Origin of the sequence: Streptomyces asoensis, from assembly GCF_016860545.1 — a bacterium.
Classification (GTDB): domain Bacteria; phylum Actinomycetota; class Actinomycetes; order Streptomycetales; family Streptomycetaceae; genus Streptomyces; species Streptomyces asoensis.
Genome location: NZ_BNEB01000003.1, coordinates 910,431 through 967,247, shown reverse-complemented (window position 1 = coordinate 967,247; position 56,817 = coordinate 910,431). Strand labels below are relative to the sequence as shown.

Genomic DNA, 56,817 nt, shown 5'->3' with positions numbered 1-56,817 from the left:
AGCAACGCCGAACTTGCCACACACGCGCTCAAGGTGGCTCTCTTCTTCGACATGCAGGCTCTCCAATTCAACGGTAAATATCGTGGACCTGACAAGTTATAACTCCCATTGTCGACTGTCAATGGAGTAGATCTAATAAAGAAAACTTAGGCTAATTTATGATGCTAATACTTCATTATTGACTGAAATTAGCCCCATCAACGCCTCATACGTGGGGTGGTCGAACTCGCCGGCCACCGGGGATGCCACGGTCGCCGCGGAGAGGGCGGCCGCGCGGGACAGGCGCTCCGGCCAGGGGAGGCGTTCCAGCAGACCGGAGAGCAGGCCCGCGACCACCGAGTCGCCCGCACCCGTCGGGTTGCCGTGGACACGATGGGGCGGCGTGGCGCGCCAGCGGCCCTCCGGGGTGGCGGCGACCAGGCCCTGCGCGCCCAGGGAGGCGACCACGGACTGCGCCCCGCGCCTGCGGGCGTCGAGGGTGGCCCGCGACGGCTCGTGGGAGCCGGTGAGTTCGGCCAGTTCGCCGGCGTTCGGCTTGACGATGTCCGGGCGGGCGGCGACCCCCCGGCGCAGCGGCTCCCCGCTCGTGTCCAGCAGTACCGGGACGCCCGCGGCCCGTGCCGTGCGCACCAGCGCCGCGTAGGCGCCCACCGGCACACCCGGCGGCAGACTGCCGCACAGGGCGACCGCGTCGGCGCCGGCGAGCAGCCCCTCGTAGGCCTCCTGGAACGCCGACCACTCGGCGGACGCGATGACCGGGCCGGGTTCGTCGAGCCGGGTCGTGTCGCCGGAGCGCATGTCGACGACGGCGACCGTGCGGCGGGTGGTCCCGCCGACCGGCACCAGCGCGTCGACGACGCCGGGCGTGCGGGTGAGCAGGTCCTGGACGACCCGCCCGGTGACGCCGCCGGTGAAACCGGTCACCGTCACCTCGTGGCCGAGGGCCGCCAGCACCCGGGCGACGTTCAGCCCCTTGCCGCCGGGCCGCTCCTGTACGTCGCCGACCCGGTGCGAGCGGTGCGCGCGCAGCTCGGGCACGTGGTAGGTGAGGTCGAGCGCGGTGTTGAGGGTGACGGTGAGGATCACCTGGGCCGACCTCCCCCGAGGGTGTGTGCGTGACGGGTTCCGGAGACTTCGTGGTTCCGGTTGCCTGATCATGCCAAAGACACGGCGACCGGCCCAGTGCGCGGGTCGGCCACCGTGACCCCGAGGGGCGGGCAAATCAGGCCAGTTGGGGATCGATCACCCAGTCGCCCTTGCGCATCACGCCCTTGAGCTCGAAGTTCTCGTCCAGCAGGACCAGATCGGCGTCCTTGCCGGGCTCCAGCGAGCCCACCCGGTCGTCGATGCCCAGCAGCCGTGCCGGGTTGGCGGACAGGGCGGCCACCACGTCCTCGACGGCGAGCCGGTCGATCGTCACCGCCCGCTGGAAGGCACGGTCCTGGGTGAGGGTGGAGCCGGCGATCGAGCCGCCCTCCACCAGCCGGGCCACGCCCTCGCTGACCTCGACCTCCAGCGGACCGAGCAGATAGCGGCCGTCGCCGATGCCGGCCGCGTCCATCGCGTCCGTGATGAACGCCACCCGGCCGGGGCCCGCGTGACGGAACGCCAGCTCCAGCGCGGCCGGGTGCAGGTGGGTGCCGTCGTTGATGAGCTCGACCGTGACCCGCTCGTCCTCCAGGAGCGCTGCGATCGGGCCGGGGGCGCGGTGGCCGAGGGGCGGCATGGCGTTGAAGAGGTGCGTGGCCACGGTGGCTCCGGCCTCGATGGCCTGAACCGTCTGCTCGTACGTCGCGTCCGTGTGGCCGACGGCGGCGATCACACCGTGCTCGGCGAGGAGCCGTACGGAGTCCAGTCCGCCGGGGAGTTCCGTCGCCAGGGTCACCATGCGGGCCTGTCCGCGCGCCGCGTCGATCAGCTTGCGCACGTCCGCCGGGTCCGGGTGGCGCAGCAGTCCCTCGGAGTGCGCGCCCTTGCGGCAGGGCGAGATGAAGGGGCCCTCGAAGTGGATGCCGGCGAGGTCGCCCTGTTCGGCGAGCTCGCTCAGCAGTCCGGCCTGGCGGACCAGGACGTCCATCTCGTCGGTCACGGTCGAGGCGACGAGGGTGGTGGTGCCGTGCAGCCGGTGGGTGTGGATGGCCTTGCGCACCTCCTCGGCGGTGCCGGAGAAGGAGGCTCCGCCGCCGCCGTGGTTGTGCAGGTCCACGAAGCCGGGGACCAGCCAGTGGCCCGTCGCGTCGAGCTCCGTCGCGGCGCCCCGGGGGGTCCCGTGCGGGGCGTTCGGCGCGATGCGGGTGCCGTCGATCGTGACGCGGCCGTCGGGGACCGTGCCGGTGGGGAGCACCACCCTCGCGCCGGTGAGTACCCGACTGCGTGCGCCGGTCGCGGGCTGCGGATGCGTCGTGGCTGTTCGCGCAGTTCCCCGCGCCCCTGGAGGGGTGGCCATCAGGGTGTTACCTCCGTACCGTCGGTTGAGTTGAGGAGATCCCAGGCCAGGAGGCCCGCGCCCAGGCAGCCCGCGCTGTCGCCCAGGGCCGCCGGGACTATCTCCGGCAGCTTCTGGAAGGTCACCCGCCGGCGGACCGCGTCCCTCAGCGGGGTGAAGAGTGTCGCGCCCGCCTCGGCGAGGCCTCCGCCGATGACGAGCGTGCGGGGGTCCAGCAGGGTGAGGGCGGTGACCAGGCCGTCGGCGAGCGCGTCCACGGCCCCCTGCCAGATCCGGACGGCGTTCGGGTCGCCGGACGTGACGGCTTTCGCGCAGTCCGCCGCGTCCGCCTCCGGGTCCCCGCAGGCGGCCGCCCAGGCCTGGCTCACGGCGGACGCCGACGCGAACCGTTCGAGACAGCCCTGCTGCCCGCAGGGGCACGGGCTGCCGCCGGGGCGTACGACGATGTGGCCGATCTCCCCCGCGAACCCGTGGGCGCCCGCCTCGACCCGGCCGTCGACGCCGATGGCGCCGGCGATGCCGGTGCCCAGCGCGACGAAGAGGAACCGGTCCGCGCCCCGGGCCGCCCCGATCCGGCCCTCGGCGAGGCCGCCGGTGCGCACGTCGTGCCCGAGGGCGACGGGAGCGCCGAGGCGGTCGGCGAGCAGGGCGCGCAGGGGTACGTCCCGCCAGCCCAGGTTGGCCGCGTAGGCGGCGACGCCGTTCGCCTCGTCGACGATGCCGGGCACGGCGACACCGGCCGCCGCGGCGGGTTCGCCGTACCTCTGGACGCCGTGTCCGCGCAGGTCGGCGGCGAAGTCGAGGATGCCGGCGACGACCGCGTCGGGTCCCCGCTCGCGGCCGGTCGGCCGGCGGTCCTGGTGCAGCAGTGTGCCGTCCGCGCCGACCAGGGCGGCCTTCATCCCGGTGCCGCCCACGTCGAGGGCGATGACATGTCTCACGGTGACAGTGTGGACCGAGGACCCGCGAGAGGTCTAGTCCACTCGCGGCCAGGGGGAGTACCGTGCCGCCCCGGAGGCCCGAAAGAGGTCTAGTCCACAGGAGTGGTGTAGACCTTGATCCGGATAACGGTCCATTGGTATGAGCAATCAGTTGGGAGCACCACGGTGCAGCGCCGGGCACGGAAGTCAGGAACGATCACGGGAACGGTCGCGGGGGTGTCCGCCCTCGGCATGGCCGCGGTCCTCACCGGCTGCGGGCTGTCCGGCGGCTCCGACGACGTCACGCTGAGACTCGTCGCCGCCGACTACGGCGACAGCGGCGCCAACAGCTCGCAGAAGTACTGGGACGGGCTCGTCGAGGCGTACGAGAAGAAGCACCCCGGTGTCACCGTCGACGTGACCGTCCACTCGTGGAACGACGTGGACGCCAAGGTCAAGGAGATGGTCGACGCGGGCAAGGCGCCCGACATGGCCCAGATCGGCTCCTACGCCGACTACGCGGCCGCCGGCAAGCTCTACAAGGTGAGCGATCTGCTCTCCATCCCCGTCGAGGCCGACTTCGTGCCCCAGCTCGCGAACGCGGGCGAGGTCCGCGGGGTGGGCTACGGCATGCCGTTCGCCTCCTCCACCCGCCTGCTGTTCTACAACAAGACCCTCTTCGCGAAGGCCGGCATCCAGGCGCCGACCACCTGGGCCGAACTGGCCGAGGACGCGAAGGCGCTGAAGCGCGACGGTGTCGCCTACCCGTACGCGCTGCCCCTCGGGCCCGAGGAGGCGCAGGCCGAGACCCTCCAGTGGATGCTCAGCGGAGGGGGCGGCTACACCCAGACCGCGAGCGCCTACAGCCTCGACTCCGCCGAGAACGTCAAGACCTTCGACTGGCTGCGGGACGACCTCGTCGGCAAGGGGCTCACCGGGCCCGTCGCGCCGGGCAAGCTCAACCGGGCCACCGCGTTCGCCGCGTTCGCCGCCGGGGACGTGGGCATGCTCAACGGGCACCCCTCGCTGATGAAGGCCGCCGCCGCCAAGGGCGTGAAGTTCGGCATGGTCCCGATGCCGGGCGCGGAGGGCCCGAGCAAGGTCTCCATGGGCGTCGCCGACTGGATGACCGCCTTCCGGCAGAACGGGCACGCAGAGGAGGTCGGCGACTTCCTCGACTTCGTCTACGACGAGAAGAACGTGCTGGCCTTCTCCCGCGAGTACGACCTGCTCCCGGTGACCGGCTCGGCCTCCCTGACCATGGGCGCGGCCCCGCAGGACGCCGACCTCAAGCCCTTCCTCGACGAACTCCCGCTCTCCGAGACCTATCCGGTCGGACGGACCTCCTGGGCGAAGGTCAGCGCGGACATCAAGCAGCAGATCGGCCGGGCCGTGGCCCCCGGCGGCGACCCGGCTGCGGTGCTGGGCGAGCTCCAGACCGCGGCCACCACGCTGGACGTCGGCGTGGGCGGCTGAGCCGAGGACGCCGCCGGGCACCGCACCCCGCGGGGCCGATGTCGGTGCCCGGCGTTACCGTGCGGGCATGGAGCACGCGGACGAGGAGCGACGGGCACGCGCCGAGGGGCTCGGCGCGGCCGAGCGGGGGATCCTCGCCCTGGAGGGGCGCGGATTCTCCGGCCCGGGCGCCAAGGAACGGGCGATACGCGAGGAGCTGGACCTGTCCCCGGTCCGCTACTACCAGCTGCTCAACGCCCTCCTGGACGACCCCCGGGCCCTCGCCCACGACCCGGTCACGGTGAACCGGCTGCGCCGGGTCAGGGAGACCCGGCGCGGCGAGCGGCAGTAGCCGACCGGCACGCGGCAGCGGTGGGGCGGGGATCGCGGGCGGGGGGAGCGCGGGCCACGGGCGTGCGTTGGCTATCGTCGGCGTATGGGCACCCACGAGACGCACTCCACGGAACCCGGCTCCTCCACCCCTCCCGTTCCGGTGACCGCGGCGGGCCGTGACGCGCTCGACGCGATCACCGGCCGGCCGTCCGACGCCCTCGTCGCGCTCGACTTCGACGGCACCCTCGCGCCGATCGTCGAGGACCCGAAGGACGCCCGGCCGCATCCCGACGCCGTTCCCGTGCTCGCGGAGCTCGCGCCGAAGGTCGCCGCCGTGGCCGTCGTCACGGGGCGGCCCGCCGAGGTCGCCGTGCAGCACGGCGGGTTCGCCGGGGTCGAAGGGCTGGAGCACCTCTGCGTCCTCGGCCACTACGGCGCCGAACGCTGGGACGCCCGGACCGGCGCCCTCACCGCGCCGGCTCCGCACCCCGGAGTGGCCGCGGTCCGTGCCGAACTCCCGCGGGTGCTGGCCGCCGCAGGCGACCGGCCGGGCGTCTCGGTCGAGGAGAAGGGGGGCCGGGCCGTCGCCGTCCACACCCGCCGCGCCGACGACCCCCGGGCCGCCTTCGAGGCCCTGCGGGCGCCCCTCGCCGAACTCGCCGCCCGGCACGGCCTGATCGTCGAACCCGGCCGGATGGTCCTGGAGCTGCGCCCGCCGGGCATGGACAAGGGCGTCGCCCTGCTGGAGCACGTCCGCGAGACCGGCGCGCGCTCGGTCCTCTACGCCGGCGACGACCTCGGCGACCTGCCCGCCTTCGCCGCCGTGGAGAAGCTCCGCGCGGACGGCGTCCCCGGACTGCTGGTGTGCAGCGGCAGCGCCGAGGTCGGCGAACTCGCGGCCCGCGCGGACCTCGTCGTCGACGGTCCCGCCGGGGTCGTCGGGCTGCTGAGGTGGCTGGCCGGTCAGGCCGGCTGAATCTCCCGCAGGGCGGTCAGCTGGTCCAGGAACCACTTGGCCGGGGGCAGCGCGGTCGCCGCGGCCGCCAGCCGCTTCGTGCGCTCGGCCCGCTCCTGCGGCTCCATGCTCAGCCCCTCGTGCAGGGCGCGGGCGGTCTCCAGGATGTCGTACGGGTTCACCGTGATCGCGTCGTCGCGCAGCTCCCAGTAGGCCCCGGCCTCCCGGGACAGGACCAGCGCGCAGCCCTCCTCGGAGACCACCGGGACCTCCTTGGCGACCAGGTTCATGCCGTCGCGGATCGGGTTCACCAGGGCCACGTCCGCCAGCCGGTAGGCGGCCAGGGAGCGGGCGAAGTCGTCCTTGAGGTTCAGCAGGACCGGGGTCCAGCCCGGGGTGCCGTACTGCTCGTTGATCTCCTCGGAGAGGCGCTGCACCTCGGCCATGTAGTCGCGGTAGACGGCGAGGTCCTGGCGCGAGGGGTAGGCGAACGCCACGTGGACGACCCGCTCGCGCCACTGCGGCCGGTCCTCGAGGAGCTGCCGGTAGGCCAGCAGCCCGCGCACGATGTTCTTCGACAGCTCGGTGCGGTCGACCCGCACGATCGCCTTGCGTCCCTCGCCGATCTCCGTGCGGAGCTCCGCCAGCCGTTCGTCGACGTCCGGCCGGTGCGCGCGCTCGCGCAGGAAGTCGGCGTCGGCGCCCAGACCGTGCACCCCGATCCGCGTCTTGCCCGGTCCGCCCGCGAACTCCGTGCAGCACGCGGCGAACGCGTCCGCCCAGCGGCGGGTGAGGAAGCCAAGGCGGTCGGCGCCGAGCATGCCGTGCAGCAGCTGCTCGCGGATGTCCGCGGGCAGCAGCGCGAAGTAGTCCACGGGCGCCCACGGCGTGTGCGAGAAGTGGCCGATCCGCAGGTCGGGGCGGAGCTCGCGGAGCATCCCGGGGACCAGGCACAGGTGGTAGTCCTGGACCAGGACGGCCGCGCCGTCCGCGGCCTCCTCCGCCAGTGCCTGCGCGAACGCCCGGTTGTAGGTCTCGTACGACGCCCATCGACGGCGGAACTCCGCGTCGAAGGCGGGCTCCAGCGGTGTCTGGTAGAGCAGGTGGTGCACGAACCACAGCACGGAGTTCGCGATGCCGTTGTAGGCGTCGGCGTGCACGTCGGCCGGGACGGCCAGCATGCGCACGCCGTCCTCGCCCACCCCGCGCCGGACCGCCTCCCGGTCGCCGTCGGAGAGCGCCGAGCACACCCAGAGGGCGCCCGCGTCGGGCCCGATGGCCGACAGGCCGGAGACCAGCCCGCCGCCACCGCGTTTCGCGTGCAGCGAGCCGTCCTCGCCGACCTCGTAGGAGACGGGGCCGCGGTTGGACGCGACCAGCACCTCGGCGGTACGGGCGGCAGTGTCGTGCGTGGAAGCCATACGCCTCAACCTAGCCCGGTCCGTAAACACTCAAACGTACGGTCGCACTGCGTGGACGGGTCGTTTCCGGCCGTATATCGAGGCGTTCGACCGCTATGACGACTTCCGGACATTTTATGCCGTTTCCGGCCGGACGCGCCGCCCCGACGGGCGCGGCACGTCCCGCGCTCACGCGACCTTGCGGGTCGCGTACTCCGCGATCTCCGCCATCGGCGGGCGTTCCTCGGTGTCCACCGAGTAGGTGCGCGGCTCGAAGCCGTCCCCGCTGCGCTCGAACTGGGTGAGGGACGGGCGGATCAGATGCCCGCGGGCCAGCCGCAGCTGCGCGGTGCGGTAGATGGCGGCCGCCATCCGGCCCAGCGCCTGGCCGTCCTGGTGGCGGTGCTTGCGCACCCCGACGTCCACCTGGGCCAGGGCGTCCAGACCCACCAGGTGCAGGGCGTCGACCAGCATGCCCAGCTCCACGCCGTAGCCGACGGGGAAGGGCAGCTGCTCCAGCAGAGTGCGGCGGGCCGCGTACTCGCCGCCGAGCGGCTGCACGAACCCGGCCAGCTGCGGCCAGTGCATGTTGAGCAGCGGGCGCGCCATCAGTTCGGTGACCCGTCCGCCCTGGCCGGCCCGCCTGCCGCCGCCGGGGAGGGCCGACTCGGTGCCCAGCGGCCGGTCGTACATGGCCTTGACCAGGTCCACCCCGGGATCGGTGAGCAGCGGGCCGACGATCCCCGACACGAAGTCGGAGGAGAACTCCCGCAGGTCGGCGTCGACGAAACAGACGATGTCCCCGGTGGTGACCAGCAGCGAGCGCCACAGGACCTCGCCCTTGCCGGGCACGGCCGGTATGCGCGGCAGGATGTCGTCGCGGTGGACGACCCGCGCGCCGGCCGCCGCGGCCACCTGGGACGTGCGGTCGGTGGAGCCGGAGTCGACGACGACGATCTCGTCGACTAGGGGGACCTGGTGCATGAGGTCGTGCCGGATGACCGCGACGATGTCACCGACCGTCTCCTCCTCGTTCAGCGCGGGCAGGACGACGGACACCGTCTGGTTCGTGGCGCGCTTGGCGGCCAGGATCCGGTGCAGGGGACGGTCGGTCAGGGACCAGGAGCGGGTGGTGAGCCAGCGCTCGGTTTCCGGCAGCACGGTCTGCGGCTCCTCACTGTCGTGATCACACAGGGCGCACGCAGGGTGACCGTGTGATCCATCTCGCGGTTCGGACGACTATCTCAACTGTCCTGGCCTTCGGTTACAGTCTTGAACAACGCGGGTGACCATCGCATGTCCGAGGTCGCCCTCGTCCACAACTTCATACCGCTCATCCAGAGGGGCAGAGGGATACGGCCCGATGAAGCCCCGGCAACCCTCCAGCCGGTCTCGTGACGACCACCGACGACGTCGGTGCTCGCTCCGCGGGGCTCCCGGCTCGGGAAGGTGCCAAATCCGTCTCACGACGAGATGCGTCGTGAGGAAGATGAGGAGAAAGGGCCTCGCCTCACATGGCTGCGCAGACTGTTGCAAGCACCACCGACTCTACGACGATCCCTGCTGCCGACCTCGGTCCGGCCACCGCGCTGAGCTGCCGCGAGTGCGGTCACCGGGTGCCCCTCGGTCCGGTCTTCGCCTGCGAGGAGTGTTTCGGCCCGCTCGAGATCGCGTACGACTTCTCCTCCTACGACCCGGAGGAGCTCCGCAAGCGCATCGAGGCGGGACCCGCGAACATCTGGCGCTACGCGCCGCTGCTGCCCGTCCCGGCGGACGTGGCCGACAAGCCCAACATCAACCCCGGCTGGACCAAGCTGGTGCGGGCCGACAACCTCGCCCGCGAACTGGGCGTCGACGCCGGCAAGCTGTTCGTGAAGGACGACTCCGGCAACCCGACGCACTCCTTCAAGGACCGCGTCGTGGCCCAGGCCATCGAGGCCGCCCGCGCCTTCGGCTTCACCACCTTGTCCTGCTCCTCCACGGGCAACCTGGCCGGCGCCGTGGGCGCGGCCGCCGCCCGGGCCGGTTTCCGGTCCTGCGTGTTCATCCCGCACGACCTGGAGCAGGGCAAGGTCGTCATGGCCGCGATCTACGGCGGCGAGCTCGTCGGCATCGAGGGCAACTACGACGACGTCAACCGCTTCTGCTCGGAACTCATCGGCGACCCGGCGGGCGAGGGCTGGGGCTTCGTCAACGTCAACCTGCGGCCGTACTACGCCGAGGGCTCCAAGACCCTGGCCTACGAGATCTGCGAGCAGCTCGGCTGGCGGCTGCCCGACCAGCTGGTGGTGCCGATCGCCTCCGGCTCGCAGCTCACGAAGATCGACAAGGGGCTCCAGGAGCTGATCAAGCTGGGCCTGGTCGAGGACAAGCCGTACAAGATCTTCGGTGCGCAGGCCGAGGGCTGCTCCCCGGTGTCCGCCGCCTACAAGGCCGGCCACGACGTGGTGCGCCCGCAGAAGCCGAACACGATCGCCAAGTCGCTCGCCATCGGCAATCCCGCGGACGGTCCGTACGTCCTGGACATCGCCCGCCGCACGGGCGGCGCCGTGGAGGACGTGAACGACGAGCAGGTGGTCGACGCGATCAGGCTGCTGGCCCGGACCGAGGGCATCTTCGCCGAGACCGCCGGGGGTGTGACGGTGGGGGTGACGCGCAAGCTGATCGAGAACGGACTCCTCGACCCGGCGCTCACCACCGTCGTGCTGAACACCGGCGACGGCCTGAAGACGCTGGACGCGGTGGCCGACAGCGGCCTGACGGCGACCATCCGCCCGACCCTGGAGTCGTTCCGGGACGCGGGTCTCGGCTGAGAGACCCGATCCAGACAGCCCCGCGCCCCTTCGGGGGCGCTCCGCCCGACCGGAGGTCGAAAGCAATGAGCGTCACCGTCCGCATCCCCACCATCCTCCGCACCTACACGGGCGGCGTCGCCGAGGTGAAGGCCGAGGGGGCCACCCTCGGCGAGGTCATCTCGGACCTGGAGAAGAACCACACCGGCATCGGCGCCCGGGTCCTGGACGACCAGGGCAAGCTGCGGCGGTTCGTCAACGTGTACGTGAACGACGACGACGTCCGCTTCGAGCAGGGTCTGGAGACGGCGACGCCCGACGGCGCGGGCGTCTCGATCATCCCGGCGGTCGCCGGAGGCTGATCGGGGCGGGCGGCGACTGACCGTCGTTCAGTACCCATCGGTAGTAACCGTCGGTAACAGTGATTACCGAGTGTTCATCGAATTGCCCTCTCCGCGATAGAAGCGGAGGGGGCAATTCAGTGTGATTGAGCGCGGTACAGTTGGGGAACCCGGTCCCGATCACCGGAGCCGGTGCCTTTTCTTTCTGCCCGCAGCCCGACAAGAAGCAGCCAAAGTGCGCGCCTCTTTCGTGGCTTTTGCGGCCTTTGCGGGGCCCGACTTGCCCTCAATTCAGGCGAATTCTCGCCACATTCCGGATCCCTCGCGTCCGGAATTCTCGTCCGACTGACCTGTTGCAGACGGCAGTTGGACAGATACATTCAGCCGCGGTCGACGCGTTCCGGCGCACGCCCCCAAGCCAACCGGGGGGTGAGGTCTGACCCGGATCCGCGAAGTGCGGGTCTGTGCAAGGGCCAGTAATAGGGGAGTTAGGCATGGCTCAGGGCACCGTCAAGTGGTTCAACGCGGAGAAGGGGTACGGCTTCATCGCGGTCGACGGTGGTGCGGATGTTTTCGTCCACTACAGCGCGATTCAGATGGACGGCTACCGCACCCTGGAAGAGGGTCAGCGGGTCGATTTCGAGATCTCGCAGGGCCAGAAGGGGCCGCAGGCGGACATGGTCCGTCTCGCGACCGGCTGAAGCACGCGCCGACTGACAGCGTCGTTCTTCTGTGCATCTGTCGAAGGGCTCGCACCTCCTGGGGGGTGCGAGCCCTTCGGTCTGTCCGCGGGGGTCCGCGGACGCCCGCGAGGGGGCCCCGGTCCGGCGAAGGCGCTTGCACTCTCCTGGGTCGAGTGCTAATCATTGGCGTTAGCACTCTGAAGGTGAGAGTGACAACGAGGACCGGGTCGGTGAGGCCCGCAGGCCAGGTGGGGCAAGGAACCACGAGGCCGGCGAGCCGTCCGTCGCGGGCGCCAGCGCGGTCCGGAGCAATCCACCCCAGTCCGGGAGGACCACTTCACATGGCCAAGATCATCGCGTTCGACGAGGAGGCACGGCGCGGCCTCGAGCGCGGCATGAACCAGCTCGCGGACGCCGTGAAGGTGACGCTCGGTCCCAAGGGCCGCAACGTCGTCCTCGAGAAGAAGTGGGGCGCCCCCACGATCACCAACGATGGTGTCTCCATCGCCAAGGAGATCGAGCTCGAGGACCCGTACGAGAAGATCGGCGCCGAGCTGGTCAAGGAAGTCGCCAAGAAGACGGACGACGTCGCCGGTGACGGTACGACCACCGCGACCGTCCTCGCCCAGGCCCTGGTCAAGGAAGGCCTGCGCAACGTAGCCGCCGGCGCCAACCCGATGGCCCTCAAGCGCGGTATCGAGAAGGCCGTCGAGGCCGTCTCCGGTGCCCTGCTCGAGCAGGCCAAGGATGTCGAGACCAAGGAGCAGATCGCCTCCACGGCCTCCATCTCCGCCGCCGACACGCAGATCGGCGAGCTCATCGCCGAGGCGATGGACAAGGTCGGCAAGGAAGGCGTCATCACCGTCGAGGAGTCCCAGACCTTCGGTCTGGAGCTGGAACTCACCGAGGGCATGCGCTTCGACAAGGGCTACATCTCGGCGTACTTCGCCACCGACATGGAGCGTATGGAGGCCGTCCTCGACGACCCGTACATCCTGATCGCGAACTCCAAGATCGCCAACGTCAAGGACCTGCTCCCGCTCCTCGAGAAGGTCATGCAGGGCGGCAAGCCGCTGCTGATCATCGCCGAGGACGTCGAGGGCGAGGCCCTGTCCACGCTGGTCGTCAACAAGATCCGCGGCACCTTCAAGTCCGTCGCGGTCAAGGCCCCGGGCTTCGGCGACCGCCGCAAGGCGATGCTGAACGACATCGCCATCCTCACCGGTGGCGAGGTCATCTCCGAGGAGGTCGGTCTCAAGCTCGAGAACACGACCCTCGACCTGCTCGGCAAGGCCCGCAAGGTCGTCATCACCAAGGACGAGACGACCATCGTCGACGGTGCCGGCTCCTCGGACCAGGTCGCCGGCCGGGTCAACCAGATCCGCGCCGAGATCGAGAACAGCGACTCGGACTACGACCGCGAGAAGCTCCAGGAGCGCCTGGCGAAGCTCGCCGGCGGTGTCGCGGTCATCAAGGCCGGTGCCGCCACCGAGGTCGAGCTCAAGGAGCGCAAGCACCGCATCGAGGACGCCGTCCGCAACGCGAAGGCCGCCGTCGAGGAGGGCATCGTCGCCGGTGGTGGCGTCGCACTCATCCAGGCGTCCGCCGTCTTCGAGAAGCTGGAGCTCGAGGGTGACGAGGCGACCGGCGCCAACGCCGTGCGCATCGCGCTCGAGGCCCCGCTGAAGCAGATCGCCGTCAACGGTGGTCTCGAGGGTGGCGTCGTCGTGGAGAAGGTCCGCAACCTCCAGGTCGGCCACGGCCTGAACGCCGCGACCGGCGAGTACGTCGACATGATCGCCGAGGGCATCATCGACCCGGCGAAGGTGACGCGTTCCGCCCTGCAGAACGCCGCGTCCATCGCCGCGCTGTTCCTGACCACCGAGGCCGTCATCGCCGACAAGCCGGAGAAGGCCGCCGCGCCCGCCGGCGGCGGCATGCCGGGCGGTGACATGGACTTCTGATCGATCTCACGATCGATCGCCTGTCCTTCGGACCGAGGGCGGTACCTCCCGGAAACGGGCGGTACCGCCCTCGGGCGTTTCCCGGGCCACGGGCCGGCAACTGCCGCGTGGCCGGGATCACAGGCTCCTGCCGCCGGGGGGCGGAATGGCCAGGTGCGGCGCCGGGTTCCAGTGGGAGAGGCACTCAATGCATGTGCACATACCCACCGGTCCATCGTCCCGAGGAGTCCCCCACGTGAGCATCACCCCGCCCGCCCCGTCGCGCGCCGCCGAGATCCTCTCCCGGCCGGTCTCCCTCAACGGGCTGACCGTCCCGAACCGCATCGCGATGGCGCCGATGACGCGCATGTTCTCCCCGGGCGGCGTCCCCGGCGAGGACGTCGTGTCGTACTACGGCCGCCGGGCCGCCGCAGGTGTCGGTCTCATCGTCACCGAGGGGACGTACGTCGGGCACGAGTCCGCGGGGCAGAGCGACCGGGTGCCGCGATTCCACGGCGAGGAGCAGCTCGCGGGCTGGGCGAAGGTCGCCGAGGCGGTGCACGCGGGCGGCGGGACGATCGTGCCGCAGCTGTGGCACATCGGCATGGTGCGCAACCAGGGTGAGCCGCCGTTCGCGGACGCGCCCGCCGTCGGGCCCTCCGGCATACGGGTCGACGGAACCGAGGGCGCCGGCAAGGCGATGACCCAGCGCGACCTGGACGACGTCATCGGCGCGTTCGCCGAGGCCGCGGCCGCCGCCGAGCGGATCGGCTTCGACGGCGTCGAGCTGCACGGCGCCCACGGCTACCTCCTCGACCAGTTCCTGTGGGCGGGCACCAACCGCCGCACCGATGCCTACGGCGGCGACCCGGTGGCCCGTGCGAAGTTCGCCGCCGAGGTCGTGGCCGCCGTGCGGGAGACCGTCTCGGCCGAGTTCCCGATCATCTTCCGCTACTCGCAGTGGAAGCAGGAGGCCTACGACGCGCGGCTCGCCGAGACGCCCGAGGAGCTGGAGGCCGTCCTCGCCCCGCTCGCCGCCGCCGGCGTCGACGCCTTCCACGCCTCGACCCGCCGCTACTGGCTCCCCGAGTTCGACGGTTCCGACCTGAACCTCGCGGGCTGGACGAAGAAGCTCACCGGCAAGCCCACCATCACGGTCGGTTCCGTCGGCCTCGACGGCGACTTCATCAAGGCCTTCGCGGGCGAGGGCTCCCCGGTCAAGGGCATCGACGACCTCCTCGACCGGCTGGAGCGCGACGAGTTCGACATGGTGGCCGTCGGCCGGGCGCTGCTCCAGGACCCGGAGTGGGCGGCCAAGGTCCTCGGCGGCCGTCTCGACGAGCTGAAGCCCTACGACGCCGCCGCGCTGCGCACCCTCAGCTGAGCGTCAACTCGCGGGTAGTGTCCGGGAGATGAGAATCCTGCATCTCTCGGACACCCACATCGGACGCGTCGACGGCCCCGAGGGCGACCCCGTCGACGCGACCGATTCCCTGCGGCTCCTCCTCGACGCGCTCCGCCACCAGCGGGAGGTGGACGCGGTCGTCGTCACCGGCGATCTCGCCGACGACGGCTCGGTCGAGGCGTACACGACCGTGCGGGAGCTCGTCGGTGCCTTCGCGCGCTCCCTGGACGCGCCCGTCTTCTACACCACGGGCAACCACGACGAGCGGTCCGCCTTCGCGAAGGTGCTGGGCGACGGGCATCCGGACGCGGAGCTGACCCTCGCCGGCGCCGAGCGCGCGGCCGTCAGCACGGTCGGCGGCTGGCGGTTCGTCACCCTCGACTCACTGGTGCCCGGCAAGGTCCACGGCCGGCTCGGCGCCCGCCAACTGGACTGGCTGCGCGAGGTGCTCAGCACCCCCGCCGAGCGGGGCACCGTCGTCGCCTTCCACCACCCCCCGATCGCCCTCGACGTCTCGGCCACCCAGCGGGTCTTCGGACTGCGCGACCCCGGGGAGCTGGCGGAGGCCGTCCGGGGGAGCGACGTGCGCGTCCTGCTCACCGGCCACTTCCACCTCCAGCTCTTCGGGCTGCTGGCCGGCGTGCCGGTGTGGGTGACGCCGGGGGTCGTCAACCGCATCGACCTGACGACCGCGCCCGGCACCGAGCGGGCCGTGCGGGGCGCTTCCGCCTCCCTGGTGGAGCTGGGCGGCGGGACGGGGCCGATGTTCCACACCCTGCACGCCCGCGATCCGCGCGCCCACGAGACGGTCTACGAACTCGACGAGGAGCGGACCCGGGAGATCATCGCGCGCCACGGCTGAGCGCCCCTGGTCGTCCCGATCGCCCCGGCTGCCGCTCACCAGCCCTAGAGGTTGCCGAGGGGCTCGATGTCGACCTTCACCGGGGTGCCCCAGATCCGCAGCACCTCGTAGTCGGTGAACTCGTGGACCAGGCGGTAGGCCATCGCGGGCCGGGAGCCGCGGCGCAGGGCCGAGATGTAGAGCTCGGCCTCGCGGCGGTCCCGGCGCGGGGTCCCGCAGAGCTGCCACTCCTGGCCGTTCCACAACTCCGCGAGCCAGCGCTGCTGGGGCTGCGGTCGGTCGGCGCGGGTGCCGTACCGGGAGGGCGCGGGCGCGGTGTACGGCGCCTGCGGGGCGGGTCCGTTGAACTCGGCGCGCCGGGCCGCCCGGCGGCGGGTCTCGCACAGCAGGCACAGGTCGGGCGCCGCCTCGTCGACCGGACCGTGCGGGTGTTCGGCGCAGCGGGTGGTGGGCGTCGCGCCGACGACACTCTCGTCCAGCAGGTCCAGGGCACGCCGCAGATCGGCCTTGACCTCGTGCAGCCGGGCGTCCGGGGTGTCCGCGGAGAGCGCCTCACCGTGCTCGCCGAGAAGCCGGAGGGCACGGCCGAGCGCGGTGAGCTGGGCGTGGTTCATGCCCCCAAGGGTAGGACGCCCCCGCCCTCCGGGGACCCGGCCGCCCCCGGCCCGTCCTGCGGGCCCCCGCTCTCCCGGCTCCCGTCCTTCCGGCTCCCGCTCTCCGGGTGCCCGCCGTCGCCCGTCCCGTCCGGCGGGCCGGGGCGCGGGGAGCGCAGACCGGCGAAGGCGTACGTCGCCGCGAAGCCGATCGTGTAGGCCGTCAGCAGGCCGCCCGCGTAGATCGCCGCCGTCAGGGCCGGCCCCCGGTTGCCCGCCAGCAGGGGGAACAGGGCCCAGCCGGACGGGCCGATCGCCGTCGCGCCCACCCGGTCGCCGAGCATCGCGAAGAACCCGACGAAGGCGCCGCCGGCCGCCCCGCCCACGCAGGCCGTGAGGAAGGGCCGCCCCAGCGGGAGCGACACCCCGTAGACCAGGGGTTCCCCGATGCCCAGCAGCCCCGCGGGCAGCGCCGACCTGATCGTCTTCCGCAGCGACGTGTCGTGGCGCAGCCGGACGTACACCGCCAGCGCGGCGCCGACCTGGCCCGCCCCCGCCATCGCCAGGACGGGCAGCAGGGCCGTGGAGCCCTGCTGCTCGATGAGGGCGGTGTGGATGGGGATGAGGGCCTGGTGCAGGCCCAGCATCACCAGCGGCAGGAAGAGGCCGCCGAGCACCAGCCCCGCGAAGGCGCCCGTCGTCGCCAGCAGCCAGTTCGCCGCCGTGCCGATCGCCGAGGACACCGCACCGGCCGCGTACATCAGGCCGTACAGCGTGCCGAGGCCGGCCACGAGGACCGTCACGGTCGGGGTCACGAGCACGTCCAGTGCCTCCGGGACCCGGCCGCGGCACCACCGCTCGACGCGGGTGGCCAGCAGGGCCGCGGCCAGCGCGCCGAGGACCCCGCCCTGGCCGGGGGTGAGGGTCACCCCGAACGCCGTCACCTTCGCGACCCCGGGGTGGACGACGATCGCCGCGACCGCCCCGCCCAGGACCGGAGTCCCGCCGAACTCCTTCGCCGTGTTGTGACCGACGAAGACGGCGATCAGCGTCATGAAGGCGGACGCGACGGCGGTGAGGGCGGGGGCCGCCCCGGGCAGCCAACCGGTGTTCAGCAGCAGGCCGTTGACCCCGGCGAGGACCCCGCAGCCGATCAGCGCGGGAAGGAGCGGGACGAACACGGCGGCCAGCCGGCGCAGCCCCGACCTGACCGGGGTCGCGGCTCCCCGGCGCCGTGCCGCCGCCGGACCGGCCCCGCGCGCGTCCGGTCCGCCGTCACGGGCCGGGCGGGCGAGCAGCGACTCGAACGCGGCCGTCACCCCGCTCACCGCCCCCGGGCCGAGCACCACCTGGTACGAGCCGTCGTCCACGACGAGCCCGAGGACCCCGGGCACGGCCCGCAGCGCCTCCTCGTCCGCGAGCGCGGGGTCGGCGAGACCCAGCCGCAGCCGGGTCATGCAGTGGGCGACGGACCTGACGTTCGCGGCGCCGCCCACCAGGGGCAGGATCGCGGCGGCTGTGGAGGAGGAGTCGATGCGCACCCCCCGAGCGTGCGGCTCAGCCGCCTCCCGTGCCGAGCGCGGCGCGCAGATGGCCCCCGGACTCCTCCAGAAGGCGGGCGGCGGCCGGCCCGTCCACCCCGGCGAGCAGGACGAGGACCGCGTTCTTCACCTCGCCGCCGGTGGCCGTGAGGGCCGCCTCGATGTCCTCGTCGTCCGCCCCGGTCGCCAGGGCCACGATCCGGTGCGCGCGGGCACGCAGCTTCTCGTTCGTGGCACGGACGTCGACCATCAGGTTCCCGTAGGTCTTGCCCAGCCGGATCATGGTGATCGTCGAGATCATGTTCAGCACCAGCTTCTGAGCGGTGCCCGCCTTCAGCCGGGTGGAGCCGGTCAGCAGCTCGGGGCCCACGACCACCTCGATGCCGTGCTCGGCGGCGGCGGCCAGCGCACTGCCCGCGTTGCAGGCCAGCCCGACGGTCAGGGCGCCCCGGGCCCGCGCGTACCGCACGGCGCCGACGGCGTAGGGGGTGCGGCCGGACGCGGAGACGCCGACCACGGTGTCGTCGGGGGTGAGCGCGAGGGCGGCAAGGTCCGCCTCGGCGAGGTCCTCGGAGTCCTCGGCGCCCTCGACGGAGGTGACCATGGCCGACGGGCCGCCCGCGATCAGCCCGACGACCTGGCCGGGCGCGGTGGCGAAGGTGGGCGGGCACTCGCAGGCGTCGAGCACGCCGAGCCGTCCGGCGGTGCCGGCACCGGCGTAGACCAGCCGTCCGCCGCGCGCCATGCGGGCCGCGACGGCGTCCACGACGGCGGCGATCTGCGGCAGCCGGGCGCCGACGGCGGCGGGGACGCCGGTGTCCTCCCCGTTCATCAGCCGGGCGATGTCGAGGGTGGGAAGCCGGTCGACATCGGCGAGTTCGGGGCGGAACGCCTCGGTGGTGAGGGACTCGAGCGTGGTGCGCAGTTCTCGGGGGTCGGGCCGGTGGGTCATCGGGGACGGCTCTCTTCCGGTGCGGTTCGGGCAGGTGTCGGCACCGCCGCGGCCTGCCGGTCCCCGCCTCGCTGCGTGGTCCCGCGCGGTCCGCCTTCCTCTCCGGCCCGCCGGTGCCCCTACGGTCTACCGGTGCCGGCGGGCCGGCGTCCCGTACGACGCGGCCCGAGGCCGACGCGTCCGCCGCCGGTCCGGCGCGGGCCGGAAGGCATCTTCTGTTCGGGCTCCGGGCCGGGCATGCGCACAATGGGGGGATGGATCCCATCAGCCCCCTGGAACAGACCCTGCACACGGCCCGCGCCCTCGTCCTGGCCGACCTCGCGTCCGCGGACGTGGCCGCGGCGGACGTGGTGACGCTGGTCGAGGACTCCGTCGTGCAGCGCCGCTGGTGGGCCGAACAGTGGCCGGACGGCCGGGCGTACGTGGCGGGGCTGGTCGCGCAGGACGTGCAGGACGCGCTGCTCGAGCGGTACGGGCGCTGGCCGCTGTGCCCGGTCTGCGGTTCCGGCGACCCGCACGCGCTCGAGGTGGAGCCCGAACTCGGGCCCGACCCGCACTGGGTGTGCCACCAGGCCGGGGTGAAGGTCGCGTCGGTGGGCTCGCTGGGGGCGGCTCTGGGAGGCGGGTCGTCCTCGTGAGGCTCTCGTGACCGTCTACATCGACCCGCCCGACTGGCCGGGGCACGGCCGTATGTGGTCGCACCTCGTCAGCGATGTCTCCTACGACGAACTGCACCGGTTCGCCGAGGGGTTGGGCGTCCCCCGGCGCGCCTTCGAGCGCGATCACTACGACATCCCGTCGCACCGTTACGCCGAGGTGGTGGCCGCCGGCGCGGTCCGGGTCAGCAGCCGCGAGGTGGTCCGCCTCCTGACACAGGCCGGCCTCCGCCGCCGCAAGGGCACCACCGGCTGAGCGGAGCCGGGCAGGCCGGGGCCGGGTGAGGGGGGGCTGGGTGGAGCGGGCCTGGGTGCGGCCGGTGCGGGTACGGCTGGTCGGGTGAGGCGGGACGGGCCACGCAGGCCGGGCACGGATGGCCGGGTGGGGCGGGCTCGGGGGAGTCTGGTCGAGCACCGGGCTCGGGGGAGGCGGGACGGGGGTGGTCAGGGGGTGGGCGGGGGTTTTCGAAGTTCGTATGCGGTTTCCCCGGGGCCTTCGCCGACCTTGACGAACCCGGCGCGTTCCAGCACCGCGCGGGAGGGCGCGTTGGTGTGCTCGACGACCGCGAACAGCCGGCGGACGTCGTCCCGGGCCAGCGCCCAGCCGGCCAGCGCGCGCAGCGCCTCGGTCGCGTAACCGTGGCCCCGGGCGGCCTGCACGAGGTCGTAGCCGATCTCCGTTCGGCCGTCCTCGTCGGGGGCCGCGTGGAAGCACACGCTGCCGACGGCCCGCCCGTCCTCGCGCCGCACGAGGACGTACAGGCCGAACTCCGGCCGGTGCACGCCGGACACGTACGCCCGCACCATCATCCCGGCGGCGTCCCGCGTCCCCTCGAACGGGCCGCCGCCGAGCCAGGCGAAGCCTCCGCCGCCGCCCGCCCGCAGTCCGGCGGCGGCGCTGGGGGTGACGCCTTCGAGCGTGAGGCGTCCGGCGGGGATGCGCGGGGCGGTCACGAGGTGAGCAGGTCCAGTTCGCCCCGCAGGTTGTAGCGGGCCGTGGCCTCCCACCGCTCGCTCCCGTACGGCGTCCTGAACAGGCGCGGCAGCGACAGCAGTTGACGCAGGATGTCCGCGCGGCCGGCCCGGAAGGCGTCGTTCGGGACGAAGTGGTACTCCTCGCGGACGGCGGCCGTGTAGGCGGCGTACGCGGCGGGCGGGGCGGCGAGGACCGCGAGGTCGGCGTCGCACAGGACCTCGCCGTCGGGGTCGTCGTCGGCCGGATCGTGGGTGACGGTCAGCCGCACGAGCCGGGCGACCTCGGCGGTCCGCCGCGCCGGCACCCCGGCCTCGGGCAGGGCGCGCTCGGCGAGACGGGCCGAGCGTTCCTCGTTCTCGGAGCGGTCGGGCAGGTAGACGGCGTCGTGGAACCAGGCGGCCAGCCGGACGACGTCCGGGTCCGCGGCGTGAGCGGCGAGCACGTCGACGCGGTCGAGGACCTCCGTGAGGTGCGTGAGCGTGTGGTAGCGGCGCTGCGGCTCCTGCCAGCGGGCGAGGAGGTCGTCCGCGTACGGCGCCGGGTCGGGGCCGTCGACCGGACCCCGGGTCCTGTCCAGGGCGTGGCTGAAACGGGTGCGCAGGGCGTCGAGATCGGCCATGGGCCCATTGTCGCGCGTACGGAAGGGGTTCTCCCGCGTATTCTTCAATTGGACTAGACCTGTAGTCGCCCGATGCAGCCGACGAACGCAGACGAATGGGGTGCCATGAGCAAGCGTGCAGTTCTGGAGGTGATCGCCCTCGACGCCGAGGACGCGGTCGCCGCCCAGACCGGAGGCGCGGACCGCCTCGAGCTGGTCACCGACATGGCCGCCGACGGCCTCACCCCGCCGGTCACGGTCTTCGCCGGGATCCGGGCCGCCGTGGACCTCTCCCTGCGCGTGATGCTGAGACGCTCCGAGGGCTTCGCGGCGGGAACCGCGCAGGACGTCTACTCCCTGGTGCGGGCCGCCGGCGAACTGCGGGCGGCCGGCGCGGACGAGTTCGTGCTCGGCTTCCTCGACGCCGGGGGCGGGGTGGACCTGGCCGCGGTGGAGCGCGTCGTCGCCGAGCTGGACGGCTGCCGCTGGACCTTCCACCGCGCCCTCGACCACGCCGCCGACCGGGACGCCCTGCGCAAGCAGCTCGACGGCCTGCCCGGTCTGGACACCTACCTCACGGCCGGTTCCGCCGACGGCGTCGACACCGGGCTGCCCGTCCTGCTCGCGGAGGCGGCCCGGCACGGCGAACAGGGCTACGAGCAGCGGCTCCTCGTGGGCGGCGGCCTGGGCCTCGGCCATGTGCCCGTGCTGCGGGCGGGCGGTGTCGACGCCTTCCACATCGGCGGCGCGGCCCGCCCGCGGGGCTGGTCCGGCCCGGTCTCGGCGCAGGCCGTGGCGCAGTGGCGCCGCGCGGTGGACGGCGTCCCGGCCGACTGACCGGCGCGCCGCCCGACCGCGGGGTGAAAGGGGCGCGTCAGGCGAGTTGGGGCGGCAGGGCGGCCACGTGGGTCACGATCAGGCCCGACACCGCCCGGGTCAGCGCCACGTACAGCCGGCGCAGCCCGGTCCGCTCGTCCGGTTCGCCGTCGACCACCGCCCCCGGCTCGTCTAGGACCACGTAGTCGTACTCCAGGCCCTTGGCCAGGGAGGCCGGGACGAGGGTGAGCCGGGTCTCGGCGGTCGTCTCCTCGCCGGGGGAGAGGTGGGCGATACCGGACGCCGCCAGCGCCTCGGCCAGGGCGGGGATCCGGGCGTCGGCCGCGATCAGGCCCGTCGAGCCCTCGTTGCGCAGCAGTTCCTCGCAGGCCGCGACGACCTCGTCGTCACCCGTGACCGGCCTGAGGTCGAAGAAGCCCGGGTTCTCACGGACCGAGGCGACCGGCGTGAGTCCCGGCGCGATGTGCGGGAGCAGCCGTGAGGCGTAGGTGATGACGTCCGTCGGCACACGGAAACCGGCCGTCAGCTCCTCGATCACCGCGTCCGCCTTGCCCAGGTGGGTCAGCGCCTCCTCCCAGCTCCGCGTCGCCCACGGGGTGGTGCCCTGCGCCAGATCGCCCAGCACGGTCGCCGAACCCGTCGTGCAGCGCCGGCCGACCGCCCGGTACTGCATGGGGGACAGGTCCTGCGCCTCGTCCAGGACCACATGCCCGAGCGAGTGCGTGCGCTCGACGATGTCTCTCGCCTCGTCGACGAGGACCGCGTCCGCCGCCGACCACCGGGCCGACCTCACCGACCGCGCCGGCTTCGCCCACAGGATCGTCCTCTGCTCCTCCTCGCTCAGCACGCCCGCCGCGTGCTCGGCGAGGAACTCCGCGTCCGTGAGCAGCCGGAGCACCAGCTTCGCCGGATCGACGGCCGGCCAGAGCGCCTTCACGGCCGCCTTGACCGCGCTGTTACGGGCGACGGCGTCCTGCACCCGGTCGTCGGGCGCCTCGCCCGAGCGCTCCATCTGCACCAGGACCGCGTGCGCGATGCGCTGGGGCAGGGCCTCGCGGGCCGCGCCGTAGCGCATGCCGCGCTCCAGCAGCTCCCGGACCATCTCCTCCAGCTCGTGGGCGGGCACCCGCCACCGCCGCGAGCCGCGCACGACGACGAGCGGTTCGGCCGGCCTGCCGACGTGCGAACGGACGGCCCGCCGCAGCACCTCCGCCATCCTCGCGTCGCCCTTGACGACCGCCGCCGCCGCGTCGTCCGTGCCCCGCACCTCGACATGGGCCACCAGGTCGTCGACCGTGCCCTGGCGGACCGTCAGCTCGCCCAGGGCGGGCAGCACCTGCTCGATGTAGTGGAGGAAGGACTTGTTCGGGCCGATGACCAGGGTGCCGGTGCGGGCGAGCCGCTCACGGTGCGCGTAGAGCAGGTAGGCGACCCGGTGCAGGCCGACGGCCGTCTTCCCGGTGCCCGGCCCGCCCTGCACACAGACGGTGCCGCCCAGCCCGCTGCGGACGATCTCGTCCTGCTCGGGCTGGATGGTGGCGACGATGTCCCGCATCGGGCCGACGCGCGGCCGCTCGATCTCCCGCTGGAGCAGCGCGCTGGTCCGCGCCGTCTCCGCCGGGTCGGAGAGGTGCTCGTCCTCGTACGCGGTGAGCTCGCCGCCGGTGTAACCGAAGCGGCGGCGCAGCCCGACGTCCATCGGGTCCTTCTTCGAGGCCCGGTAGAACGGCTGCGAGACCGGCGCACGCCAGTCGATGACCATCGGGTCCCCGTCGCCGTCGTGCACATGCCGGCGCCCGATGTAGAACTGCTCCCCCTCCGCCCCCTCCGCCTGCTCGGCGCCGGGCGCGTGCAGGTAGTCGAGCCGGCCGAAGAACAGCGGGGTGTGGCTGAGGTCGGCGAGCGCCTTGATGCGCTCGCCGATCTGGCGCTCCAGGATCTGGGCGTTGACCCAGTTCGCGGTGACGTCGCTGATGTCGAGGGCCTCGGCGTCCTCGCGCATGGCCCGCAGGGCGCTCCGGGAGGAGCTGAGATGGGCGCGCTCGCGGGCGAGCGGATCGTCGTCCACAGGTGTGGACGACGGCGTGGACGGCGTGGACGACGTGGACAAGGGGGTGCCTCCGGGCCGGCTGAAGGGGGGCGCGTCGCGGGCGCCGCGGTGAGTCCGTCCGGTTTCCGTCCGGACGGCGGCACTCCGGGAAGGGAGGCGGGCAAGAGCGGAGATTGTAGGTGAACGGGCGAAGCGGGTGCCACCGCATTTGCCGCCGCCACCCCGCCTCGGTCCCGGCGCCGGCCTCGAACCCGTAGGGGACACCCCCTCCCGCAGGGGTACCGCGGGAGTAGGCCGAAAGGGGACCTGGGACCGATGCCCCCTTTACCCCTTGGATCCCATCATGGAGACATGAGTGCAGCGACCATCACCCCGGCCCCCGGTCGCCCGTCCGGCGCGACCTCCCTCTCCGACACGCACCGCCACCGCCTCGGCGACGCCCTGCGCGCCCTGAAGGTCTTCGCGGGCGCCGCCTTCGACGTGATCATCCTCGGCGAGTACGGCGAGGAGGCCGGGGTCCACCGCCATCGGTGACCCCGGCGCGGCTCAGGCGGGACCCGGACCCGGCCCGGGCCCCTCGGCCAGCAGCTCGTCCGCGTCCATGATCCGGTACGCGTAGCCCTGCTCCGCCAGGAACCGCTGGCGGTGCGCCGCGAAGTCCTGGTCGAGCGTGTCCCGCGCGACCACCGAGTAGAAGTGGGCCTGGTGGCCGTCCGCCTTGGGGCGCAGCACCCGGCCGAGGCGCTGTGCCTCCTCCTGACGGGAGCCGAACGTCCCCGAGACCTGGATGGCGACCGTCGCCTCCGGCAGGTCGATCGAGAAGTTCGCCACCTTGGACACCACCAGAACGCTGATCTCGCCCTGCCGGAAGGCGTCGAAGAGCTTCTCGCGCTGCGCGTTGGAGGTCTCGCCCTTGATCACCGGGGCGCCCAGGTGCTCGCCCAGCTCGTCCAGCTGGTCGATGTACTGGCCGATGACGAGGACCTGCTGCCCCGCGAAGCGCCGGACGATCGCCTCCGTCACCTTCCGCTTGGTCGCCGTCGTCGCGCAGAACCGGTACTTCTCCTCCGCCTCGGCGGTGGCGTACGCCAGCCGCTCGGAGTCCGTCAGGTTCACCCGGACCTCGACGCAGTCCGCGGGCGCGATGTAGCCCTGCGCCTCGATCTCCTTCCACGGAGCGTCGAACCGCTTGGGACCGATCAGGGAGAACACGTCCGACTCACGGCCGTCCTCGCGGACCAGGGTCGCGGTCAGGCCCAGGCGGCGGCGGGCCTGGAGATCCGCCGTGAACTTGAAGACCGGCGCCGGCAGCAGGTGCACCTCGTCGTAGAGGATGAGCCCCCAGTCCCGGGAGTCGAACAGCTCCAGGTGCGGGTACACGCCTTTGCGCCGGGTCGTCAGCACCTGGTAGGTGGCGATGGTGACCGGCCGGATCTCCTTGCGCGTCCCGCTGTACTCGCCGATCTCGTCCTCGGTCAGCGAGGTGCGCTTCACCAGCTCGTGCTTCCACTGCCGCGCGGAGACCGTGTTGGTGACGAGGATCAGCGTCGTCGACTTCGCCTGGGCCATCGCGCCGGCGCCGACCAGGGTCTTGCCGGCACCGCACGGCAGCACCACGACCCCGCTGCCGCCGTGCCAGAAGTTCTCCACGGCCTGCTTCTGGTAGGGCCGCAGCGCCCAGCCGTCCTCGGCGAGCTCGATCGGGTGCGCCTCGCCGTCGACGTACCCGGCGAGGTCCTCGGCGGGCCAGCCGAGCTTCAGCAGCGTCTGCTTGATCTGCCCGCGCTCCGAGGGGTGCACGACGACGCTGTCCGGGTCGATCCGGGCGCCGACCAGCGGAGCGACCCGCTTGGAGCGCAGGATCTCCTCCAGCACCGGCCGGTCGGTCGTGGTGAGCACCAGCCCGTGCGCCGGATGCTTGCTCAGGGTCAGCCGGCCGTAGCGGTCCATGGTCTCGGCGATGTCGACGAGCAGCGCGTGCGGCACGGGGTAGCGGCTGTACTCCACGAGCGCGTCCACGACCTGCTCGGCGTCGTGCCCGGCCGCGCGGGCGTTCCACAGCCCCAGCGGCGTCAGCCGGTAGGTGTGGATGTGCTCCGGCGCCCGCTCCAGTTCCGCGAACGGCGCGATGGCACGACGGCAGTCGTCCGCCTGCTCGTGGTCGACCTCCAGGAGCAGAGTCTTGTCCGACTGGACGATCAGCGGTCCGTTCACGTACGCCATCCCTTCCGCACGGGCCAAACCTCCAGTGTGCCGTACCGCGCGCCGTGGCGGCGGGGGGCTTCTTCCCGGCGGCCCCGCGCAACCCTGACCCGCGTTCGAGGGTCTCACCGGGGGAGCAGCGCGATGGGCGCGACGCGGTGGGGAGTCACGGTATGTCGGTCCTGTCGTTGCGCAGGGGCGCGGTGGGCGTGGGAGCCGCGGCGGTGCTGGCCGCCACGGGCACCTGGGTCATGTGGCCCGCGCAGATCGACGGGCGGCTGTGGGGCGAGGTGCGGCCGGTCATCGAGGCCAGGATCGCGGCCGAGTCCCTGGGCGGCGGGCACGGCGAGGGCGTGGCCGCGCCCAGGGCCCGCTGGTTCTGCGAGGCGAAGGCGCTCGAACTGGAGGAACACGGGGGAGAGGTGCGGGCCGGCGTCAACGCGCTGTGCGTCGCGTACGCGGTGCGCGGCGACACCCTGCTGGAGTGCGCCGCCGGGCAGTACCCGCAGGTGGTGCGGCTGGAGCGGGACGGCGCGGCCGCCGGGGGCTACCGGGTCGTGGCCCGCGAGGAGCCGCCGGACGGCGAGGGCTACGGGCGGTGGACGGAGTCCCACTTCGGCGTCCTCACCCGGGCGTCCCTGCGGGACCCGATGTCGTCACGGACGCTGGAGGCCACGGCCCGCGTCCACTTCGGCCTGCCGGCCGACGCCGACGTGGGCGAGTGCTGACCGTCAGTCCTGCGCGAGTTCGGCCACTCCCGTGATCCGGTGCAGCGGATAGGTGCGGACCTCGTCCGCCGTGTGGTCGTACGCCGTCACGAAGCCGCCCTCCACCCGGACCGGGGCGATGACGCGCTGGCTGGCCGTCCCCTCGGCGTTGACGTAGCCGATCCACAGCGCCTCGCCGGTCAGGACGGCGGCCTGCATGGTGGCGAGGGTCTCCGCCGAGCCGGTCCGGGGCAGCTCCCCCGGGGCGAGCGGGGCGGTCGCGTCCGCCGGCTTGCGCGGAGCCGTGGCGGCCAGGTCACCCGCCCGGATCGCGCGGATCGCCGCGGTCAGCAGGGTGCCGTCGGGCACCGGCGGACCGTCCGGCACCGGCTCGGGGGCCGCGCGGGGCGAGGTGCGGTGGGCATGCGCGCGGGTGATCAGGACGTCTCCCTCGGCGGACTCGGCGGCGGGCGCGAAGCCCATCGCCCGCAGACCCTCGAGAAGGCTCGCCGGGTCGACCTGGGCGGCGAGCACCGTGGGCGCCAGCCGCCGCATCCGCAGGGCGGCGGCGCGCTTGTCGGCGAGGATCTCGTTCAGCAGGGCGTCGTCGTCGCAGCGGACGTAGGCCGAGGCCGCGCCCACCCGCAGATGGCCGTGCCGGCGGGCCACGTCGTCGATCAGGTAGGCCAGCGGCTGCGGTACCGGGGTACGGGAGTGCTCCGCCAGGAAGGCATGCAGGTCGGAGGCGCTGCGGCCGGCGTCCAGGGCACGGCGTACCGAACCGGGCGTGAAGCGGTACACGGTCGCGCCGCCCTTGGACTCGACGTCCGCCAGGACATTCAGCACGTCGGCCAGCGGGCGCCGCAGCGGGCCGGGGGCGACCGCCGTCAGGTCGGCCTGGAGCAGGACGTGGTCCAGGGGCTCGGGCAGCAGCGGAGCGAGCAGCCGGGCGGCGGCCGCGGTGGCCGCGGCCTGCTCGGGCTGCGGCAGGGGCGTGGCCACCGGACCGGCGGCCGCCGTGCGGTGGTGCGCGGGCAGCTTGTCGCCGGGGCCGGCCGGGGCCTGCGCCGCGTCGTCGGCCGCGCCGGCCGGTCTGGCCGCGGGCCGCACGCCGAGCAGGGCCCGCCCGTGCGAGGACAGCGCGCCCCGTCCGGTCACGCCCAGCAGTTCGGCCTCCGTCAGCGTCCAGCGGGCCAGCCGTGAGCGCAGGTCCTCCTCGCCCTGAGAGGTGTGCGCGCCGTGGGGACCCTGCGGCCCCTGGCCCTGCGGGGCCTGTCCGGCCTGGGGGCCGCGCAGTGGGCGCTCCCAGCGCAGCCGGGCCAGCACGGCGTCCGCCTGCGGCGCGGCGCCCTCGGGCAGCCCGGCCAGCAGGGCCAGCACCCGGTGGCGCACCTCGGGCGCGGCGGACCGGTCCAGACCCGGCCCCAGCGCCGACAGCGCCCGCTCCTTCAGATCCCGGCCGCCGACCACCCCGGACGTGCGGGTCGCCGCCAGCCACGCCTGCGCGAGCTGCGCCCAGCGGTCGGCGGGCGGCCGCTCCAGCCACTCGTCGTACTCCGGGGTCGCCGCGTACCGCTCGTCGGCCTCCCCGTCGGAGGCGAGCAGCCCGGACGCGTACGCCAGTTCGACCCAGAACGCGGCCATCGGCTCGGACACGTCCAGGGCGACGGCCGTCCGCTTGAGGTCGCGCACGCTCAGCCCGCCGGCCCGCAGCACCGGCGGGCCGCCCTCGTGCCAGTCCTTGAGCAGTTCCTCCACCGTCGTCAGCGCCGTGTACGCCTGCCCGGCCGCCGTGGCGTCCACCACCTGGGGACGGTGGGCCACGAGCGGGTCCACGGCCGGGGGCACCGGCTCGGGCGCGCGGTGCGCCCGGCCCTCGCGCAGATGCAGGGCGACCTCGCGCGGCAGGACGACGGTCCCGGGCGCGGTCGGCAGCAGCAGCCCGCGGTCGAGGAGCCAGCGCAGCCGCGCCGCCGGGTCGGCCGTGATCTGCCCGTACGGCGGCCCCCACATCAGCCGGCCCAGGACGTCGAGGGAGTCGGCGGGCGCCTGGGCCAGCAGGGCGGCCATCTTCTTGCGGTGGGTGAACAGCGCGGTCAGCGCGTCGACGGCGGACACCGAGTCGTGGGTGGACGGCAGCCCGACGGCCGCCACCAGCTCCTGGATCCGGCCGGGCGACATGCCCGCCGTCGCCTCCCGCACGCTCGGCCCGAGGCCGGTGGGCGAGGGGTGCTGCGCGGACGGCGCGAGCAGTTCGCGGGCGGTGCGCACGAGGCGGAGGCTGCCGTCGTCACCCCACACCAGGGCCTGTTCGCGCAGGGCCGCCAGGGCGCCGGGCAGCGCGTCGGCGACCGCCGCGTCCCGTGCGTCGCCGGCCATCAGCCCGAGCAGCTCGTCGTAGGCCGCCGGGTCGCCCGCCACGGCCAGCGCCTCCGCGGTCTGGAGGGCGAAACGGTCGAGCCGCTCCAGCGCGCGGACGACGGAGGCGCGGGTGCCGGCCCGGGTGGCGAGCTGCGTGAGGTCCGTGGGGACCGGGGTGATGAGGTCGGGGCGGGCGCGCAGCAGCGCGGCCAGCGACGCGTCGTCGCGGCCGCGGAGCGCTGCCGCGAGGGATCGGGGGGCCCGCTGGTCCTCGGTGCTCATCTTGCCCACGGTAGCGGTTGGCGCCCCCGGGGGCCGCCGCCCCCGGACCCCCGAGGGCCCCTCTCCCCCGCTCCCCCGCCCACGAGTTGCCCCGACACACCCGATGCCGGGGCCGCTGTCTGGCGGAGGGCGTGGTTTCGGTGGGTCGGGAGGGCGGGGGTGGTTGTCGGGGTGTTGTCCGGGGGGTGCGCGGTAGCGTCTTCCCGTGGGGATCGAGAGCGACCAAGTCGTCTACGAGTATCTGAGCCGGGTCGGGGACGTCGCGCAGCAGCGGCAGTTGTCGTCGGCCGAGCGGATGCGGCTCGTGTCCGAGCTGCGCGACGAGATCGACCGGCGCCGGGCCAAGGCGGCCGTCGATTCTCCCGCCGCCGTCCGACGCATCATCGACCGCCTCGGCAGCCCCGACGACCTCGTGGCCGCCGCGGCCGGTGACGGCGGCGCGCCGCGGACACCGGCGCCGGAGCCCTCGGTTCCCGTACAGCGGGAGCCGGAGCGGCCGAAGGGCATCCGGCGGGTCGTGCCGCGGCCGCGGACCGGCGCACCGCCCCCCGCCCCAGCCCCCGACCCCTCGGACGCCCCGTCCCCACCGCACCGCGCGCCCCTGCACGAGCTGGGCGACAGCCGGGGCACCCCCGACTGGTGGCTGAGCGAACCGACCCCGCTGGGCATCGGCGAGGACGTGCCGGGATTCACCGGTGGCGTCGAGATCCCGGACCTGCTCAAGCCGCCCCCGCCCAGGACGCCAGAGCGGGATGAGCCGGGCGGAAGGAAGGCCGAGGATCCCGTCGGCGAAGAGGCGGCCGAGGAGGAGGCCCGCCCGCGCCGGCGCCGGCTGCGGCTGCGGCGGGCCGCCGCGGAGGGAGCGGGCTGGAACAGTCCCCTGCTGCTGGTCGCCGCCGCCTGTCTCGTCGCCGGCGCGGTGCTCGGGAACTGGTTCGTCCTCCTCCTGGGCTGGCTCATCGCCTACGCCTCACGCCGGCTGACCGAACGGGAGACGAAGTTCGCCGTCATGGGGCTGCCGGGGCTCGCGCTCACCGCCGGGCTCGTGTGGCTGTGGGGGCGCTCCGAGGGACGCTGGGGCGAACCCATCGCCGACGGGCGGATGAACGACGCCGTCGCCCAGACCTGGCCGTGGGTGATCCGGGGCGCGGCCGTGGCGTCGGCCCTGTTCCTGGTCTGGCGGGCGCGCAAGCCCAGGTAGACGGGCGCGCGGGCCGAGGTGGACGGGCCGTACCGGCCGGGCAGAATGGGCCGCATGACGTCACCCCAGCTCACCGTCGGCTTCGACCTCGACATGACCCTCATCGACTCCCGGCCCGGCATCCGGGCCACGTACATCGCGCTCGCCGAGCGGACGGGGACGTACATCGACGCCGACCTGGTGGTCACCCGGCTCGGGCCGCCGCCGGAGACGGAGCTGGCCCACTGGTACCCGGCGGAGCGGGTCGCCGCCGTGGCCGACCTCTACCGCTCGCTGTACCCGGAGCACGGCGTCACCGGCGCGACCGCGCTGCCCGGCGCCCGGGAGTCCATAGCGGCGGTGCGGGCGGCCGGCGGGCGGGCGGTCGTCGTCACCGCCAAGCACCAGCCGAACGCCGAACTCCAGGTGGCGCACCTGCGCCTCGGCCCCGACGCGGTCGTCGGCGACCTGTGGGCCGAGCAGAAGGCGCGGGCGCTGCGCGAGCACGGCGCGAGCGTCTACGTCGGCGACCACGTGGGCGACGTCCGCGGCGCGCACGCCGCGGGGGCGCTGTCGGTGACCGTGCCGACCGGGCCGGTCGGTGCGCAGGAACTGCGGACGGCCGGTGCGGATGTCGTGCTCACCGACCTCACCGAGTTCCCCGCCTGGCTCGCCGGCCACCTCGGGGTCTAGGGGGTGTCGGACCGCGCCTGACGCCGCCCCGCGGCGACGGACCGCAGGACGCCGGCGCCCGCGACGAGGAAACCGACGCCCATGAGCATGCTCAAACCGAACATGTATGCCGGAAAAGGCGTCGTCCCGAGCAGAAGCGGGGCGACCGTGACCAGTGTGGCCACGGCGCCGGCGAAGAACACGATGGCACCGGCACGGATCAGTCGGTCACCGGGAGCGGCGGAATTCGTCTGGGTTTTGTCACGCACCGGACCAGGGTAGTTCCCTGCGCGAAGGAACAACCGGGGGACGTACCAGGATGAACGTGCCTACCGGCAAGTGCAAGCCGGTCATCTAGGCACACAGACTCCGCTAGCCTCCCCTCATGACACCGGGTCTGCGCTACCTCGCCTGCCTCCGCCTCTCTGCCGACTCGGACGGCTCCACGTCCATCGAGTGGCAGCGGGGCGTGATCCGACACCACATCAGCTCTCCCCTGCTGTCCGGCGTCCTGGTGGGGGAGGCAGAGGATACGGACGTCTCAGGCTCCATCTCCCCCTTCAAGCGGCCGAAGGTGGGACGCTGGCTCACGAAGCGAGCCGATGAGTTCGACGTGATCATTGCGGCCAGGATGGACAGGCTTACCCGTCGCTCGATGCACTTCAACGAACTCTTGGAATGGGCGCAGGAGAACGGCAAGTTCATCGTGTGCGTAGAGGAAGGGTTCGACCTCTCGACTCCTCAGGGCAAGATGATGGCGCGCATGACGGCTGTCTTTGCCGAGGCCGAGTGGGACACGATCCAGGCACGCATCCTGAACGGCGTACAGAGCCGTCTGGAGAACCGCTCATGGCTCACAGGCGCTCCGCCCACCGGCTACACCATCAAGACCGTAGAGGGTGGGAAGAGGAAGGTTCTGGAGATTGACCAGGACTATCACCCCATCGTTCAAGAGATCTTCCGGCGTATCGGTGAGGGACAGTCCACACACAGGATTGCCCGAGACTTCAATGGTCGTGGCGTACTCACGTGGGGTGACCACCTGCGGAAACTCAAGGGCCAGGAGACGAAGGGGACGCAATGGCAGTCCACCATCATCAACAAATTCATCCGCTCCTCCTGGATTCCCGGTATCTACACGTACAAGGGTGAGGCTGTTCTGGATGATGAGGGGAATCCCTTCATCCTCCCTGAGAGGCCTTTGGCCACAATGGACGAATGGGCAGACCTGTTCGATAGAATCAAGCCTGCTCCAAAGGTTGAGGGAGTAGAGAAACGGGTCAGCACCAGGAGTCTTCTGGCCGGTATTGCCAGGTGCGGTGCGTGCGGAGCGGCCGTCACCTCTCTCCTTAATTCAGGACACGTTACGAAAGACGGCACCAGGGTTCCGGGTCGCCGGTATTACCGCTGCTCCAACAAGTTCAAGGGGGGCACGTGCGCAGAGGGTTTCTCTGTCCGCTCTGACGTCCTTGACGCATGGGTCGACCAGGAGATCCGGGGAAGCGTAGGCACGTGGGACATGTACGAGCGAGCCGGTACCGGCCCTAGTCGGGCAAGGGAACTCCAGGACGCCAGGGCGCGCCTGGAAAACCTGGAAGCCACATACATTGCAGGGGAGTACGACGGAGAGGGGCAGGGAGAATCGTACATGCGGATACACAAGGTTCTGTCTGCAAAGGTCGCGCTACTCGCAAAGCAGGAAGCGGAAAGGGCTAATTCGAATCTCAAGGCCACGGGTAAGAAGTACGGGGAAGTCTGGGAAGCCAAAGACCAGGAAGACCGAAGGGAATTCCTCCGCGCCCATCAGGTGAAGGTCTGGGGGTGGAACAAGGGGGCGGATGAGAGTGAAAGGGGAATGGTCATGGACCTGGGAGACATTCAGGAAATGGCAAATGAGCTTGCACTCGAGCCCCCTGGAGAGAAGAAGATGAAAAGGCTAGTTGTCAGCCACAATGTAGAGGCTCGATTGTGGAAGGCGCTGGAACTCGCCAGGCCGTAAGAGATGTGCAGGCGTGAAGATAAGGATCCGCCGCTCAGTGGGGCCTTGTTCATTTTCTTCAGCCTGGGAAGCCCCCCGCGACCGAACTGAGCTTGAGCGAGACATGCTCGTCGAGCGCACCCGTACCGGTCTGCATGCGGCCAAGGCGCGGGGGCGCACCGGTGGACGCCCCACCGTCATCACCGAGGACGTGCTGACTGTGGCCAAGGCCCGTAGAGGCAAGGGGGAGAGCGTCACTGCCATTGCCGAGGCTCTCGGAGTCTCCCGCGCCACGCTCTACCGCCACATCAGGTAGCCCCTCACACTTCCTGCACCACTTTGAGCCTCTGCCCTCACTGGTGGGGGCTCAGTCTCGTTTTAAGGCGTGTTCGGCTGGAGAGACCCCCGGTAGGCTGTCTGAACGGCAGTTCAAGGGTGTCCGGCCAGTCCGGCAGCTATCGAGGGAGCGTGTGCTTTGCCGACTGGCAAGGTCAAGTGGTTCAACAGTGAGAAGGGCTTCGGCTTTCTCTCCCGCGACGACGGCGGTGACGTCTTCGTCCATTCCTCCGTCCTGCCTGCCGGAGTCGAGGTCCTCAAGCCGGGCCAGCGAGTCGAGTTCGGCGTGGTCGCCGGACAACGCGGCGACCAGGCACTCTCCGTCGTGATCCTCGACCCGACCCCGTCGGTGGCCGCCGCCCAGCGCAAGAAGCCCGACGAACTGGCTTCCATCGTCCAGGACCTGACCACACTCCTCGAGAACATCACCCCGATGCTCGAGAAGGGCCGTTACCCGGAGAAGACCTCCGGGAAGCAGATCGCCGGTCTTCTGCGCGCGGTCGCCGATCAGTTGGACGTCTGACCGGAACGGGACGGCGGGAAATCGTTATCCGCCACGGGCGTCACGGGAAATCCAGCGCATCCGGGCCGAGGGGCGGCAACAGTCCCTCGGCCGCCGCGCGCGTCAGCAATCCCCGCACCGCCGCATAGCCGTCCTCACCCAGGTCTGCCGTGAACTCGTTGACGTACAGACCGATGTGCTGGTCCGCGACGGCCGGATCCATTTCCTGCGCGTGTTCCATCACGTACGGACGGGAGACTTCCGGAGCGTCCCAGGCGGCGCGTACGGAGGCGCGGATCGAGTCGGCGAGCCGGGTGAGGGCCGGCGCTCCCAGCGCGCGCCTGGCGATGATCGCGCCCAGCGGGATCGGCAGGCCGGTCGTGGACTCCCAGTACTCGCCGAGGTCCGCGAGCTTGTGCAGCCCGTAGTCGCGGTACGTGAAGCGGGCCTCGTGGATGACCAGTCCCGCGTCGACCTTCCCGTCCCGTACGGCGGGCATGATCTCGTGGAACGGCATGACGACGATCTCGCCGACGCCCCCGGGGACCAGTTCCGCCGCCCACAGACGGAACAGCAGGTACGCCGTCGAGCGCTCGCTCGGCACCGCGACCGTGCGGCCGGCCAGGCCCGCCCCGCCGGACGCGGCGCCCCCGGTCCCGGCCTCCTTCGTCAGCACCAGCGGGCCGCAGCCCCGGCCCAGCGCGCCCCCGCAGGGCAGCAGCGCGTACTCGTCGAGGACGTACGGCAGGACCGCGTACGACACCTTCAGCACGTCGTACTCGCCGCGCTCGGCCATGCCGTTGGTCAGGTCGATGTCCGCGAAGGTCACGTCGAGCCCCGGCGCGCCCGCCACGCGGCCGTGCGCGAGGGCGTCGAAGACGAAGGTGTCGTTCGGGCAGGGCGAGTAGGCGATCCGCAGATCTTCACCGGTCATGTGGGTTCCAACTCTCCAGGACGGGGGTGAGCTTCCCGAAGGCCTCGGTCAGGGCGGCGAGCGCGGCGCCGATGCGCCACGCGCCGCGGTCGCGCGGGCCGACGGGATTGGAGACCGCGCGGATCTCCAGCACGGGCACGCCGTGCGCGGCGGCGGCCTCGGCGACGCCGAAGCCCTCCATCGCCTCGGCTAGGGCACGGGGGTGCGCCTGGCGCAGGGCGGCGGCCCGGGCGGCTGTCCCGGTGACCGTCGAGACGGTCAGGACGGTGCCGGCGGGGGCTCCGGTGACGGCCGCGATCTCCCGTACGAGGGATCCGGGCGGACGGTGGGTGACGGTGCCGAAGCCCAGTTCGGTGACGGGCAGGAAGCCGTCGGAGGTCTCGGCGCCCAGGTCGGCGGCGGTGATCTCGTCGGCGAGGACCAGGGAGCCGACGGGGGCGGCGGGCGCGAAACCGCCGGCGATGCCCGCCGAGACGACGAGGCCGTACGGCGTGCCGCGCAGCGCGGCCGCGGTGAGGGCGGCGGAGACGGAGGCGGCGGCCAGGGCGGGGCCCACCCCGGCGGCGAGGAGGTCCAGGGCGCCGTGGCGGTGCAGGGTGACCCCCGGCAGGCGGACCTCCGGGTCCCGCGGGTTCGGTGACGGGGTGCCGCCGGGCTCCGGCAGCGCCCCCGCCACCGCGTCCCGCTCGGCGGGGACCGCGGTGGCGACGAGGATGCGGACGGGGGACGTGGTCAGTCGTCCTTCTTGAGCTTGAACGACCACAGGCCCGTCACCGACTGGCTGTTCTTCTTGCCGTCGCCGGCCTTGATGGTGACCAGCGTGGAGCTGCCCTGGGCGCCGTACTGGGCGTTGAAGAACACGCTGCCCGGGATCGTGCGGTAGGTCTTGTCGCTGTCCTCGGTGAGCGGCTGACCGTTCATCAGGATCGTCCAGCGCTTGTCGGCCACGTCGGGGTCGACGCCGAAGCGGACGGTCTCGTCGGGGTCGACGGTGATCGACTTGATGTCCTTGTCCGCGAGGCACTTGGTCAGCGCGGCGGCCTGGAGGGTCTTGCCCTCGCCGCCGCAGGTGGCCTCGGAGCTGACCGAGTCGCGGCCGACGGTGATCGTGGACAGGGGCGTCGGCTTGTCGCAGGCCGACAGGACGAGCAGTCCGGCACAAACGGCGCCGGCGGCGGCGACGACGCGGCGGCGTCGCACAACGCCAGGTACATCAGCGGCTCCGCCGCGGGGCATCGTGGTCATGGCGGAAGGCTATCGGGCACCTCGGGCCGTCCCTTTACCTGGGGTGCGGCGTGGCCGTGTGTCAGGGCCCGCGGTTACGCCACGCGGGGCTTCGCGCCGCCTCCGTGCCGTACCGAGGACAGCAGACCGCGGACCGTGGTCAGCCAGCCCAGCGCGATCACCGCGGCCGCCACCGACAGGCCGAGCGCGCCGTTCAGCGGCATCACGATGCCGACCGCGCCGCCGAACACCCAGCACACCTGGAGCAGCGTCTCGGAGCGGGCGAAGGCGGACGTCCGCACCAGTTCGGGCACGTCGCGCTGGATCAGGGCGTCCAGCGACAGCTTGGCGAGGGCCTGCGAGAACCCGGCGACCGCCGCCATGCACGCCACCAGGAACGCCCCGAAGAACACCGCGGCCGTGATCGTGGCGCCCAGCACCACGGCGAGGACCGTCACGATGATCAGCTCAGGCGCCTTCGAGCGCAGCCACGCCCCGACCGCCGTGCCGAGGGCGTTGCCCACGCCCGCCGACACGGCCACCATGCCCAGCGACACGGCGGCGCTCTGCCCGGTCAGCGGGTGTTCGCGCAGCAGGAACGCCAGGAAGAAGGTCAGGAACCCGGACAGCCAGCGCAGGGCCGCGTTGGCGCCGAGGGCGTGGGTGACGGCGATGCCGACGGTCCGCAGGCCCGGGCGTTTCACCGGCTGCCGGTGCGGGCCGTGCAGGTGCTGCTCGTCGGCCGCGAGCAGCGCGACGGCCTCGCCCTTGCCGGAGTCGACCTTGCGCGGCAGGGAGAACGACAGGAACGTGCCCGCCACGAAGATCAGGAAGGCGCCGTAGAGCGGATAGCGCGGCCCGAGCGCCTGGAGCCCCGCCCCGACGGGCGCGGCGATCCCGGTCGCGAGGAGTCCGCCGAGGGTGACCCGCGAGTTGGCCTTGACCAGCGAGAACCGGGGCGGCAGCAGCCGTGGCACGACGGCGCTTCTGACCACCCCGTACGCCTTGGAGGAGACGAGCACGCCCAGCGCGGCCGGGTAGAGCTCCAGGCTGCCGGTGGCGACGGCCCCCGACAGCACCAGCGCGAGGAGCGCCCGGGCCAGCATGGACCCGGCCATGGCGGCGCGCCGGCCGTGCGGCAGGCGGTCGAGGAGGGGGCCGATCACGGGGGCGAGGACGGTGAAGGGCGCCATGGTGATGGCGAGGTAGAGCGCGACGCGCCCGCGGGCCTCGTCCGTGGGCACGGAGAAGAACACGGTCGAGGCGAGGGCGACGGTGATCATGACGTCGCCCGCCCCGTTCACGGCGTGCAGCTCGATCAGCTTGCCGAGACCGGACTCGCCGGCGCCGTGCGCGTGCGTGGCCTTCCTGATCCCGCGGGCCGTTCCGGTGAACGGGAAGTGCAGGGCGCGGCCGACCGCGCGGACGGACCCGCTCATCCGGCCCGAACCACTCACCCTGCTCCTCCCCTTGTTCCCCTTCGCCGCACCGATCCCGGTGGCGCCCTGGGGTGTCCTCGCGGCTGCCACCCCGTCATAGTGCCCCGGAAAAGCGGTACGTAGTGCGGTTACCGCGCGTATGGGCGTGTGATCGTCGGCGCGCCGGGCCGGTCCCGGCGGCTTTCTGCGGGGACCGGGCGGCGGTCGGCGCGCGGATTCCGGGGCGGTCGGCGCGGGGTCCGGGGCCGCCGAGAAGACGGTTCGAAGGGCGATTCCACCAAGATTCCGGGGGCGGTCCGGGGGCGGTCCGGCGGTGGTTCGGCGGTTTATGTGAGCGGGAAACGTCCCGTCGGTGTAGGCCGAGCGTCCGCGAGCAGGTAGCGTGCGTAGCGCGCCGTGGCGATCGTTCTCGGCCGCGCGCCTCCCGGCCATCCCGCAGAATGGATGACAGCAGGTGCGCCCGAGCGCGTTCGGGCGCGGACGTCGACGCGGCCCCTTGGTCCGCTCCGTCCGCACCCGCCGCCTTCAGGCAGGCGCACCGAGAGACGGCGTAGGAGAGAAGCGATACCTGTGAGCGCAGCGACCACGCGAAGCCGCACCCCCGACCGCCTGTGCGCCGAGGCCGTCGACCTCGCACGCGCCGCAGCCGAGGAGGCAGCCGCCCCCGGCGTGGTCGGCGAGCATGTAGGCCTGCTCTCCGAGGGTGACCGGGTGGTCACCCACTACTTCGAGTGCAAGGAGCTCGGCTACCGGGGCTGGCGCTGGGCGGCGACGGTGGCACGGGCCTCCCGCGCCAAGAACGTCACCCTGGACGAGGTCGTCCTGCTGCCCGGCCCGGACGCCGTCCTGGCCCCCGAGTGGCTCCCGTGGAGCGAGCGGCTGCGCCCCGGCGACATGGGCCCCGGCGATCTTTTGCCCACGGACGCGGAGGACGTGCGGCTGGAGCCCGGCTACACCGGCGAGGACGACCCGCGTCTGCAACCGGGTTACTTCGACGCGGACGATCCGACGCCGAACTCCCCCCTGTCCGAGGAGATGGCCGAGCTCGCGGAGGCGGAGGACGCGGACGTCACCGCGGCCCCGCCCGCGGCGCTCCCGGCGGCCCCGCGCCGGGGCACCATCGCCGCGGTCGCGGAGGAACTGGGGCTGCGCCGCGCCCGGGTCCTCTCCCGCTACGGCCTGCACACGGCGGCCGACCGCTGGGAGGACGGCTTCGGTCCCAAGACCCCCATGGCCCAGGCGGCCCCCGCCTCCTGTGTGAGCTGCGGCTTCCTCACGCCCATCGGCGGTTCCCTCGGCCAGGCCTTCGGGGTCTGCGCCAACGAGTTCTCCCCGGCCGACGGCCGGGTGGTCTCCCTGGCGTACGGCTGCGGCGGTCACTCCGAGGCGGCCGTGATGCCGACCCCGCCGAGGCCGGCCCCGCCGGTGATCGACGAGACCCGGGTGGACCCCTTCCCGCTCCGCCCGGCCCCGGACTCCGGCTCCGTCCCGGCGGCGGCGGACGAGGACACCGCGGAGCTCGGCCACTCCTGAGGCGTGAGCGGCGGCGCGGGCGGGTCCGGCGACGGCCCGTGACCAGCGGCGCGGGCCGGCCGGGCCGGCCCCGCCGATCTGGCCGGACACCGCCGGTCTGGCCCCACCTCGCCGGTCTGCGCCGGCCCGGCTCGACCTCGCTGGTCTGTGCCGACCGGGCTCGACCTCGCCGGTCTGCGCCGGCCCGGCCCCACCTCGCCGGTCTGCGCGCCGCGCCCGGCGCCGCGCCCGGCGTCGGCCGCTCCGCCGGCCGCCCCGGCGGTCCGGCGCGGCCCGCCGGGCGGGTGCGGCCGTGGTCGTCGTGCGCGGGTGACGCCGGGGCGGGCCGCTGCCCGGGCCCGGGTCCGCGTCCCGTTCTGACCGCACCGCGCCGCGCGGTACCTTCGTGCCCACGCCGATGATGGAGAGTGAACGTGAGCAAGTTCGTGCGGCCGGCACCCGAGGGCGCGGACCCCTTCGGCACGGCCCGCCTGCGTCGCGGGGTGCTGGACGCCTGGGCCACGAGTCCCGCCCGTTTCCGGGAGGACGCCAACGCCGAGGAGGATCTCGTCCTCGGCGGGTACCGCGACCGGCTCGTCGTCGAGCTCGCTCAGAACGCCGCCGACGCCGCGGCCAGGGCCGGGGTGCCGGGCCGGCTGCGGCTGACCCTGCGCGACGGTGTCCTCGTCGCCGCGAACACCGGCGCGCCCCTGGACGCCGCCGGGGTGGAGTCCCTCGCCACCCTGCGCGCCTCCGCCAAGCGGGAGGAACGGCAGTCGGCCGTGGCCGTCGGACGGTTCGGCGTCGGTTTCGCCGCCGTCATCGCCGTCACGGACGAGCCCGCCGTCGTCGGCCGGCACGGCGGGGTCCGCTGGGATCTGGCCGAAGCGCGCGAGCTCGCCTCGGCGACCGCCCGGCACAGCCCCGGCCTCGGTGACGAGATCCGGCGCCGCGACGGGCACGTGCCCCTGCTCCGGCTGCCCTTCGCCGCCCAGGGGACCGCCCCGGACCCGTACGACACGGCCGTCATCCTGCCGCTGCGCGACGCCGCAGCCGCCGACCTCGCCGAACGTCTCCTCACCGCCGTCGACGACGCCCTCCTGCTCGCCCTGCCCGGGCTGGAGGAGGTGGTGATCGAGATCGGCGGCGACGCGCCCCGCGTCCTGACCCGGGCCGCCGATCCCGGCGACGAGGCCCTCACCGTGGTGGCGGACACCCGGGACGGGACCACCCGCTGGCGGGTCGCCGCCGCGCACGGCCCCCTCGCGCCCGAGCTGCTCGCCGACCGGCCGGTCGAGGAGCGGCTGCGCCCCCACTGGTCGGTCACCTGGGCCGTGCCCGTCGACGACGACGGCGCGCCCGCCCGCCCGCGCACCACGCCCGTCGTGCACGCCCCCACCCCCAGTGACGAGCCGCTCGGCGTACCCGCCCTGCTCATCGCCTCCTTCCCGCTGGACACCACCCGTCGGCACGCCGCCCCCGGACCGCTCACCGACCACCTGGTGCGGTGCGCGGCGGACGCGTACGCCGGACTCCTCGCCGGCTGGCGGCCGGTGGGGCCCGGGATCATCGACCTCGTGCCGGGTCCGCTGGGCAAGGGGGAACTGGACGGGGAGCTGCGCCGGGCGATCCTCGAGCGGCTGCCGCGCACCGCCTTCCTGCCGCCCGCCGTCCGGCCCGCGCCGGAGGGCGAGGGCGACGGGCTCGTCGCGTTCCCGGAGGCCCTGCGGCCCCGGGAGGCCGAGGTCGTGGAGGGCGCGGGCGCCGAGACCGTCCGGGTGCTGGCGGAGGTGCTGCCGACCCTGCTGCCGGCCGGCCTCGAACGGCGGGTCGAGCTGCGCACCCTGGGTGTCGCCCGGGTCCCGCTGGCCGACGCCGTCGACCGGCTGGCCGGTCTGGAGAAGGACCCGCAGTGGTGGTACCGGCTCTACGACAGCCTCGCGGGCGTCGACCCGGACCGGCTCTCCGGACTTCCCGTGCCGCTCGCCGGGGGCGCCTCCCAGGCCTTCGGCACCGGGGGAGGGCGGACCACCATCGGTCCCCGCCAGGTGCTGCTGCCCACCCCGGAAGGGACGGGACCCGATCCGGAGGTCCTCGCCCGGCTCGGTCTCAAGGTCGCGCACCGGGACGCCGTCCACCCCCTGCTGGAGAAGCTGGGCGCGCTGCCCGCCACACCGCGGGCCGTGCTGACCACCCCGCAGGTGCGGGCCGCCGTCGCCGCTTCCCTGGACGACGACGGCGGCGCCTGGGACGAGCAGGACACCCCGGACGCCGAGGAACTCGCCGACACGGTCCTTGCGTTGGTCCGGGACGCCGGTCTCGAACCCGGTGACGAGCCCTGGCTCGGCGCCCTCGCGCTGCCCGACGAGGAGGGCGAGCTCGCGCCCGCCGGTGAACTGGTGCTCCCGGGCAGCGCGTTCGCCTCCGTCATCCGGGAGGACGAACTCGCCTTCGTCGACGCCGAACTGGCGCACAGATGGGGCGAGCAGCCCCTCGCCGCCTGTGGTGTCCTCGCCGACTTCGCGCTCGTGCGCGCCACGGACGTCGTCCTCGACCCGGACGAACTGGAGCCGCGTGAGGGGGACTTCGCCGAGCCGGACGACGCGGGGCTGCTGGACGCCGTCGACGTGTGGTGCGAGGACGTCCTCGACCGCTTCCCCGACAGCCCGGTGCCGCCGGTCGCCACCGAGCTGGTCGCCGTGCGCGACCTCGACCTCGTCGACGACGACCGCTGGCCGCAGGCCCTCGCGCTGCTCGCCCGGCCGCCGCTGCGGGACGCCCTCACCCAGCCGGTGCGGATCCTGCTGCCCGACGGCACCCACGAGACCGTCCGGCCGTACACCGCCTGGTGGCTGCGGGGGAACCCGGTGCTCGACGGCCGCCGCCCGGCCGGTCTGCTCGCGGCGGGCGGCGACCCCCTCCTGCACGGCCTGTACGAGCAGGCCGACGCCACCGGCTTCGACGACGAGCAGGTGCTGCGTGCCCTCGGTGTGCGGACCTCGGTGGCCGCGCTGCTGGACGAGCCCGGCGGCGCCGCCGAGCTCCTCGACCGTCTCGCCGACCCGGACCGTTCGGTCACGGCCGCCCAACTGCACGGTCTGTACGGTGCGTTGGCCGATCTGGATCCGGATCGGGTGACTCTGCCGGACGAGCTGAGGGCCGTCGTCGACGGGCGGGTCGAGGTCGTGGACGCGGCGGGCGCCGTCGTCGTCGACTCGCCCGATCTGCTGCCCTTCACCGAGGGGGTGCCGCTGCTTCCGGTCCGGCCGTCCCGGGCCGCCGAACTGGCCGAACTGTTCCAGGTGAGGCGGCTGAGCGAGTCCGTGACCGGGCGCGTCGACTCCGAGGGCGTCGAGCACGACGTCCCGGAGCCGGTGGGGGTGCTGCTCGGGCCGCGCACTCCCGGCACGTACGTCGAGCACGAGGAACTGGTCGTCGACGGGGTGGAGCTGGACTGGCGGCTGACGGACGACGGCGTCCTGCACGCGGCCACCCTGGAGGGCGTCGCCGCCGGACTCGCCTGGGCGGCGGGGCAGTGGCCGCGCCGCTTCGAGGTGGCCGCCCTGCTGGAGGACCCCTCCAGGACGGCGGAACTGGCCCGGGACCGCTGGTTCGACTGACCCGGAACGGCCGCGGGGGAGCGGGTGGTGACGGCGTGAATATTTCTTTTACGAATTTCTCACGGAACGTACAACCATCCGCTCCCACCAGGCATCTCATCACATGAGCCAAGAGGCTCCACCATCACTTTGGGCGCCGGATGCTACGACGAGCCGTGTGAACGGCCACCGTCCGGTGCCCCTCTCCTCAGGGGGAACGCAATGCGCATACGAGCCACCGTGGCCGCCGTCACCGGCGCCCTGGCCCTGTCCGCCTTCGCCGTGCCGGCCGCCCAGGCCACCGGCAGCGACTCGCACAACCCCGTCGACACCCTGAAGGCCCTGCACGCGGCCGTCTCCGGCAAGAGCGCCTTCACCGGCGCCACGCCCGCCGACACCGGTACGCCGTACGCGCTGAACGCCAAGTTCGGCAGCGTGAAGATCAACAACGGCAAGCCGATCGTCGCCGGCACCACCGGCAAGGTCCGCGTCCCGGTCACCTTCACGGTCACCCACGACGCGGGTGTCGACGTCACCGCCGCCGACACCGAGCTGGACCTGGTCGTCTACCGCGGCCAGTCCGCCGACCCGGCCAACATCCTCGTCGGCGACGACTGGCCGGTCTGCGTCAACAGCTCGGCCACGGTCGCCTCCTGCAAGGGCACCCTGGACATCTACCCGGGCGAGGAGCTGGGCAACGCCGACGCCACCACGTGGAAGGCGCTCGGCTACGTCATCGACTGGAACGACGTCGACCCGTACGCCGACGACATCGACTGGACCAAGGTCGGTTACGCCGAGGGCGACGCCCTGGCCACCACCAAGCTCCAGCGGCTGTCCAAGCTGACGGTCAACGCCGCGCCGGAGCCGGTGAAGAAGGGCAAGACCATCACCGTCACGGGCGCCCTGACCCGCGCCAACTGGGACAGCGGCAAGTACACCGGCTACGCCGGCGTCTACGCCCAGCTCCAGTTCCGCAAGAAGAACTCCACCACCTACAGCACGGTGAAGTCGGTCAAGACCACCTCGACCGGCGGTCTGAAGACCACCGTCAAGGCGGGCGTGGACGGTTACTACCGTTACGTCTTCGTCGGCACCTCCACCTCCCCGGCGGTCAGCGCCGCGGGCGACTTCGTCGACGTGAAGTAGGCGTAGCGGCACAGCGCCCGCAGCACCCGGCCCGAGCGCCGGAACCGGACGCGGCAGGCAGAGCGGTCGGCACCGGGACCCCGGTGCCGACCGCTCGCCGTTCTTCCCCCGTTCTTACCTCCCCGGGCACAACTCGCCCCGCCCGCCGCGAATCTCACCTCATGAGTCAGCAGACTCCGAGATCCCTTCTCCAACCGGGAAACACACATGCGCATACGCGCCCTCGCGGTCGCCTCCTTCGGCGCCCTCGCCCTGTCCGCCCTCGCCGTCCCGGCCGCCCAGGCCGCGCCCTCGGCCGCGCCGAACGTCACCTTCTCCCAGATGAAGGTCAACGCGGGCAAGGCGATCGTGGTCGGCCCCTCGGCCAAGGTCACCGTCACCGCCACGTACACCCTGACGAAGCCCGCGGGCCTTGCCACGAGCTCCTTCGACAACGGCCCGATGCTCTACCGGGGCACCACGCTCGGTGCGAACTCCCAGATCATCGCCGGTGACGAGCCGGGCACCTGCAAGGCCGTCTCCACGACGGTCCTGCACTGCACCGCCAAGATCCAGTTCCGTCCCGCCGCCTCCGGCGACTTCGACGACCTGGCCAACAGCCAGGCCGGCGCCTGGAAGGTGGGAGCGCTCGCCGTCCCGCACAGCGCCACCGGCGAGGCCGACCTCAAGTGGCAGAGCAACCTGGGCACCGTCAAGGTGCAGCGCCAGGCGCAGCTGACGGCCGACGCGACCCCCGAGCCGGTGAAGAAGGGCAAGACCCTCACCGTCACGGGCAAGCTGACCCGCGCCAACTGGGACACCAACAAGACCGGCGGCTACGCGGCCCAGCCGGTCAAGCTCCAGTTCAAGAAGAAGGGCAGCACCACCTACACCACGGTCAAGACGGTCAGGACCAGCTCGACCGGCGCCCTGAAGACCACCGTCACGGCCTCCGCCGACGGCTACTACCGCTACAGCTTCGCCGGTACCACGACGACCCCGGCGGTCAGCGCGGCCGGCGACTTCGTCGACGTCAAGTAAGCGACGGGAACCGGCCTCAGGCCGGGAAGCGGCGGTCGACCCACTTCCAGGTGAACTCCAGGGCGACCGCCGCCACCGCCGCCACCCCCACCGCCGTCCACGGCATCGCCGGCCCCACCAGCTTCAGCGCGAAGAAGTCCTGGAGCCACGGGACCACCAGGACGAGCAGGAACGCCCCGCCCATCGAGGCGACGAGCAGGATCCGCCACCAGGTGTAGGGCCGGGCGATGATGGCGAGCACCCACATGGAGATCAGGAACAGCGTGAGCGTCGCCGCGCTGGTCTCCGCCTCCAAGGAGCCCGTCCCGGTGTAGTGGTGACGGGCGATCAGGTACATCACGAAGGTCGCGGTCCCTGCGACCACCCCGCCCGGTACCGAGTACCGCATCACGCGCCGCACGAAATGCGGCCTGGCCCGTTCCGTGTTGGGGGCGAGGGCGAGGAAGAAGGCCGGGATGCCGATGGTGAGGGTGGACAGCAGCGTCAGGTGCCGGGGCAGGAACGGGTACTCGACCTGCCAGCAGACCACGAGCAGGGCCAGCAGCACCGAGTAGACCGTCTTCACCAGGAAGAGGGTCGCCACGCGGGTGATGTTGCCGATGACGCGCCGGCCCTCCGCCACCACCGAGGGCAGGGTCGCGAAGCTGTTGTTCAGCAGCACGATCTGCGCGACCGCCCGGGTGGCCTCCGAGCCCGACCCCATGGCGACGCCGATGTCCGCGTCCTTCAGCGCGAGGACGTCGTTGACGCCGTCCCCGGTCATCGCGACGGTGTGCCCGCGCGCCTGGAGCGCGCCGACCATGTCCCGCTTCTGCTGGGGGGTGACCCGGCCGAAGACCGTGCCCTCGTCCAGCGCCCGCCCCATGTCCTGCGGTTCGGCGGGCAGCCGGCGCGCGTCGACCGCACGGCCGTCCAGCCCGAGTTTCGCCGCCACCGCGCCCACCGAGACCGCGTTGTCGCCGGAGATCACCTTGGCGTGCACGTCCTGCTCGGCGAAGTAGCGCAGGGTGTCGGCGGCGTCCGGGCGCAGCCGCTGATCGAGGACGACGAGCGCCGCCGGGCGTGCGCCGCGCGCGGGTTCGGGGTCGTCGAGCTCACGGGCGGCCCGGGCGAGCAGCAGGACGCGCAGACCCTGCTCGTTGAGCCGCTCGGTCTCGGCGAGGGCGGGGTGGCCGTCGGCGAGCAGCACGTCGGGCGCCCCGAGCAGCCAGGTGCCGCTCTCCCCGTCGCCCTCGCTGAAGCTGGCGCCGCTGTACTTGCGGGCGGAGGAAAACGGCAGGGACTCGGTGCAGCGCCAGTCCTCGGCGTCCGGGTAGGCCTCGATGATCGCCCGCAGGGAGGCGTTCGGCCGCGGGTCGGACTCCCCGAGCGCCCCGAGCACCCGGCGCACGTACGGCTCGTCGTAGCCGTCGAGCGTGCGCAGCCCGGTGACGTCCATGCCGCCCTCGGTGAGGGTGCCGGTCTTGTCCAGGCAGACGGTGTCGACGCGGGCGAGGCCCTCGATGGCCGGCAGTTCCTGCACCAGGCACTGCCGGCGGCCGAGCCGGATGACGCCGATCGCGAAGGCGACCGAGGTCAGCAGGACGAGCCCCTCCGGCACCATCGGGACGATGCCGCCCACGGTGCGGGCGATGGACCCCTTGAGGTCGTTGTTCTTCACGAACAGCTGGGTGATCACCAGGCCGATCGCGGCGGGGACCATCATCCACGTCACGTACTTGAGGATGGTGGAGATGCCGGAGCGCAGCTCGGAGTGGACGAGGGTGAAGCGGGAGGCCTCCTCGGCGAGCTGGGCGGCGTAGGCCTCCCGGCCGACCTTCGTCGCCCGGAAGGCGCCGCCGCCTGCGACCACGAAGCTGCCCGACATGACCTGGTCGCCGGGCCGTTTGACGACGGCGTCGGCCTCGCCGGTGAGCAGGGACTCGTCGATCTCCAGCCCGTCGGCCTCGACGCACACGCCGTCCACCGCGACCTTGTCCCCGGGGCCGATCTCGATGAGGTCGTCGAGGACGAGTGCGGAGGTGGCGACCTGGACGGCCGTGCCGTCGCGGCGGACGGTGGGCCGGGACTCGCCGACCACCGCGAGGGAGTCGAGGGTCTTCTTCGCCCGCCACTCCTGGATGATGCCGATGCCGGTGTTGGCGAGGATCACGAAGCCGAACAGGCCGTCCTGGATGGGCGCGACGGCGAGCATGACCAGCCACAGGACGCCGATGATCGCGTTGAACCGGGTGAAGACGTTCGCCCGGACGATCTCGCCGATGGAGCGGCTGCTGCGGACGGGCACGTCGTTGACCTGGCCGCGGGCCACGCGTTCGGCCACCTCGGCGGCCGTGAGGCCGGTCGCCGTCGGCGCGGAGGCGGGAGCGTCGGTGTGGGCCATGGCATCGACGGTACGTGCGGTCGCGGGGCTTCACCCCCCGGGGACGCCGAAGATCCGACCTCGGGAGGACGGGGGCGGCGCCGCGTGTAGTGCCTGAGGCGTACCGCCCCGGAACGGGCCGCCCGCGGGGTCTACCCGGCGACCGGGTCCGCGGGCCCGCCCGGTCCGCTCGCCGCGTTCGCGGCCTCGCGCTTGATCGCCGCGTCCCGCTTGCGGACGTACCAGATGCCGATGAGGCCGAGTCCGGCGCCCGCGAGGCAGGTCCACACCCACCAGGTACGGCCGTGGTCGTCGAACCAGCCGTAGAAGGGGAGCTGGACCAGGAAGAGGACGAACCAGAGGATCGTGCCGCCGGTGATGGTGGCGACCACGGGGCCCTCCAGGGGCTCCGGCGCCTCGTGCTCGGGGATCCACTTCTCCATGGGCTCAGCTTACGAGGAGATTCGGTCTACGCGCGGAGATGGCCGATCCGAACGTTATATGTTCATACTGAAACGGTTTACCCCTGACCACTTCTCTTCGTAGGAAACGCCAAAAAGATGCCCTCGTCGGCCCCCGCCAAGGTCCCCGCCCCTGAACAGCCGGGAGCCACGCCTCTCTACGGCGCCCTCGACCGCTACTTCCGGATCTCCGAACGCGGCAGCACCCTGCCCCGCGAGATCCGGGGCGGTTTCGCCACCTTCTTCGCGATGGCGTACATCATCGTGCTGAACCCGATCATCCTCGGCAGCGCCAAGGACATGTACGGGCATCAGCTGGACAACGGCCAGCTGGTCACCGCCACCTGTGTGACGGCCGCCTTCACCACGCTCCTCATGGGCGTGATCGGCAACGTGCCCATCGCGCTCGCCGCCGGCCTCGGCGTGAACTCGGTCGTCGCCCTCCAGCTCGCGCCCCGGATGTCCTGGCCGGACGCCATGGGCATGGTGGTGCTGGCCGGATTCGTGGTCATGCTCCTGGTCGCCACCGGCCTGCGCGAGCGCGTCATGAACGCGGTGCCGTTCGGCCTGCGCAAGGCGATCAGCATCGGTATCGGCCTGTTCATCATGCTGATCGGGCTCGTCGACTCCGGCTTCGTCAGCCGTATCCCGGACGCCGCCCACACCACCGTCCCGCTCCAGCTCGGCGCCGACGGTCACCTGAACGGCTGGCCGGTCCTCGTCTTCATCCTGGGCGCCCTGCTCACGCTGGCCCTGATCACCCGCAAGGTGCCCGGCGCGATCCTCATCTCGATCGTCGCGATGACCGTCCTCGCGCTGATCATCAACGCCGTCGCGACGGTCCCCTCCTGGGGCCTCACCACCCCCGAGTGGCCGGGCAACCCCGTCGCCACGCCCGACTTCGGGCTCATCGGCGAGGTCAGCCTGTTCGGCGGCTTCGGCAAGGTCGGCGTCCTGACCGGCATCCTCTTCGTCTTCACGGTCCTGCTGTCGTGCTTCTTCGACGCGATGGGCACGATCATGGGCGTCAGCGACGAGGCCAAGCTGACCAACGCCCAGGGCGAGATGCCCGGCATCAACAAGGTCCTCTTCGTCGACGGCCTCGCCGTCGCCGCGGGCGGAGCCAGCTCGTCCTCCGCCACCACCGCCTTCGTGGAGTCCACGGCCGGCGTCGGCGAGGGCGCCCGCACCGGCTTCGCGAACCTCGTCACCGGCGGTCTCTTCACGCTCGCGCTGTTCCTGACGCCCGTCGCCACGATGGTCCCGTCCCAGGCCGCCACCCCGGCGCTGCTCGCCGTCGGCTTCCTGATCCTGGCCGGTTCGGTCAAGGAGATCGACTGGGCCGACCTCACCATCGCCATCCCGGCGTTCATCACCATGGTGATGATGCCGTTCACCTACTCGATCACCAACGGCATCGGCATGGGCTTCATCACGTTCGTGCTGCTGCGCCTCGCGGTCGGACGCGGCCGGGAGGTCCCGGTCCCGATGTACGTCGTCTCCGCCGTCTTCGCCTTCTACTACCTGATGCCGGCCCTCGGCCTCACCTGACGCCGGCCCCCGGGGCCGCCCGAGCCCCCGCACGCGCGGGGGCTCAGGTGCGCCCGTAGAACTTCTCCGTCTCCTCGACGGCGGTCTGGAACCGCTCGTCGAAGTCATCACGAATGAGCGTCTGGACGACATAGTCCTGGACGCTCATTCCCCTTTTCGCCGCATGGTGGCGGAGCCGCTCGAGCAGCTCTCCGTCTATCCGCAGGCTGAGCACACTGGTCCCCATGGGACGAGGGTCGCGGGCGCCGTACCGCAGTCCGGCCCCTTTCGCCGCCTACTCACTCGTTCGAGTGACGGTGGGGTTTCCGTGTCCGGGGTCACGGGGAATCCAGGGGACCCCCAGCTTGTTTAGCGAGAGTAATGAGTTACGCTAAAGAGATGCCTGACCTCACCCATGGCGACGACGCTGCCGCCGTGAACTCCCTGCGTTCAGCCGTCATGCGGCTGTCCCGTCGGCTCAAGCACCAGCGGGTCGACGAGTCGCTGAGCCCCACCGAGATGTCGGTGCTCGGCACCCTCTCCCTGTGCGGCAGTGCCACCCCGGGCGAACTCGCCCGCAAGGAGCACGTGCAGCCGCCCTCGATGACCCGCATCGTGGCGCTGCTGGAGGCCAAGGGTCTGGTCCGGCTGGAGCCGCACCCCGAGGACCGGCGCCAGAAGGTCGTCACCAAGACCGAGCAGGCCGAGGCCATGCTCGAGGAGAGCCGCGCCAAGCGCAACGCCTTCCTGGCCACCCTGGTCGACGGCCTCGACGAGGACGAGTGGGCCGCACTGCGCGCCGCCGCCCCCGTGCTGGAGAAACTCGCACACCTGTAGACAGCCGTCGCCTGTGACGGACGCCCCCGACCGGCGCCCGTGGACAGCCATGAGGAGGCGAACCTTTTGAGTTCGGGACCCGGAGCAGACTCCGCCCCCGCACCGACCACCCACGACACCCTTGCCGGCAAGCCCGCCCCGGGCGTCGGCAAGCCCGCCGGATCGTCCATGTTCAGCTCCCTGAAGGTCAGGAACTACCGCCTGTTCTTCATGGGCCAGGTCGTCTCGAACATCGGCACCTGGATGCAGCGCATCGCCCAGGACTGGCTGGTCCTGAGCCTCACCGGCTCCGCCACCGCCGTCGGCGTGACGACCGCGCTCCAGTTCCTGCCGATGCTGCTCTTCGGCCTCTACGGCGGCGTCCTCGTCGACCGGCTCCCCAAGCGGCGCACCCTGCTCTTCACCCAGTCCGCGATGGCCCTCACCGGCATCGCGCTCGCCGCCCTCAGCCTCTCCGGACACGTCCAGGTCTGGCACGTCTATGTGGCCGCCTTCGCCGTGGGCCTCGCCACCGTGCTCGACAACCCGGCCCGCCAGACCTTCGTCTCCGAGATGGTCGGACCCGACCAGCTCCAGAACGCGGTCAGCCTCAACTCCGCGAACTTCCAGTCGGCCCGCCTGGTCGGCCCCGCCGTGGCGGGCGTGATGATCACCGGCGTCGGCACCGGCTGGGCGTTCCTCTTCAACGGCCTGTCCTTCGTCGCACCCCTCGCCGGCCTGCTGCTGATGCGCTCGCGCGAGCTGCACGCCGTCCAGCGCGCCCCGCGCGGCAAGGGGCAGCTGCGCGAGGGCCTCCAGTACGTCGCCGGGCGCCCCGAACTGATCTGGACGATCGTCCTGGTCGGGTTCGTCAGCACCTTCGGCTTCAACTTCCCCGTCTACCTCTCGGCCTTCGCCGACGACGTCTTCCACGCGGGCGCCGGCTCCTACAGCCTCTTCAACACGCTGATGGCGGTGGGCTCCCTGGCGGGCGCCCTGCTCGCGGCCCGGCGCGGCACGGCCCGGATGCGGGTGCTGGTCGCCGCGGCCGTGGCGTTCGGCGCGATGGAGATCGTCGCCTCCGCGGCCCCGTCGCTGTGGCTGTTCGCCCTGCTCATGGCCCCGATCGGGATGTTCGGCATGACGGTCAACGTCACCGCCAACAGCAGCGTCCAGCTGAGCACCGACCCCGCGATGCGAGGCCGTGTGATGGCCCTCTACATGATGGTGTTCATGGGCGGCGCCCCCATCGGCGCCCCGATCGCCGGCTGGGTCACCGACGCGTACGGCGTCCGGGCGGGCCTGGCGTCGGGCGGCGCGGTCTCGGCCGCCGCGGCCGCCACCGTCGGCCTGGTCCTCGCCCGCATGGGCAACCTGCGCCTGTCGGTCGGCTGGCACCACGGCCACCCGATCGTGCGCTTCGTCCCACGGGAGAACCGGGAACTCGCCACGGTCGCCTGACCGACGACCGGGGCGACCGGGGCGACCGGACGACCGACGACCGGACGACCGGGCGGCACGACGGCCCCCCGCCGCGGGCGGGTGCGGCCGTCGGGCCCGTTCCGGGCGACGGGTGCGCGCCGTCCGGGCCGCCGGGAAGATCGGGGCATGAGACTCTTCGCCGCCGTGCTGCCCCCGGACGACATCGCCGACGAACTCGCCGCCGAGGTCGCCCGGTTGCGCACCCTGCCCGGCGCGGACGCGCTGCGCTGGACGGACCGCCCCGGCTGGCACTTCACCCTCGCCTTCTACGGCGAGACCGACGACGCCCTCGTCCCGGAGCTGTCGGAACGGCTGGCGCGCGCCGCGCACCGCGGCGCGCCCTTCCCGCTGGCCCTGCGCGGCGGGGGCCACTTCGGGCACGGGCGGGCGCTGTGGGCCGGGGCGGCCGGGGACGTGCCCGCGCTGCGGCTGCTGGCGGACCGGGCGGAGGCGGCGGCCCGCAAGGCGGGCGTCGCCCTGGGCGAGCACCGCCGCTACAAGCCGCACCTCACCCTTGCCCGCAGCCGCGACGCCGTGGACGTCCGGCAGTACGTCGAGGCGCTGGACGCCTTCCAGGGCCGTGCCTGGACCGTGCGGGAACTGGTGCTGGTGCGCAGCGTCCTGCCGACGTCCGGCGTGGCGGGGGAGCGCCCCCGCTACGAACCGGTCGGTCGCCTGCCGCTCGGCGGGGCCGGTTAGGCTCGGTACGTGGACCCGAAGACCCGGAACCGGATCATGGCCGGTGCGCTCGTACTGATGTTCGTCGTGGTGGCGGTGGCCGCGGCGGTCGGCCGATGACAAAGCCCACCCGAACCGCCCCCACCGCCCTCCTGTAGGCCGGCGGGCCCCTCGGAGACCCCCGCCCCGCTCCCGCCTCCGCCCCCACCGGCCCCGGCGAGGCCGGTCGCCGGCCTCGCCGGGCACTGCCCGCCCCGCGGGTGTTCCGCGGGGAACCGCTACCAGGCGAAGGCCTCCGGGGACGGGCCCGGACCGGGGAAGACCTCGTCCAGGCCGGTCAGCAGTTCCTCGCTCAGTTCCAGATCGACCGCCCGCAGGGCCGACTCCAGCTGCTCCGCCGTGCGCGGGCCGACGATCGGGCCGGTCACCCCGGGCCGGGTGAGCAGCCAGGCCAGAGCCGCCTCGCCGGGTTCGGTGCCGTGCTTCTCCAGGAGGTCCTCGTAGGCCTGGATCTGCGCGCGGGTCCTGGTGTCGGCGAGGGAGTCGGCGGCCCGCCCGGAGGCGCGGCGGCCGCCCTCGGCCTGCTTCTTGATGACCCCGCCCAGCAGCCCTCCGTGCAGCGGCGACCAGGGGATGACCCCGAGGCCGTACTCCTGCGCGGCCGGGATCACCTCCATCTCGGCGCGCCGCTCGGCCAGGTTGTACAGGCACTGCTCACTGACGAGCCCGATGGTGCCGCCCCGGCGGGCGGCGGTCTCGTTGGCCTGGGCGATCTTGTAGCCGGGGAAGTTGGACGAACCGGCGTAGAGGATCTTGCCCTGCTGGACGAGCACGTCGACGGCCTGCCAGATCTCCTCGAAGCCGGTGCTGCGGTCGACGTGGTGGAACTGGTAGAGGTCGATGTGGTCGGTGCCGAGCCGCTTGAGGCTCGCGTCGACGGCCCGCCGGATGTTCAGCGCGGAGAGCTTGTCGTGGTTGGGCCAGGCCTCGCCGTCGGCGGCCATGTTGCCGTACACCTTGGTGGCGAGGACCACCTTGTCCCGGCGGCCGCCGCCCTTCGCGAACCAGCTGCCGATGATCTCCTCGGTACGGCCCTTGTTCTCGCCCCAGCCGTAGACATTCGCGGTGTCGAAGACATTGATGCCCGCGCCGAGCGCCGCGTCCATGATCGCGTGGCTGTCGGTCTCGTCGGTCTGCGGGCCGAAGTTCATGGTGCCGAGGACGAGGCGGCTGACCTTGAGTCCGGTACGTCCGAGCTGCGTGTACTTCATGGCACTCAAGCCAACGTCCTGGAGTGCGCTCGATGCAAGGGGGGCGAGGGGTGAGAGGGGCCGGGCGGGTCAGTCGCGGGGGAACTCGTCCGTCTGGACGACGAGGCCGACCACGGTGCCCGTCAGATCGACGTCGTCGCCGAAGTCGACCTTCGTCCGAGTGACGTAGTCGCCCTCCTTGGGGCTGGTGTAGAGGTAGCACCGGCCCTTGTAGGGGTCGGCGATGAGATACACCGGAACCTCGGCCGTGGCGTAGGCGAGCTTCTTCGGCCCTAGTCGTTCGCCGCCGTGTCCTTGGAGATGACCTCGGCCACGAACTCGACGTCCTGGTAGCGCCAGCGACTCTTGCCGTCCTTCACGGAACGGTCGGCCATGGCAGCCAGGTCGCATGCGAAGCCGTTCAGGTGACCGGGGAAGTCGATGCGTACATCGGAGGCGATCCGCTTGCGCGGATACGTGTCCCGCAGCTGTTCGAAAATGGCCGAGATGATCTCCCAGTGGTGCTGCCGCTGCGGTGACATGAAGATGTTTCCCCCGACGATCTCGACCTTCGTTCCCTCGGGGACGGGCATCTTCTCGAGCCACTCGAACATGACGTCCAGAGACAGCTCGTCGCTCTCCTCGGCCATCGTGATCCTGTCCTCAGTGACGGTCATCGTGGCGCTCCTCCCCGGCTGCATTCGGTCGAGTGCCGCCGCGCGGTACAAGGATACGCACGGTGACGGGGTCGCGGCGCGGAGCGCATATGCCGGAGGGCGAGGGGGGCCGTCCCCTCAGGGTGTGTACTCCCCGCCCAGTTCCCATCCCTGGTACATCGCCTCCGCGAAGGCCGACGCCAGCTGGTGCTCGCCGTTGGCGTTCGGGTGGGTGCCGTCGTAGGTGTCGGTGTCGATGTCCCAGGTCGGCGGTACGGAGGCCAGGAGGATCGGCGAGGCCGGTTCGTCCAGGTCGGCGGCGGTCTTGGCCAGCAGTTCGTTGAAGCGGGCGACCTGGGCGGCGAAGGGCGGGTCGTTCGCCGCGCGCACGTTGTGGATGACCGGCAGCCACACCATGGCGATCCGGGGGTTCGCCGCGCGGGCGCCGGCGACGAAGGCGCGGGCGTTCTGCGCCGTCTGCTCGGCGTTCGTGTAGAAGCCCAGGTCGATCAGGCCGAGCGAGACCAGCAGGACGTCCGCCCGCGTCGTGCGGACCGCCTCGCCGATCAGCGGGGCCATGTGCAGCCAGCCCTCGCCCCAGCCGGCCAGATGGCCGCGGGGGAAGTCGGGGTCGGCGTAGGCGTACGACGCGGGGCTGTCCGCCGCCTTGTCGTAGAGCGTCTCGCGCGGGCCGACCAGCGTGAACGGGCCGCCGTACGTGCTGCACAGGTGGCGCCACATGCGGTGGCGCCAGGTGTGGTCGCCCGTGCTGCCGATCGTCATCGAGTCGCCTACGGGCATGAACCTGAGCATCCGCTCATGATGGGGGATCGGGAATGGATCACCGCCCCCGGGGGCGTGTGAGACCGGCCACGAATCCGAACGGGCGGGCGGGATGGCAGGCTTGTGGGCATGCGCCGATCTTTCGCCGTCCGGGCCGGAGCCCTGTTCACCACGGCCCTCCTCACGGGAGCCCTCACCGCGCTCGCGGCGTCCGCCGCCCCCGCAGCCCGGGCGGCCGACGGCGGCAAGGGCTTCACCATCGAGGATCCGCGCATCACCGAGTCCAGCGGTCTCGCCGCCTCGCGGCAGCACCCGGGCGTCTACTGGACGCACAACGACAGCGACGACGGCCCCTACCTCTACGCCGTCGACAGCGCGACCGGCAAGACCGTCGCCCGGATCACCCTGGCCGGCGTCGGCACGCCCCGCGACGTCGAGGCCGTCTCCATCGGCCCGGGCAACGAGATCTGGGTCGGCGACATCGGCGACAACCTCGGCGGCACCTGGAAGTACGTGTGGATCTACCGGCTGCCGGAGCCGGCCGAGCTCGTCGACCAGACCGTCAAGGCCACGCAGTACGTCGTGAAGTACTCCGACGGCGCCCGTGACGCCGAGTCGCTCCTCGTGCATCCCAGGACCGGGCGGGTCTACATCATCGACAAGAAGGAGGACGGCGGACACCTGTACGAAGGGCCGGCCGACCTCTCCGCCTCCGGGGCGAACATCTTCAAGCCGGTCGCACCCGTCGACCTATGGGCCACCGACGCGGCCTTCTCGCCGGACGGCACGCAGCTGGCCGTGCGCGGCTACTTCGGCGGTATCTCATACGCCTGGAACGGCGGGAAGATCAAGCGGGAGGGGCGGCTCGACGTGCCGCTGCAACGGCAGGGCGAGTCCGTCACCTACTCCGCCGACGGCACCAAGCTGATGTACGGCAGTGAGGGCGCCGGGAGTGCCGTGGTGGCCGAGGACGCCCCCGGCGGGTCCGGCTCCGGGTCCAAGTCCCCGTCCGGCGGCGGCGGTTCGAGCGCCTCGGAGAAGGGCGGCGGGTCCTCGGACACCGGTGGTGTCACGGCCGGCGCCCTGGCCGTCGTCGCGGTCTGCGCGGTCCTCCTCGGTTTCCGCCGGTTCAGGCGCCGCGGCTGAGCGCCTTCGCGCGGTGAGCCGCTGCCGTATGCCTTGACGTGGTCATGGTGAGTCAGTTACCTGGGTGGAGCGCGGTGTATGGGAGCGCTCCCATGTGTTTCGGGCCCCGCGCCGCCCGAGAGGAGGCAACGAGATGTTCCGCAGCTTGCGAAGAGTGCTGTGCGGTGTCGCCGCCGCGCTGCTGATCCCGCTGGGAGCCGTGGCACAGACGGCCCACGCGGATCCGGCCGGTGCGGCGCGCGGGGCGGGGACGGCCCCCGCGGTCACCGCCGCGGCCGAGGCGGGGGCCGGGTACTGGCACACCAGCGGCCGGCAGATCCTGGACGCGGCGGGACAGCCCGTCCGGGTCGCCGGGATCAACTGGTTCGGCTTCGAGACCGCCAACTACGTCGTGCACGGCCTCTGGTCCCGTGACTACAAGAGCATGATCGACCAGATGAAGTCGCTGGGCTACAACACGATCCGCATCCCGTACAGCGACGACATCTTCAAGAGCGGGACCGTCCCCAACAGCATCGACTTCAGCAGCGGCAAGAACGCCGACCTCCAGGGACTGAACTCCCTCCAGATCCTGGACCGGATCGTCGCGTACGCCGGCCAGGACGGTCTGAAGGTCATCCTCGACCGGCACCGGCCCGACTCGGGCGGACAGTCGGCGCTCTGGTACACGGCGGCGGTCCCCGAGTCGACCTGGATCACCAACCTGAAGGCCATGGCCACCCGTTACAAGGGCCAGGACGCGGTCGTCGGCATCGACCTGCACAACGAGCCCCACGATCCCGCCTGCTGGGGCTGCGGGGACACCGCCACCGACTGGC

The 56,817-nt window shown here is 72.5% G+C and carries 51 protein-coding genes, 2 pseudogenes and 1 riboswitch (1 of these 54 cut by a window edge); of the genes and pseudogenes, 29 read left to right on the top strand and 24 right to left on the bottom strand.

Annotated elements, in window-relative coordinates; translation table 11 throughout:
• Nucleotides 1–156 precede the first annotated feature (156 nt).
• The 3 genes from Saso_RS16970 to Saso_RS16960 all read right to left on the bottom strand — a co-directional run bounded on the left by Saso_RS16970 (nt 157) and on the right by Saso_RS16960 (nt 3,387).
• Nucleotides 157–1,086 (bottom strand): 1-phosphofructokinase family hexose kinase, encoded by a 930-nt coding sequence (locus Saso_RS16970; RefSeq protein ID WP_189921181.1) that lies wholly within the window; start codon nt 1,084–1,086, stop codon nt 157–159.
• A 136-nt stretch (nt 1,087–1,222) separates the two neighbouring features.
• Complete coding sequence (gene nagA / locus Saso_RS16965) at nt 1,223–2,446, bottom strand: N-acetylglucosamine-6-phosphate deacetylase (protein WP_189921179.1); 1,224 nt, start codon at nt 2,444–2,446, stop codon at nt 1,223–1,225.
• Nucleotides 2,446–3,387, bottom strand: coding sequence for an ROK family protein (locus Saso_RS16960; RefSeq protein ID WP_189921177.1), 942 nt, complete (start codon nt 3,385–3,387; stop codon nt 2,446–2,448). Before Saso_RS16960 ends, nagA begins: the two co-directional genes overlap by 1 nt.
• A 165-nt stretch (nt 3,388–3,552) precedes the next feature.
• On the opposite strand from Saso_RS16960, the gene Saso_RS16955 reads away from it, so the two are divergent.
• The 3 genes from Saso_RS16955 (at nt 3,553) to otsB (ending at nt 6,130) form a co-directional block, all read left to right on the top strand.
• The gene (locus Saso_RS16955; RefSeq protein WP_455567684.1) at nt 3,553–4,842 is read left to right on the top strand and encodes an ABC transporter substrate-binding protein; all 1,290 of its coding nucleotides are present in this window, start codon (nt 3,553–3,555) and stop codon (nt 4,840–4,842) included.
• A 67-nt stretch (nt 4,843–4,909) separates the two neighbouring features.
• A complete protein-coding gene (locus Saso_RS16950) occupies nt 4,910–5,173 on the top strand; it encodes a DUF3263 domain-containing protein (protein WP_189921175.1) in 264 nt (87 codons plus the stop codon).
• 84 nt (nt 5,174–5,257) lie between these two features.
• Nucleotides 5,258–6,130: a trehalose-phosphatase gene (gene otsB / locus Saso_RS16945; protein ID WP_189921173.1), complete on the top strand. Its 873-nt coding sequence runs from the start codon at nt 5,258–5,260 to the stop codon at nt 6,128–6,130.
• Here otsB and Saso_RS16940 read toward each other — a convergent pair.
• Nucleotides 6,118–7,530: an alpha,alpha-trehalose-phosphate synthase (UDP-forming) gene (locus Saso_RS16940; protein WP_189921171.1), complete on the bottom strand. Its 1,413-nt coding sequence runs from the start codon at nt 7,528–7,530 to the stop codon at nt 6,118–6,120. The genes otsB and Saso_RS16940 overlap by 13 nt on opposite strands.
• Nucleotides 7,531–7,698: 168 nt before the next feature.
• A complete protein-coding gene (locus Saso_RS16935; RefSeq protein WP_189921169.1) occupies nt 7,699–8,670 on the bottom strand; it encodes a glucosyl-3-phosphoglycerate synthase in 972 nt (323 codons plus the stop codon).
• A 169-nt stretch (nt 8,671–8,839) separates the two neighbouring features.
• Nucleotides 8,840–9,005, top strand: a riboswitch (SAM riboswitch).
• An 18-nt stretch (nt 9,006–9,023) separates the two neighbouring features.
• On the opposite strand from Saso_RS16935, the gene thrC reads away from it, so the two are divergent.
• From thrC to Saso_RS16905, 6 genes are all read left to right on the top strand, one after another.
• Nucleotides 9,024–10,322, top strand: coding sequence for a threonine synthase (thrC, locus tag Saso_RS16930; RefSeq protein ID WP_189921167.1), 1,299 nt, complete (start codon nt 9,024–9,026; stop codon nt 10,320–10,322).
• A 65-nt stretch (nt 10,323–10,387) separates the two neighbouring features.
• Nucleotides 10,388–10,663, top strand: coding sequence for a MoaD/ThiS family protein (locus Saso_RS16925; protein ID WP_189921165.1), 276 nt, complete (start codon nt 10,388–10,390; stop codon nt 10,661–10,663).
• A 473-nt stretch (nt 10,664–11,136) separates the two neighbouring features.
• On the top strand, nt 11,137–11,343 hold the full coding sequence (locus Saso_RS16920) for a cold-shock protein (protein ID WP_007493268.1): 207 nt from the start codon (nt 11,137–11,139) through the stop codon (nt 11,341–11,343).
• A gap of 323 nt (nt 11,344–11,666) precedes the next feature.
• On the top strand, nt 11,667–13,289 hold the full coding sequence (groL, locus tag Saso_RS16915) for a chaperonin GroEL (RefSeq protein WP_189921163.1): 1,623 nt from the start codon (nt 11,667–11,669) through the stop codon (nt 13,287–13,289).
• Nucleotides 13,290–13,524: 235 nt separating this feature from the next.
• A complete protein-coding gene (locus Saso_RS16910; RefSeq protein WP_189921161.1) occupies nt 13,525–14,652 on the top strand; it encodes an NADH:flavin oxidoreductase in 1,128 nt (375 codons plus the stop codon).
• Between the two features lie 28 nt (nt 14,653–14,680).
• Nucleotides 14,681–15,535, top strand: a complete 855-nt coding sequence (locus Saso_RS16905; protein ID WP_189921159.1) for a metallophosphoesterase — start codon at nt 14,681–14,683, stop codon at nt 15,533–15,535.
• 44 nt (nt 15,536–15,579) lie between these two features.
• On the opposite strand, the gene Saso_RS16900 is transcribed toward Saso_RS16905, so the two are convergent.
• The 3 genes from Saso_RS16900 to murQ are packed head-to-tail and all read right to left on the bottom strand — an operon-like array spanning nt 15,580 to nt 18,621.
• The gene (locus Saso_RS16900) at nt 15,580–16,149 is read right to left on the bottom strand and encodes a hypothetical protein (protein ID WP_189921157.1); all 570 of its coding nucleotides are present in this window, start codon (nt 16,147–16,149) and stop codon (nt 15,580–15,582) included.
• A complete protein-coding gene (locus Saso_RS16895; RefSeq protein ID WP_229901224.1) occupies nt 16,146–17,669 on the bottom strand; it encodes a PTS transporter subunit EIIC in 1,524 nt (507 codons plus the stop codon). The genes Saso_RS16900 and Saso_RS16895 overlap by 4 nt, the downstream gene beginning before the upstream one ends.
• Nucleotides 17,670–17,685: 16 nt before the next feature.
• Nucleotides 17,686–18,621: an N-acetylmuramic acid 6-phosphate etherase gene (gene murQ / locus Saso_RS16890; protein WP_189921155.1), complete on the bottom strand. Its 936-nt coding sequence runs from the start codon at nt 18,619–18,621 to the stop codon at nt 17,686–17,688.
• A 254-nt stretch (nt 18,622–18,875) separates the two neighbouring features.
• On the opposite strand from murQ, the gene Saso_RS16885 reads away from it, so the two are divergent.
• Both Saso_RS16885 and Saso_RS16880 read left to right on the top strand, forming a co-directional pair.
• Nucleotides 18,876–19,259, top strand: coding sequence for a hypothetical protein (locus Saso_RS16885; RefSeq protein WP_189921153.1), 384 nt, complete (start codon nt 18,876–18,878; stop codon nt 19,257–19,259).
• 7 nt (nt 19,260–19,266) lie between these two features.
• Nucleotides 19,267–19,533, top strand: coding sequence for a DUF4031 domain-containing protein (locus tag Saso_RS16880; protein ID WP_189921151.1), 267 nt, complete (start codon nt 19,267–19,269; stop codon nt 19,531–19,533).
• Between the two features lie 188 nt (nt 19,534–19,721).
• Here the strand turns inward: Saso_RS16880 and Saso_RS38280 are convergent.
• Nucleotides 19,722–20,216, bottom strand: a pseudogene (locus Saso_RS38280) (GNAT family N-acetyltransferase); the annotation flags it as partial.
• 11 nt (nt 20,217–20,227) lie between these two features.
• Nucleotides 20,228–20,872, bottom strand: coding sequence for an HD domain-containing protein (locus Saso_RS38275; protein WP_229901223.1), 645 nt, complete (start codon nt 20,870–20,872; stop codon nt 20,228–20,230).
• Between the two features lie 105 nt (nt 20,873–20,977).
• On the opposite strand from Saso_RS38275, the gene Saso_RS16870 reads away from it, so the two are divergent.
• Nucleotides 20,978–21,688: a copper homeostasis protein CutC gene (locus Saso_RS16870; protein ID WP_189921149.1), complete on the top strand. Its 711-nt coding sequence runs from the start codon at nt 20,978–20,980 to the stop codon at nt 21,686–21,688.
• Nucleotides 21,689–21,725: 37 nt separating this feature from the next.
• Here the strand turns inward: Saso_RS16870 and Saso_RS16865 are convergent, their stop codons facing one another.
• Nucleotides 21,726–23,798, bottom strand: a complete 2,073-nt coding sequence (locus tag Saso_RS16865; protein WP_189921147.1) for a HelD family protein — start codon at nt 23,796–23,798, stop codon at nt 21,726–21,728.
• 291 nt (nt 23,799–24,089) lie between these two features.
• Here Saso_RS16865 and Saso_RS16860 point away from each other — a divergent pair, with 291 nt between their 5' ends.
• The gene (locus Saso_RS16860) at nt 24,090–24,272 is read left to right on the top strand and encodes a hypothetical protein (RefSeq protein ID WP_189921145.1); all 183 of its coding nucleotides are present in this window, start codon (nt 24,090–24,092) and stop codon (nt 24,270–24,272) included.
• A gap of 12 nt (nt 24,273–24,284) precedes the next feature.
• Here the strand turns inward: Saso_RS16860 and Saso_RS16855 are convergent, their stop codons facing one another.
• Complete coding sequence (locus Saso_RS16855) at nt 24,285–25,952, bottom strand: DNA repair helicase XPB (RefSeq protein ID WP_351003881.1); 1,668 nt, start codon at nt 25,950–25,952, stop codon at nt 24,285–24,287.
• Nucleotides 25,953–26,113: 161 nt separating this feature from the next.
• Between Saso_RS16855 and Saso_RS16850 the strand changes: the two genes are divergently transcribed.
• Nucleotides 26,114–26,668 (top strand): hypothetical protein, encoded by a 555-nt coding sequence (locus Saso_RS16850; RefSeq protein WP_189921143.1) that lies wholly within the window; start codon nt 26,114–26,116, stop codon nt 26,666–26,668.
• Nucleotides 26,669–26,671: 3 nt separating this feature from the next.
• Here the strand turns inward: Saso_RS16850 and Saso_RS16845 are convergent, their stop codons facing one another.
• Nucleotides 26,672–29,290, bottom strand: a complete 2,619-nt coding sequence (locus Saso_RS16845) for a helicase-associated domain-containing protein (protein ID WP_189921141.1) — start codon at nt 29,288–29,290, stop codon at nt 26,672–26,674.
• A gap of 205 nt (nt 29,291–29,495) precedes the next feature.
• Between Saso_RS16845 and Saso_RS16840 the strand changes: the two genes are divergently transcribed.
• Complete coding sequence (locus tag Saso_RS16840) at nt 29,496–30,491, top strand: hypothetical protein (protein WP_189921139.1); 996 nt, start codon at nt 29,496–29,498, stop codon at nt 30,489–30,491.
• Nucleotides 30,492–30,536: 45 nt separating this feature from the next.
• The gene (locus Saso_RS16835; RefSeq protein ID WP_189921137.1) at nt 30,537–31,163 is read left to right on the top strand and encodes an HAD family hydrolase; all 627 of its coding nucleotides are present in this window, start codon (nt 30,537–30,539) and stop codon (nt 31,161–31,163) included.
• Here the strand turns inward: Saso_RS16835 and Saso_RS16830 are convergent.
• Nucleotides 31,160–31,411, bottom strand: a complete 252-nt coding sequence (locus Saso_RS16830) for a hypothetical protein (protein WP_189921135.1) — start codon at nt 31,409–31,411, stop codon at nt 31,160–31,162. The two genes, Saso_RS16835 and Saso_RS16830, sit on opposite strands and share 4 nt — an antisense overlap.
• 116 nt (nt 31,412–31,527) lie before the next feature.
• Between Saso_RS16830 and Saso_RS16825 the strand changes: the two genes are divergently transcribed.
• The 3 genes from Saso_RS16825 (at nt 31,528) to Saso_RS38930 (ending at nt 33,979) form a co-directional block, all read left to right on the top strand.
• Nucleotides 31,528–33,141, top strand: coding sequence for a recombinase family protein (locus tag Saso_RS16825; RefSeq protein WP_189921133.1), 1,614 nt, complete (start codon nt 31,528–31,530; stop codon nt 33,139–33,141).
• 103 nt (nt 33,142–33,244) lie between these two features.
• Complete coding sequence (locus Saso_RS16820) at nt 33,245–33,436, top strand: helix-turn-helix domain-containing protein (protein WP_189921131.1); 192 nt, start codon at nt 33,245–33,247, stop codon at nt 33,434–33,436.
• 159 nt (nt 33,437–33,595) lie between these two features.
• Entirely contained in the window at nt 33,596–33,979 is a 384-nt protein-coding gene (locus tag Saso_RS38930; protein WP_189921129.1) for a cold-shock protein, read from the top strand.
• Nucleotides 33,980–34,019: 40 nt separating this feature from the next.
• On the opposite strand, the gene Saso_RS16810 is transcribed toward Saso_RS38930, so the two are convergent.
• The 4 genes from Saso_RS16810 to Saso_RS16795 form a co-directional block, all read right to left on the bottom strand.
• Entirely contained in the window at nt 34,020–34,892 is an 873-nt protein-coding gene (locus Saso_RS16810) for a 1,4-dihydroxy-6-naphthoate synthase (protein ID WP_189921127.1), read from the bottom strand.
• Complete coding sequence (locus Saso_RS16805; RefSeq protein WP_189921125.1) at nt 34,882–35,655, bottom strand: futalosine hydrolase; 774 nt, start codon at nt 35,653–35,655, stop codon at nt 34,882–34,884. Before Saso_RS16805 ends, Saso_RS16810 begins: the two co-directional genes overlap by 11 nt.
• Nucleotides 35,625–36,137 carry a DUF2771 domain-containing protein gene (locus Saso_RS16800; protein WP_189921124.1) on the bottom strand — a complete coding sequence of 171 codons (513 nt, stop codon included), beginning with the start codon at nt 36,135–36,137 and terminating at the stop codon, nt 35,625–35,627. The genes Saso_RS16805 and Saso_RS16800 overlap by 31 nt, the downstream gene beginning before the upstream one ends.
• A gap of 74 nt (nt 36,138–36,211) precedes the next feature.
• Nucleotides 36,212–37,645, bottom strand: a complete 1,434-nt coding sequence (locus Saso_RS16795; RefSeq protein WP_189921122.1) for an MFS transporter — start codon at nt 37,643–37,645, stop codon at nt 36,212–36,214.
• Nucleotides 37,646–38,125: 480 nt separating this feature from the next.
• Here Saso_RS16795 and Saso_RS16790 point away from each other — a divergent pair, with 480 nt between their 5' ends.
• The 4 genes from Saso_RS16790 (at nt 38,126) to Saso_RS16775 (ending at nt 44,835) form a co-directional block, all read left to right on the top strand.
• Complete coding sequence (locus Saso_RS16790; protein ID WP_189921120.1) at nt 38,126–39,088, top strand: DUF3027 domain-containing protein; 963 nt, start codon at nt 38,126–38,128, stop codon at nt 39,086–39,088.
• A 413-nt stretch (nt 39,089–39,501) separates the two neighbouring features.
• On the top strand, nt 39,502–42,687 hold the full coding sequence (locus Saso_RS16785) for a sacsin N-terminal ATP-binding-like domain-containing protein (RefSeq protein ID WP_189921118.1): 3,186 nt from the start codon (nt 39,502–39,504) through the stop codon (nt 42,685–42,687).
• Between the two features lie 201 nt (nt 42,688–42,888).
• Entirely contained in the window at nt 42,889–43,815 is a 927-nt protein-coding gene (locus Saso_RS16780) for a hypothetical protein (protein ID WP_189921116.1), read from the top strand.
• A 207-nt stretch (nt 43,816–44,022) separates the two neighbouring features.
• Nucleotides 44,023–44,835: a hypothetical protein gene (locus Saso_RS16775; RefSeq protein ID WP_189921114.1), complete on the top strand. Its 813-nt coding sequence runs from the start codon at nt 44,023–44,025 to the stop codon at nt 44,833–44,835.
• 16 nt (nt 44,836–44,851) lie between these two features.
• Here Saso_RS16775 and Saso_RS16770 read toward each other — a convergent pair whose 3' ends face one another.
• Together Saso_RS16770 and Saso_RS16765 are read right to left on the bottom strand one after the other, a co-directional pair.
• On the bottom strand, nt 44,852–47,218 hold the full coding sequence (locus Saso_RS16770; RefSeq protein ID WP_189921113.1) for an HAD-IC family P-type ATPase: 2,367 nt from the start codon (nt 47,216–47,218) through the stop codon (nt 44,852–44,854).
• Nucleotides 47,219–47,349: 131 nt separating this feature from the next.
• Nucleotides 47,350–47,640 carry a DUF2530 domain-containing protein gene (locus Saso_RS16765; RefSeq protein WP_189921111.1) on the bottom strand — a complete coding sequence of 97 codons (291 nt, stop codon included), beginning with the start codon at nt 47,638–47,640 and terminating at the stop codon, nt 47,350–47,352.
• A 117-nt stretch (nt 47,641–47,757) separates the two neighbouring features.
• Between Saso_RS16765 and Saso_RS16760 the strand changes: the two genes are divergently transcribed.
• The gene (locus tag Saso_RS16760; RefSeq protein WP_189921109.1) at nt 47,758–49,209 is read left to right on the top strand and encodes an NCS2 family permease; all 1,452 of its coding nucleotides are present in this window, start codon (nt 47,758–47,760) and stop codon (nt 49,207–49,209) included.
• Between the two features lie 43 nt (nt 49,210–49,252).
• Here Saso_RS16760 and Saso_RS16755 read toward each other — a convergent pair whose 3' ends face one another.
• Entirely contained in the window at nt 49,253–49,435 is a 183-nt protein-coding gene (locus Saso_RS16755; protein WP_019072528.1) for a ribbon-helix-helix protein, CopG family, read from the bottom strand.
• Nucleotides 49,436–49,587: 152 nt separating this feature from the next.
• Between Saso_RS16755 and Saso_RS16750 the strand changes: the two genes are divergently transcribed.
• From Saso_RS16750 to thpR, 3 genes are all read left to right on the top strand, one after another.
• Complete coding sequence (locus Saso_RS16750; RefSeq protein WP_189921107.1) at nt 49,588–50,025, top strand: MarR family winged helix-turn-helix transcriptional regulator; 438 nt, start codon at nt 49,588–49,590, stop codon at nt 50,023–50,025.
• 66 nt (nt 50,026–50,091) lie between these two features.
• Entirely contained in the window at nt 50,092–51,465 is a 1,374-nt protein-coding gene (locus Saso_RS16745; RefSeq protein WP_372442447.1) for an MFS transporter, read from the top strand.
• Nucleotides 51,466–51,612: 147 nt separating this feature from the next.
• Nucleotides 51,613–52,185: an RNA 2',3'-cyclic phosphodiesterase gene (thpR, locus tag Saso_RS16740; protein ID WP_189921105.1), complete on the top strand. Its 573-nt coding sequence runs from the start codon at nt 51,613–51,615 to the stop codon at nt 52,183–52,185.
• 257 nt (nt 52,186–52,442) lie between these two features.
• Here thpR and Saso_RS16735 read toward each other — a convergent pair whose 3' ends face one another.
• From Saso_RS16735 to Saso_RS16725, 3 genes and pseudogenes are all read right to left on the bottom strand, one after another.
• Nucleotides 52,443–53,435, bottom strand: a complete 993-nt coding sequence (locus Saso_RS16735) for an aldo/keto reductase (RefSeq protein ID WP_189921443.1) — start codon at nt 53,433–53,435, stop codon at nt 52,443–52,445.
• A gap of 69 nt (nt 53,436–53,504) precedes the next feature.
• A pseudogene (locus Saso_RS16730) lies at nt 53,505–54,091 on the bottom strand (Uma2 family endonuclease).
• A 117-nt stretch (nt 54,092–54,208) separates the two neighbouring features.
• Nucleotides 54,209–54,883: an SGNH/GDSL hydrolase family protein gene (locus Saso_RS16725; protein WP_189921103.1), complete on the bottom strand. Its 675-nt coding sequence runs from the start codon at nt 54,881–54,883 to the stop codon at nt 54,209–54,211.
• Between the two features lie 99 nt (nt 54,884–54,982).
• On the opposite strand from Saso_RS16725, the gene Saso_RS16720 reads away from it, so the two are divergent.
• Entirely contained in the window at nt 54,983–55,999 is a 1,017-nt protein-coding gene (locus Saso_RS16720) for a TolB-like translocation protein (protein ID WP_189921101.1), read from the top strand.
• 133 nt (nt 56,000–56,132) lie between these two features.
• Nucleotides 56,133–56,817, top strand: partial view of a cellulase family glycosylhydrolase gene (locus Saso_RS16715; protein WP_189921099.1) — the beginning only. It continues 878 nt past the right edge of the window; the window shows 685 of its 1,563 coding nt (coding positions 1–685); the start codon lies at nt 56,133–56,135; the stop codon falls past the right edge of the window.

Coding starts and splice junctions, on each gene's coding strand:
- Saso_RS16900 (WP_189921157.1), bottom strand. CDS start 16,149: ATGAACCACGCCCAGCTCACCGCGCTCGGCCGTGCCCTCCGGCTTCTC.
- Saso_RS16760 (WP_189921109.1), top strand. CDS start 47,758: ATGCCCTCGTCGGCCCCCGCCAAGGTCCCCGCCCCTGAACAGCCGGGA.
- thpR (WP_189921105.1), top strand. CDS start 51,613: ATGAGACTCTTCGCCGCCGTGCTGCCCCCGGACGACATCGCCGACGAA.
- Saso_RS16925 (WP_189921165.1), top strand. CDS start 10,388: ATGAGCGTCACCGTCCGCATCCCCACCATCCTCCGCACCTACACGGGC.
- Saso_RS16720 (WP_189921101.1), top strand. CDS start 54,983: ATGCGCCGATCTTTCGCCGTCCGGGCCGGAGCCCTGTTCACCACGGCC.
- Saso_RS16765 (WP_189921111.1), bottom strand. CDS start 47,640: ATGGAGAAGTGGATCCCCGAGCACGAGGCGCCGGAGCCCCTGGAGGGC.
- Saso_RS16725 (WP_189921103.1), bottom strand. CDS start 54,883: ATGCTCAGGTTCATGCCCGTAGGCGACTCGATGACGATCGGCAGCACG.
- Saso_RS16845 (WP_189921141.1), bottom strand. CDS start 29,290: ATGAGCACCGAGGACCAGCGGGCCCCCCGATCCCTCGCGGCAGCGCTC.
- nagA (WP_189921179.1), bottom strand. CDS start 2,446: ATGGCCACCCCTCCAGGGGCGCGGGGAACTGCGCGAACAGCCACGACG.
- Saso_RS16770 (WP_189921113.1), bottom strand. CDS start 47,218: ATGGCCCACACCGACGCTCCCGCCTCCGCGCCGACGGCGACCGGCCTC.
- Saso_RS16940 (WP_189921171.1), bottom strand. CDS start 7,530: ATGGCTTCCACGCACGACACTGCCGCCCGTACCGCCGAGGTGCTGGTC.
- Saso_RS38275 (WP_229901223.1), bottom strand. CDS start 20,872: ATGGCCGATCTCGACGCCCTGCGCACCCGTTTCAGCCACGCCCTGGAC.
- Saso_RS16920 (WP_007493268.1), top strand. CDS start 11,137: ATGGCTCAGGGCACCGTCAAGTGGTTCAACGCGGAGAAGGGGTACGGC.
- Saso_RS16870 (WP_189921149.1), top strand. CDS start 20,978: ATGAGCAAGCGTGCAGTTCTGGAGGTGATCGCCCTCGACGCCGAGGAC.
- murQ (WP_189921155.1), bottom strand. CDS start 18,621: ATGACCCACCGGCCCGACCCCCGAGAACTGCGCACCACGCTCGAGTCC.
- groL (WP_189921163.1), top strand. CDS start 11,667: ATGGCCAAGATCATCGCGTTCGACGAGGAGGCACGGCGCGGCCTCGAG.
- thrC (WP_189921167.1), top strand. CDS start 9,024: ATGGCTGCGCAGACTGTTGCAAGCACCACCGACTCTACGACGATCCCT.
- Saso_RS16755 (WP_019072528.1), bottom strand. CDS start 49,435: ATGGGGACCAGTGTGCTCAGCCTGCGGATAGACGGAGAGCTGCTCGAG.
- Saso_RS16850 (WP_189921143.1), top strand. CDS start 26,114: ATGTCGGTCCTGTCGTTGCGCAGGGGCGCGGTGGGCGTGGGAGCCGCG.
- Saso_RS16735 (WP_189921443.1), bottom strand. CDS start 53,435: ATGAAGTACACGCAGCTCGGACGTACCGGACTCAAGGTCAGCCGCCTC.
- Saso_RS16885 (WP_189921153.1), top strand. CDS start 18,876: ATGGATCCCATCAGCCCCCTGGAACAGACCCTGCACACGGCCCGCGCC.
- Saso_RS16750 (WP_189921107.1), top strand. CDS start 49,588: ATGCCTGACCTCACCCATGGCGACGACGCTGCCGCCGTGAACTCCCTG.
- Saso_RS16780 (WP_189921116.1), top strand. CDS start 42,889: ATGCGCATACGAGCCACCGTGGCCGCCGTCACCGGCGCCCTGGCCCTG.
- Saso_RS16810 (WP_189921127.1), bottom strand. CDS start 34,892: ATGACCGGTGAAGATCTGCGGATCGCCTACTCGCCCTGCCCGAACGAC.
- Saso_RS16905 (WP_189921159.1), top strand. CDS start 14,681: ATGAGAATCCTGCATCTCTCGGACACCCACATCGGACGCGTCGACGGC.
- Saso_RS16800 (WP_189921124.1), bottom strand. CDS start 36,137: ATGACCACGATGCCCCGCGGCGGAGCCGCTGATGTACCTGGCGTTGTG.
- Saso_RS16825 (WP_189921133.1), top strand. CDS start 31,528: ATGACACCGGGTCTGCGCTACCTCGCCTGCCTCCGCCTCTCTGCCGAC.
- otsB (WP_189921173.1), top strand. CDS start 5,258: ATGGGCACCCACGAGACGCACTCCACGGAACCCGGCTCCTCCACCCCT.
- Saso_RS16835 (WP_189921137.1), top strand. CDS start 30,537: ATGGGCCGCATGACGTCACCCCAGCTCACCGTCGGCTTCGACCTCGAC.
- Saso_RS16775 (WP_189921114.1), top strand. CDS start 44,023: ATGCGCATACGCGCCCTCGCGGTCGCCTCCTTCGGCGCCCTCGCCCTG.
- Saso_RS16860 (WP_189921145.1), top strand. CDS start 24,090: ATGAGTGCAGCGACCATCACCCCGGCCCCCGGTCGCCCGTCCGGCGCG.
- Saso_RS16820 (WP_189921131.1), top strand. CDS start 33,245: ATGCTCGTCGAGCGCACCCGTACCGGTCTGCATGCGGCCAAGGCGCGG.
- Saso_RS16950 (WP_189921175.1), top strand. CDS start 4,910: ATGGAGCACGCGGACGAGGAGCGACGGGCACGCGCCGAGGGGCTCGGC.